Here is a 56,988-nt window from a genome sequence, read left to right as displayed (position 1 = left end):
GGAGACGGTGAGAACCGCTTCCACCCCGACTGGCTCACCGCCGTCAGTGCCGCGCTCGACGAGGTGGAGAAGGCGGAAGGACCTCGCGCCCTGGTCACCGCCGCCACCGGCAAGTTCTACTCCAACGGGCTCGATCTGGACTGGCTGTTCGCCCACGCAGACCAGCACCAGGACTACGTCGTCTCCGTCCACGAGCTGTTCGCGCGGATGCTGTCGCTGCCGGTCGTCACGGTGGCCGCGATGCAGGGGCACACCTTCGCCGCCGGCGCGATGTTCTCCCTCGCCCACGACTTCCGTGTCATGCGCGCCGACCGCGGCTACTGGTGCCTGCCGGAAGCGGACATCAACATCCCCTTCACGCCCGGCATGGCCGCCCTCATCCAGTCCCGGCTGGCCCCGCAGACCGCGCACGAGGCCATGCTCACCGCCCGCCGCTACGGCGGCACCGACGCCGCGGCCGTCGGCATTGTCGACCAGGCGGTCGGTGAGGACGCCGTGCGCTCCACCGCCATCGAGATCGCCCAGGCACAGGTGAACAAGGCCGGCGACACGCTCGGCACCATCAAGGCCCGCATGTACGCCCCGGCGCTGGCCACCCTGCGCGACACCACCAACCCGCTCGGCTGACCAGCACCTCACCCACCGCAACAAGCCGCGCCCCGGGCCGCTTCCCCCCCGGGGCCGCGGGCTGCCCCAACTGCCCACCGCATGAGGAGCCAGGGCAGATGACCGCCGACACCGCGACGTGACACAAGAGCGCGTGCATTCTGTGCGAGCCTGCGTTCGGACCACTACCAAAACGGCGGCACCCCGGCTGACGACCCCGCTGCGCCGGGAGGCGGACGGCACCTTCACTCCGATCGCCTGGGACACCGCCATCCGCCAGATCGCCGCCCGCCTGAAGACCGTGCGCGACACCCACGGCGGCGAATCGATCTTCTTCTGCGGCGGCGGGGGACAGGGCAACCACCGCGGCGGCGCCTACAGCGACGCCCTGCTACGCGCCCCTCGGCGCCCGATACCGCTCCAACTCCCTCGCCCAGGAGAAGACCGGCGAAGTTCGTCGACGCCCACCTCACCGGCGGACACACCACCGGGGACTTCACCCGCGCCGAAGTCTCCCTCTTCCTCGGCAAGAACCCCTGGCAGTCCCACGGCGTCCAGCGCGCCCGCACCGTACCCAAGGATCCAGGTGAGGCCCGGCACCGACGCCTGGTGCCTGGCCGGCCTCCTCGGCACCCCGGTGCAGGAAGACCTCCTCGACCACGCCTTCCTCACCACCGCCTCCCACGGCGGCACCAGCACCCTGCAAGGAGGACGGCCATGACGACCACCGACTTCGCCGCCATGACCGGCCGGGGACTGCTGCGCTGGGTGCAGACCGAACGCCCCACCGACGTCCCCTCCATCGGCCGCCTGCTCGGCATGGGCGAGCAGCGAGGTGACTCGAGGTCTCCACGGGGCTGGTGTGCGAGAGGTGACGTCCTGCCGCTCGACACGAACGGCGAGCGACGGTGCCCACGAGGAGCGTGCCGTGCGATTCGCGCCACCCGTGCGCTCCCGTGCGCGCCCTGACCGACGTGGCTGCGATGGCTCAGGCTGTTACACCCAGTTGCGGCGTTCTCGTGGAGTCTGATGTGAGCGACTTTGACATTCTGTTCGACAGGTCGGCCGCTGCCGAGGGAGCGGAGAGGATCGAGCTGCCGGGGGGCATCTCGCTGGAGGCCGCCGCCGCGGTCGTCGAGACGTACTTCCTGGAACACCCGGGCGCCGAGCGCCTCGCCGTCGCCGCCAACGGTGTCGTCCTCGGGGTGACCACCAGGTCCGTCGTCATGGGTTCCTTCCGGGGAGCCCCGCCGGTCAGGCTCGACGAGTGTCCCGAGTGCCTCGGGGTGGGTGAGCACACAGACGGGTGCACTGCGGGCAGTACGGCGGAAGTGTGAGGCCGGACCTGAACGAGCCCCGCTGGCAGGTCGTCTATCCGTTGGGCACGACCGACGCCATGCGGTCGCTCGGCACTATCGCCGCTCCGCTGCTCGCGGGCTTCGGCCTCGCCACGATCGGACTGCTCGTCACCGCGGAGCGCACCCCTCTCCTGGCCGACTGGGCGGTGGCGGCCTTCGCGGCGGGCTCGACACTCATGGTGTTCTGCGTGCAGTTGACCTGCACAGGCCTGCTGTACGCAGCGCCTCCCGCGGAGCGCGCATCCTGGCTGCAAGGCCGTCCCGTGGCACGCGCCGCTCTCGACGTCCAGCGCAAGGACCTCTGGCTCAGCGGCCGTTACTTCCGGCGGGCGCGCTGGACCTACGACCTCGCCCTCACCGCTCACCTGATCGGCCTCACCGCCCTGCTCGTGCCGCGCAGCGCCCAACCGGGCCGCTGGATCGGTGTCGCCGTCGTGCTGGTGGCCCTGGTCATGGAGATCACCTGGATCGTCACCGCCCACCGGGGCCGGGGTCCTGCCTGGCTGCTCCCCGGTTACCGACACGCCCGGCAGAGCCTGGACACCCCGCCGGGAGGTGAGCCGTGAGCACGAGGCGATCACCCACCGATCTGGCCATGATGTCCCTGCTGACGGAACTCGGCCGGCGCGTCGCATCGGCGCGGGACGGCGACTTCGCGGGGGCGATGGACGACGAGGTCCCCGCGCTGCTCGCCGCGATCCACGATCTGGCGCCGCTCGTCGCCCCTGAGCTGGCGCACCGGGCCGTCGAGTTCGAGCTCCGCCTCCGGCTGGCCCGGCTCCAGGCACAGCCGCTGGGCGCGGGAACGGAGGACCGCGAGCAGGCAATCCTCCTCGCGACCAGGTTGCAGCAGGCCGGCGCACGGCCGGACGCCGCGTTGTCCAGGCTGCTGGAGGACCTGCGCGCCGACCGGGACCTGGAGCCGGGCCGCATGGGCCTGAGGATCCTGGAGGCAGCCCTCGAGAGCCGCGATGTGCGCGTCCTCGACAAGAGCATCGCGACACTGCGCCATGCGCTGGAGCGGCGCGCGGGAGCGGAGCCCCGCTGGGATGTCCTCATCGGCCTCTGCATCGCCTTCCAGCGCAGAAGCGAACTCGACGGTGACGTCTCCAGCGCGCGCACCGCGGTGCACTACGGCAGATCGGCCTTGGACGTGGCACCTCACCCGGTGGCCCGGGGGACGTGCTGGAGTGACCTCTCCGGCGCCTATCTGCGACTCCATGCCCTGTCCGGGGAGACAAGCGCCCTCCGAGACGCCGAGCAGGCCATGCGCGAGGCCGTGGCCCTCCCCGCCGAGGACGACTCGGCGCAGCTGCAGCGCACTCTCAACTTCAGTCTGCTCCTCATCGAACTATTCGAAGCGACGGAGGATCCCGCACCCTTGAGCGAGGCGGTCGAAGTCCTCCGGGACACAGCCGGTCCACTCCACCCGGACGCCCCGCACTGGCTGCTCAGCCGCGACCGGCTCGCCCGGGCGCTCAACCTGCGCTATCACGCGGAGAACTCCGGCAGCGACAGGGACGAGACGACAGCGATCGCCCGCGAGGTCCTCGCCGTCCTGCCCGAGAACCACGCGGACCGGAAACGCTGGTCGGCCATGCTCGCCGTAGGGCTCGTCATGAAGATCATCGAAACCGGCGATCCCGCTGATCTCGCCGAATGTCTGCGGTCGGCGCGTCGCGCCAGGGCGCTGTGCACAGCGGATGATCCTCTCCTCGACGGCATTTCGACCGTCCTGGGGCTGGCCGAGAGCTACGCAGGGCGCCACAGGCTCGGCCTGCCGTTGACCTCCAACGAGGACCCGGTGGCCGCGCTCCCGGCGCTGGACGTCCTGTTCAGGGCGGAGGAAAGGCTCTGGCACGGTTCACCGGACGAGGCCCTGGGGGCGGCCAAGGCCGCCGTCGACTCCGCGCCGACGTCCGAGGCGAGGGCGGCGGCGACCCGTCTGCTGGTCACCGCACACCGACGCCGGTACACCGACACGGAGGACGCGGCCGACCTGCTCGGCTGGCTGGAGGCGGCCCGGGCACTGGCCGGCGACGCGCGCAAGGACGCGGCCGCCCGCGCAGCCGCGTACCACGAACTCGCCGTGGCCCACTATGTGCTGCATACCGTCCATGGCGTCGAGAAGGCCCTGGACGACGCGGTCACCGCGGCCAAGATCTCTGTCGGAGCCGAGCCGGAGAACAAGGAGTACCGGGCGCTGGCGGTCACCCTGCTGGCCGCACGGTACCGCAGGGACCAGCGCGGGCGGGACCGCAGGCTCGGCCTGCTCTGGGGCGAGCCGCTGGGGGATCACCCGGAGATCCAGGGGGCCATGGCGGAGTTCTACCTCGGCCGATACGAGAAGACGGCCTCGCAGGACGATCTGACCCGGTCGCTCAACGCCCTCAGGACAGCGGTCGCGACGGCCACCGACGAACACAGGCGCGCCGACTACCGCGGTCTGCTCGCACAGGCCCTGCTTCTGCGGTTCGCGCTCACCGCCGGCCCCGCGGACCTCGACGAGGCCATCACCACGACCATGGTCGCGGTGGGCGAAGCCGACGACGAGGCGCTGCGCGCCGACATGCTTCTCCAGTTGAGCCAGGCCCGGCGGATCCGGTTCGAGCACCGCGGACTCCTCGCAGACATCGAGCGGGCGGTGGACGAGGCCCGGGAGGCGCTGTCGCTGCTGCCACCGCGGGAAGAGCGGGTCACCGACGCCGAGATCGTCCTCGGCGAGGCACTGGCGACGGCCGCCGAGCGCGTCCCGGCGCCGGCAGGGCACATGGACGAGGCGGTCGAACTCCTGAGCAAGGCGAACGTGGTGTCCGCCGGGCCGCGGTTCCGTGCCAGAGGAGGGGAGGCCGCGTGCCGCGTCCTGCTCCTGCGGTACGTCCGTGAGGGCGCCGACGCCGACCTTGCGGAGGCACTCGAAGTCGCTTTCGCCCTCCTCCGGGTGACGCCTCCAGGGACGCGTGAGTACGCGAGGCGCAGTGTCCTCGTCGCCCGCTGTCTGCAGACCCGGTTCGAGACCCTGCGCGACAGGCGTGACCTGGACCGTGCCGTGAAGGTGCTGCGGCGGTCCCGCCTGCTGAGGACGGGGGCGGCCGATCCAGAAGTGCAGAACGAGCTCGGCCTGATGCACATGGCACGCTTCCGAGCCGGCCTGGACGGCACGAAGGGTCTGCGGAAGGCGATGTCCTCCTGGAAGGCCGTCGCGCTCTCCTCCTCGGCCCCACCCGCGCTGCGCATCCGGGCCGCGCGGTCATGGGCGGAGCACGCGCCCTCACCAGACGCCCTGCGTGCGTACCAGCTCGCCGTCGAACTCCTTCCCCTGCTCGCCTGGCGCAACGCCACGGACCCTCATGGCCGCCAGGAAGTACTCGCCGACCACAGCGGAACAGCCCGTGAAGGAGCCGCCTGCGCGCTCGACGTCGGCAGACCGGACCTGGCCGTCGAGCTGCTCGAGCACGGGCGGGCCGTCATGTGGTCGCAACGGCTGCAGCTGCACACCAGCCTGACGTCTCTGTGGGGCGCGGACCCCGGTCTGGCCGCTGAACTCGAAGAGGTGCAGACCGCCCTGGCCGCGGGCGCCCCGCCGACGGAACTCATCGGCAGGGCGCTGTCCGCGAAGGGCCGCGACGACCACCGGCAGGTCCTCGCCCGGCGTTGGGAGGACCTCGTCGACAAGGCCCGCCGGACACCGCGGTTCGAGAGCTTTCTGCGTGCCCCGGACCTGTCGGTGCTGCAGCGCGCTCTGCGACAGGAGCCCGTCGTCATCGTCAACGTCGCGGCCCGTCGCTGCGACGCCCTCGTGGTGAGCGCGTCAGAGGTCCGCGTGGTGGAGCTGCCCATCACCGCTGAGGAGGTGCACCGCACCGCGCAGTGTCATCTGGAGGCACTCGCCGAGTTCGAGGAGGGACCGCGCCGTTTCACCGCACGGGTGCGGTTGGAGCAGGTGCTCACCCGCACCAACACGTGGCTCTGGGACACCATCGTCGGTCGCATTCTCGACGCCATGGGCCATGACGCTCCCGTCGCCGCAGGAGGTCACTGGCCGCGCGTCTGGTGGTGCCCGACGGGGCCGCTCGCTCTTCTGCCGCTGCACGCCGCGGGCCACCACCAGGCACGTGACGGCCGCACCGCCATGGACCGGGTGATCTCGTCGTACACACCGACCCTGCGAGCGCTCACCGACCGCGCCCTGACCGGCTCGTCGGAACCCTGGCCGGCGCCCGGGGCCGGTGCACCGGAGCGGCCGCTGGTGGTCACTCTGTCCCGGACGCCGGGGCATGACGACCTCGGGCACGCGCGGCTCGAACGGGACGGCATCGCCGCGGTGGTCGGGCCGCGGGCATGCACCTTCCTCGACGACGAAGAGGCGAACCGGGCCGCGGTGCGCCGGTCCGCCGGCGCGCATCGGTGGGTGCACTTCATTTGTCACGGCACCCAGGACCTCGACGACCCCTCGCGCGGTGGCCTTGTCCTTCACGACGGGCTGCTGAGCGTGGCAGAGCTCTACGACGCCGAACACCAGCCGGGCGAACTGGCGTTCCTGTCCGCGTGCAAGACAGCCTCCCCGGGCCAACGCCACCTCGACGAGGCCATCACCCTGTCGACGGCCCTGCGGTACGCCGGGTGGCGGCACGTGATCGGCACTCTGTGGTCGGTGTGGGACCACGCCTCGGCGGCTGTCGGTGTGGACACCTATCGGCGCACGGTACGAGACGGCCGCCTCGAGGTCGGCCTCTTGGCCGAGGCACTCCACCACACGGTCCGCTCCCTCCGGGACGCCCATCCGTCCCGGCCCAGCATGTGGACCCAGTTCGTGCACGCGGGGCCCTGAGTGAGCCCTCTGCCCGGTCCGGGCCGGCTGTCGAGAGCCTGAGTTCGGAGCCGGGTGGAGGCGGCCGAGTCCCGGCCCTGGTCCGTCGTGCCGAGGTACGGGCCACCTGAGCCGGAGCAGCTCTCCGCAACGGTGGATCTTTGGCGGCGCATCCTCTTGGCCACCCCCGCCGACAAACCGGGCCGTGTCGGTTACCAGTCCACCCTGGGATCCGCGCTGCTCGTTCGGTTCGAGTGGGGTCAGGCAGGTGCGGACCTCGAGACCGCCGTCGACTGCTTCCGGCTGGCGCTGAAGACCACCCCCATCGGTCACGCGGACCGCGCAGGACTCCTCTCCAACTCGGGAGCGCCCTCATGCGTCGGTTTGAGCACAGGGGCGCGATGCATGACCTCGAAGCTGCCATCGATCACCTGCGGAAAGGCGTGGAGGCAAGCTCTCCCGACGACCCCGACCGCGCGAGGTATCTGTCCAACCTCGGGGCCGCGTTGCAGGCCCGGTTCAAGCGGACCGGAGCGCCGACGGACCTGGAGGCCGCCGTCGGCCACCTCCAGGAGGCCGTGGACACCACACCCCCCGACAACCCCGATCGTGCGGTGGGCTTCTACAACGTCCCGGGAGGTGTCCAGGTACACGGAGGCGAACGGGCCCGGCTCCGCGTAGAGGGGCTCAAGGAACGACAGCGTCATCGCCACTCCTCATCGACGCTCCCCACCCACCCCCCCACCTTCCATGATGCGCGACCTTCGTCGATGCGCGTCGAGGTGCGTCAGCGCACGGCCGGGGGGTGCGGGCACTCAGGCAGCGCCGGCCGTTCCCTGGTCCGTACGGCAGGGAGCCAGGCCGTGGGGGGCGCGGAGCCGGGCGGGAGGCGGACGCGGTACCAGTGGGTGGACCGCTGGTCCGCCTCGTCGATGATGGGCTGCCCGTCGGGCAGCTCGCAGTCCGCGGTGAGGACGTCGCCGTGCCACACCCTGGTCGGTACGACGTTCTCCGCGGTGTAGGGCTGCGCGGGGTCGATCGCCAGGCCCAGACTGCACTGCCGGTCCCGGTCGACCCGCTCCTGGCAGCCCCGCTCCGCGTTGAACACCCGGACGGTGGCGACCGCGGCGCCCGTACGGCCGGACTGTGCGGACGAGCCCGCCCGTACCGCGTCCGAACACAGGGCCGCGCCGGCAACCCCGCACAGCGTGGTGGCGAGGACGGCGGCGCGGGCCCGGCCCCGCAGCCGCCCCGCCCCGGGTGTCTCCCGCTGGGCGGTGATACGAGCGAGCAGGCTCTCGGCGGTGTGCGGGGCGCGCGCCGCGTGGGTCGGGGCGAGGCAGTCGGCGATCAGCGCGCGCCAGAACGGCGGCACGGCATGGTCCATGCGCAGCGGGGCACGCCCCTCGCCGTACTCCTGGACCGCGGCGCCCCGTGCCATCGGTGTGGCGCCGGGGAACGGCGAGGCGCCCGAGGCGAAGACCTCGTGAATGAGGATGCCCAGGGCCCAGATGTCTGCGGTCGGCCGGACCCGCACGCCCAGTTCGCCGAGGGGGGCCTTCCAGCGCTCGGGCGGCAGGTAGTCCAAAGTGCCCATGGGCGGCGCGTAGCCGTGGGTCCCCGTCAGCTCGGTGGCGAGGCCGAAGTCCGACAGCTTCACGGACCGGTCCCGGCCCAGGAGGACGTTCTCCGGCTTGAGATCCGCGTGGACCCAGCCCGACCGGTGGAGATGGGAGAGTCCCTCGCAGATTCCGGCGATCAGCCGTGCGCGATCGGCCTCGGGCACGCCCGCGTCGACGAGTTCCCGCAGACTGCCCGCGGCCCGCTCCATGACCAGGACGATCGCGCCCTCCAGGGAGGGACGGTCGGGTGCGGCGAGAACGAACGACTCCAGGAGACCGATCAGCCGGGGATGTCCGGCCCTGCGCCCGAGCTCGACCTCGCGGCGGGCGGACTCCACGATCCTGCGCGCCTGTCGCGGCGCGAGCCCCGCGGTCGGCATGATCTTGAGCGCGACGTCGGCGGGTGGCGAGGACCGGCCCGCGCGGGCGTCACCGGTTCCGCCCCGGTCCCCGTCGGCAGGCCGCGCCGCGTAGACGGTGGACCAGCCTCCCGCCCCGATCAGCTCGGTGACCACCCAGTCGCCCACCTGACAGCCGGGTGGGAGCAGGTCGGCGCGGTCGTGTTCCGCGGTGTCCCCATGGCCGTGCGGCGGTGTCATCGTGCTGCCGGCCGCTCCCGCCCGCCGGCCCCGGTCAGCGGCGGCAGCAGCGCGAGGTGCTCTTCCTGTACGAGCCCGAACCGCAGCGCGAGCCCGACGATCTCTTCCCGCTTGCCGTTGCGGCGGTCGCCCTTGCCGGGCTCGTGGGCGTCCGCGACGCCGATGCGCAGCTTCTCCTCGGCGAGGTAGTCGATGTGCGAGCTGACCGCCCGCGCGGTCAGCGTGCCGCCGGTGACGTGCCCGCTGAGCCGCTCGACGATCTGGGGAGTGGTGGGGACCGCCACGCGGGACTGGTCACGCAGGCGCGGTTCGCAGAGTGCGACCAGGACCAGGAAGTACGTGGCCGTCTCGTCCAGGGAGTACGCGGTGACCGTGCTCGTTCCCCACGGAACGCCCGCCTCCGGGTCGAGGTAGAGGTGGTCGGGGGCGAACACCTGGAAGGAGATGGGGGCGTCACCGCGGGTCGGCAGCACGACGCGGGAGAACTCGAACGGGATGGGAGCCCCGACCCGTCGCGGCGGAACCCTCAGGTATTCCCCCGCTCCCTCCGGATTCTCCACGAGATAGCTGTGGGTGGTGCTGTGGTTCGTCAGCTGCCAGTGGTCGTCGGTCACGCGGATCTCCCCGGCGAGCCGGGAGATCGCGGGGTCGGCGAGACGGAGCTCCACGGGAACCGTCGCGGAGCCCCGTCCGAAGCGGGCGACCTCGCCGGGGCCGAGCCGCAACGTCACCGCGTCACCGTGCGGTTCGCCGCCGTCGGCGCCACCGCTTCCCTGCGGCAGATGGACCACTACGCCGCTCACCGCACCCCCCGTGCCCCCACGTCGCACTTGCCGGACGAGCGGAACGATACTCACGGGTCACCAGAGTTCACCGGCGTACTTCGGCCACTTCACCGGGACCGCCGACGGGGCCGGGCCGGCCCCGCCGCATGGGGGCGAGGAGGCTCCTGGACCGCTCTCACCAGGGCGTCCGAGACGTGCTGCGCGGGGCGCGCCGTTCGCTGTGCCTCAGGTCACCACGGTTCCGTGCCAGGGGCGCCGATTTGCGGCTGTTTCCGGGTCTGTGCCCGGGTGTTCGGCCCGGGGGTCTCCCGCCGAGGCGACGCGGCAACGGCCTGCCGCCGCGGACGGCCCGGGGCGGGAGGTGTCCTCCCGTGCCGGGTGCGAATGCCTCGTGCCGTGTCGCGCAAGGTGGGGAAAGTCACCGTGCGGGGACAGAAGGAACCGGCGTACCGGGCGACTTCCCGGCGCCGACGAAACACTGATGTCCCCGTTCACTTGGCGAGATCCGCACCCTGTCGCTCACAGAGCGGGACTGCCCGACACGAGAGGCGCGACCCTGCGGTCGCCGAAGGCCGTCCATGGTTGCCACCCGCCGCTCGGCCGGTCCTGGACGCGGGTCCGTATCCCGCCCGCGACCGTGACGGCGAAGACGTGCAGCCGCCCGGTGGAGTCGAGCGCGGCAGTGGGTGTGGCGACGAGCCTGATGCCGGGCTCACCGAACTCGCCGCCGGGATGCCAGTCCCCGCCCGGAGCGACCTGCCAGCGGTGGCCCAGCCGGGCGCCCCCGGGCGTGACGGAGAACGCCTCCAGCCGGCCGTCGGCGTTGGCGGCGAACGCCGGGGCGGCGGCGCTCCAGCCGAACAGCCCCAGCCAGTCGTCCCAGCCACCGCTCGGCACGGCCTGACGCCGGGCGAAGGCCCCCACACCCGACGGACCGATCGCGGCGACGGCGAGCCGGCCGCTGCCGTCCCTGGCCACCCGAGGCGCGGCGCCGGCCGCGGTGCCGAACCGGTGCCATCCCGCGGTCCACGGGCCGCCGGGCGCCTGCTGCCAGCGGTGGTAGATCGCGGAGCCGCCGGGGGAGAGGGCGAACACCTCCAGCCGGCCGTCCGCGTTCGCCGCGACCACCGGTGGCGCGCCCGCCGACCCGCCGAAGCCGGGCTCCCACGGATCCCAGCTCAGGGATCCGGGCGCACCCTGCCGGCGCCGCGCGACGGAGGCGCCGCCGGGGCTCAGGGCGAACACCTCCAGCCGGCCGTCGGCGTCCCGGGCGACGGCAGGGGCTGCCCCGGCCGGGCCGCCGAACTCCTCCCAGGCGTGCCAGCCACCGTCCGGCCGCTGCACCCGGTGGTGCAGGTTGACGCCGCCCGGGGCGAGGGAGAACACCTCGAGCCTGCCGCTGACGTTGCGGCCTAGGGTGGGATCCGCGCCGGCCGGCCCCCCGAAGGGCTCCCACTCCGACCAGGTGTCGGCGTACGGGTCGGTCTGGACGCGCCGCAGCATCGAGCGGTCGGTGGCGTCGAGTGCGAAGACCGTCAGCCGGCCGTGCACATCGAGGCCGGCCACCGGGTTGTCGGGGCTCTGCCACGGCGGTGGCGTGTCCCGCCAGTACAGGGGCGCCACGTACAGCCCGTGGCGGAACCAGCCCGCGGCGCCGGCGTACCACGCCTCCCCGTCTCGCACGACCTCGACGGCGTGACCGGCCACATGTCCCGCGTACCCGGCCAGTTCGAAGTGGAAGGGGTCCCGCGACGCCAGTACGTCGGTGCCCTCGTAGCCGTTGCGGGGTCCGATGAACAGGTAGTACCAGCCGTCCCGTTCGACGACGCACGGCGACTCGGTGACCGAGACGGTCGCGTCCGTGCTCGCGTCGGTGAACGCCACGCCCGGCTCGCTCCAGTGCAGCAGATCGGCGGAACGCCGGTAGGCCACGACATGGTGGCCGCCCGCGCCCGAGAGTTCTGTGTAGTACATGACCCACTCGCCGCCGACCCGCAGCACCATGGGGTCACGCGCGGCGAGCCCCCGGAACAGCGGGCCGGACGGCTCCCGGGTCCAGGTGAACAGGTCGGTCGAGGTGGCGAGGTTGATCGCGGCGCCGCTCCCGCCGCCCGCGGCGTAGAACATCCAGTACGTGCCGTCGGCCTCGACGACGTGCGGCGCCCACAGGTGTTCCTCGCCGAAATAGGACGGGTCGACGGTGAGCGCGTCGGCGTGGGTGGTCCACGGCCCGTGCGGGCTCGCCGCGGAGGCGTGGGCGAAGGTGATCTCCGCCGAGCTGTCCGGGGCCTCGCCGCGCGGCGCGCTGTCCCCGACGATGCCGAACAGGTGCCAGCGGCCCTGAGCCTTGATCAGCGTGTGGTCGTTGAGGTAGCGCGGGCCGGCCGGGGTGGACGGATCGTAGACGTACGTGAAGGGTCCCGCACCGGCCCAGTGCGGGGCCAGGGCCTCCTCGGAGGCCGCGGCGCCGGCCGGGCCGGCGCCCAGGAACGGGAGGACGCCCGCCCCCGCAACACCGCGCAACAGGCTCCGTCTGCTGATCGGAAGCACGAGTCACTCCAGAAAGACCGCCTGGTCGGCCGCGCGCCGTACAGGGCACAGCCGACCACGGGACAGATCGAGGGGGTTGGGGGAGAGGGTCAGTTCAGGGTGGGGCCGGGGGTGTCGTTGACCCAGCTCCATTCGGACCAGGTGGTGAAGCCGGTCTGCCATTTGTGGAAGGTGCCGGCGTGGCTCGTGCCGAAGATCTCGATCCGGCCGTCGGCGTTGGTGGCGGCGGTGACTTCGGTGCCGCCGGTTCCGAAGGCGGCCCAGTCGCTGTAGGGCGCGTTGACGGCGCTCTGCCACATGTGCATGGCGGTGCTGCCGTTCATGGCGAAGACCTCCACGCGCCCGTCGGGGGTACGTTCGCTGGTGAGCTGCGAGCCGGCGGGGCCTCCGGTCGGCTCCCATTCGGACCAACTGGTGGGGCTCGTCTGGTATTTGTGGAAAACGCCGACCGGTCCGGAGGCGAAGACCTCCAGGCGGCCGTCGGCATTGTGGTCGACGGTCAGGTCGCGGCCGCCCTCGCCGAAGGCGCCCCACGGGGACCAGCCGCCGTTGGGGGCCGTCTGGTACCGGTGCTGGAAGGTATCGCCGTTGAGGGCGAAGACCTCCAGGCGCCCGTCGGGCGACTTCTCCATCTCCACGCGGCTGTCGGTGGGGCCGCCGCCGGTGGGCTCCCACTCCGACCAGCCGCCGTTCGGGGCCAGTTGATAACGGTGGAAGAGCCCGACCGGGCCGGACGCGTAGACCTCGATACGGCCGTCGGCGTTGACACCGGCCGCGGTGTCCCGGCCGCCACCGCCGAAGGATTCCCAGTTCGACCAGCCACCGGACGGGCTCAGCTGCCAGCGGTGCTGGAAGGTGCTGCCGTTGAGGGCGAACAGCTCCAGGCGGCCGTCGGCGCTGGGCGCGATCGCGAGCTCCGCGTTGCCGGGGCCCCCGAGGGCCTCCCAGGCCGACCAGTTGCCGTTGACCTCCTGCTGCCAGGCGTGGTGGATGCCGTCGGCTCCGGCGGCGAACACCTCGAGACGCCCGTCCGCCGACCGCGCCGACACCACCCGGCCCGACTCCGCCGGATACACAAGCGGCCGGGGCCGCGGGCCGTTGCCCGGAGTGCAGGGCAGCACGACGCCGCGCTCGGCGAGGTAGACCTCGGGGTCGATGCCGTAGGAGGCGGACCGGTCACCCCAGATCCGCAGATGGAGGTGGGGGCCGGTGGACTGCCCCTCAGAGCCCATCAGGGCGATCTGCTGACCTGCCGCGACACGGTCACCGACGGAGACATCCCGCCGGGACATGTGCCCGTACTCGGAGATCCTCCCGTCGGGGTGCTGGACCCGGATCCACTGGCCGTAGCCGGGCTCGCGCCCGGAGATGGTCACCTCACCGTCGCCTACGGCATAGATCGGCGTCCCGACATCGTTGGCGATGTCGACGCCGTTGTGGCCGCTGTGGAAGTGCTGGGACACAAAACCGGCGGCCGGGCACGCCGCGGTTTCGGCCGCGGCGGTCCGCGCCGCGGCCGGAGCAGCGGGCACCAGCGCCGGCAGCAGCAGGGCCGCCGCAACGGCGAGGACACAGGCCGGTGCGCGTCGGGAAAGTCCAGCAAGCACGAGACGCTCCTCCCCCTCGCAATCTCGGGGTGAATGGGATGGACGTGCGGGATACCCGCGTGGCCGAGGAGCGGGCGGTCTGGAAGGTAGCAACGGGACAGCCCCGGGAGACCCCGGAAGATTACGGACTGACAGACGTCGGCGCGTCGGTTATGCCGTTCGCCCCGGCCTCTCAGGGCCGGGCGGAGCGGCGGACGGCGCCGGCGCCCCTGGGGTGCCGCGGCATCATCGAGATTTCATCGGTCCTCCCTAGCGTGGCCGCGTTCAGACGACGGCCTGTGGACAGGGGAAGGACGGCTCGATGGCGCGGAGGAGACACAGAGCGGGGCTGCCGATGGCGGTCGCGGCCGCAGCGGCGGTGATGAGCACGACGGCGGTCACCGGGCCCGCGGCCACCGGAGCGGCCGCCGCCGAACCGGGGCCGGACAAGCCGACGATCCGTTACACCGAGTACGGAATCCCGCACATCACCGCCTCCGACTGGGAGGGCCTCGGAACGGGCTACGGATACGCGGCGGCCAAGGACAACATCTGCACCCTGGCCGACACCTATCTGATGGTCAACGCCCAGCGCTCACGCCACCTGGGACCCGATGGCAAGACGAGCCCCGGCAAGGACCAGAACACCACCACCAATCTCAACAGCGACCTGTACTTCCAACGGATCAAGGACAACGGGGTGGTGGAGCGGCTGCTCGCCCTGCCCGCCCCCAACGGGCCGGAGCCGGAGGTGAAAGAGGCCATCCGCGGCTACGTCCAGGGATACAACCGGTACCTGTCCGAGACGGGCGTGAACAACATCACCGACCCGGCCTGCCGTGGTGCCGCCTGGGTGCGGCCGATCACGGAGCTGGACGTCTACCGGCACGCGCACGCCGAGATCATCATGGGCAGCGCCGACGCGCTGCTGGACGGCATGGTGAACGCCACGCCCCCGGGCGCGTCGGCCGCCGCGCCGCCGGCCTCCTCACCCGAGGCGGCCGCGCAGACCCCGAAGACCCCGAAGACCTCGAAGGCCGCGAAGGCGAAGGCCGCCGAGACCGCGAAGAAGATCAGCGACGCGATGGCGGCGAGCCACCAGCAGGGCATGGGCAGCAACGCCCTGGCGGTGGGGTCGCAGGGCGTGTCCGGCGGCACCAGCATGCTGCTGGCCAACCCGCACTTCCCGTGGCAGGGCAAGAACCGGATGTGGCAGAGCCACCTGACGATCCCGGGAAAGCTCAACGTCTCCGGGGCCAGTCTGCTCGGACTCCCCGCGGTGAACATCGGCTACAACGACAACGTCGCCTGGAGCCACACTGTCGCCACCGTCGCTCCCTTCGGACTGTTCGACGTGCAGGTGGATCCGCTGAACCCGACCAAGTACCTCGTCGACGGTAAATGGGAGCAGATGACCTCGCAGCAGGTCGGTGTCGACGTGCGCAACGCCGACGGCTCGATCCGCAGGGTCACCAGAACCCTGTGGTCCACCCGCTACGGACCGATCACCACCTCGATCCAGGGCATCTCCCTGCCCTGGGTCGTCAGCGCGCACGCGGTGCGCGACGTGAACATGGACAACCTGCGGGCGCTGAACACCTGGTTCCGCCTGGACCAGGCCAAGGACGTCCACGACGTCGTGAACACCCTGGAGACCACGCAGGGCGTCCCCTTCTTCAACACCGTCGCCTCCGACCGCAAGGGCAACGCCCTGTACGCGGACATCCAGGCCACCCCGAACATCACCGACGAGCACGCCACGTCGTGCCTCACCATGACCGGTCAGCTGCTGTTCAACCCGGGGCTGCGGCCGTCGAACGTGCCGCCCGTCTCGATCTTCGACGGCAAGCGCAGCGAGTGCGACTGGCCCAACGACCCGAACGCGGTCGCGCCAGGGCTGCTGGCCCCGCACAAGCAGCCGCGCCTCATCCGGTCCGACTTCGCGGGCAACGCCAACGACAGCGCCTGGCTGGCCAACCCCGAGCAGCCGCTGTCCTTCCCCCAGGTGATGGGCGACGCCGCGACGCCCAGGTCGCTGCGGACCCAGGAGCTGATCCTGACCGCGCGGAACCGGATCAACGGCACCGACGGCCTGCCGGGCAAGGGCTTCACACCGGAGACCATGGGCAAGTTGCTGTTCGCCGACAACAGCAGGGCGGCCGACCTGACCCTCAACGCGACGGTGGAGGCCTGCCAAGGCGCCCCCTTCGGGCTCGTCCTGGTGGACGGCAACCTCGTCAACGTGAGCGAGGCATGCCCGATCCTGGCCGCCTGGAAGGACCACAACTACACGGCGGACAGCCGGGGATCCTGGCTGTTCGCGAACTTCTGGGTCCGCCTGCAAGGCGGCCAGTCGATCGACAAACTGCCGTGGCGGGTCGCATTCGACCCCAAGGACCCGGTCCACACGCCCAACTCGCTTGATTCCGGCAACTCCGCCGTCCGCGACGCGCTGGCCCGGGCAGTCCACGCGCTGCGCAAGGCGGGCGTCCCGCTGAACGCGCCACTGTCGGACATCCAGAAGGTCACGCGCGGCCAAGAGCAGATCCCGATCCACGGCTCGATCGGCGAACTGGGCGTACTGAACGTGATCACTCCCGGCCAGGTCGACGGAAAGCTGGACATCGTCTTCGGCTCCAGCTTCATCCAGCAGGTGCGGTTCACCACCGACGGACCGCCCGAGGCGTACTCCGTCATGGCCTACTCCCAGTCGGCCGACCCGAACTCACCGCACTATGCCGATCAGACCAAACTCTTCTCGGCGGGCCAATGGGTGACCGAGCGGTTCACCGAGGAGCAGATCGCGGCCTCACCGGAGTTGCGGATCAAGGTTCTGGACTGAGCATGCCGATAACACTCACGAGACTCACCAGGGGGCACGCTGTGACAAGGAGATCGAACTGGTGGCGACTGGCGGTGGCGTGGATGATCGCCGCCGTGGCCATGGTCGCGCCGGTGGCTTCGGCGCAGGCGGCCGACGGCGGCACCACGCCGCCGCCGATGACGAACGGCTTCGGTCTGACCCAGGTCGGCACGGCGCAAGGAACCGCCACCAACTTCCACCTCACCGTGACCACGCCCGAGGTCGCGGGTGAGCAGCACATCAAGATCATTCTGCCGAGCGGCTACTACGACGACCCGGGCAGGCGCTACCCCGTGCTGTACTTCCTGCACGGATCGCCCGACGACCCGATCCAGCAGAACTACCCTGCCCTGACCATCTCGGACCAGATGATCACGGTCATCCCGGACGGCGGCGCACGGGGCTGGTACGCCAACTGGCTCAACCAGAAGACCGCGGCCGGTGCCCAGAACTGGGAGAACTTCCACCTCAAGCAGGTGATCCCGTTCATCGACGCGAACCTTCGCACCATCGCCACCAAGAAGGCGAGGGCCATCGCCGGCGTCTCCATGGGCGGCTTCGGAGCCTTCCACTACGCCCAGGCCCGTCCCGACCTGTTCAGCCAGACCGCGTCCCTGTCGGGAGACATCGACTTCTCGGCCCGGTCCATGGACCTGCGGTTCGCCGTCGTCGCCTCCCTCATCGACGCGACCGGTGCGATCTGCGGCTCCTCGTCCGGATCCTGCGACCCCAACGAATCCCCGTACAAGCCCGCGGTGGACAGTGACGCGGCGTTCGGTTCGCCGTACCCGGTGTTCAACGCCGACTGGCGCTGGAACGAGGTCGACCCGTCGCAGCACATGGACAGGCTCGCCAAGGGCGGAGTCGGAGTCTCCATCTACGTGGGCGACGGAGGCGGCTCACCGCTGGAGCCGGAGTTCTGGGTCGCGGGCGCGGCCAAGAACGTCAAGGCCAGCATGGACGCCCTGGGCATGTCCTACTACTACGTCAACTACGGCGACGGCTCCGGCTGGGGCACCCAGTGCAACGGCGGCCACAACGCCGGCTGCTGGGAACAGGACCTCCGGGACCTGATCCCGCGCCTGGAGAGGTCCTTCGCCGCCTGACGCTCCCGCACGTTCAGGCGCCCGCCCGTCGGCCCCCGTCCACCGCTCGTGCGGTCCGGGGGCCGACGGCGGGCGCCTTCGTCGCGTACGGGCCGGGCTGGAGGCGGCGTCAGGAGAGGAGCGAGCGGCCGGTGGGCGCCGGCCGGAGCGTTCGGGAAGCTGCCGTCTGTGCTCGTTCGATGCCCGGCAGGATCTCGTCGCGCGCGAGGGGTGGGCCTGGATGGCGGCGAGGTGCCGGCGGTGCGCGCGCTCGTCGGGGTACGAGGCGAAGAGCACGGCGACGTACTCTCCGGTGCGCACCGGAAGCCTGGGGAAGGTGTTGGACGCTGGTTCGGTGGCCAGGAGGGCGAGTGGCGCGGGCCCCGTCTCAGGCAGCACGGGCAGCACACTGTCTCGGATCAGTGCGGCACCACTGTGCTCTCCGGGGCGGCAGGACCACACGGTGGCTACCGCGACCTGGCGCGCCTCCAGGCCGCCGGATTCCCGGTCTACGCCGAGCCGGGCCGCAAAGGCGGCTACCGGCTGCTCGACGGCTACCGCACCCGGCTGACCGGGTTGAGCGAGAGCGAGGCGCGGGCGTTGTTCTTCGCCGGGCTGCCGGACCCGCCGCCGACCTGGGGCTCGCGGCCGAGGTGACGGCGGCACGCCTGAAGTTGATGGCCGCACTGCCGGCGGGGCCGCGCGAGGAGGCGGCGCGTACCGCGGAGGTGTTCCACCTGGACGCTCCCGGCTGGTACCGGGAACCCGAGCCGACGCCGTATCCGCCCCTGTTCGTCGACGCGGTGCTCACCCAGCGGGTGGTGGACGTGCGCTACCGCCGATGGCGGGCGCCGCAGGAGGTGGATCGCCGCCTCCGTCCCTTCGGCCTCGTACTCAAGTCCGGGACCTGGTACGTCGTGGCCGCCACGGATAACGGACGGCGAGCTACCGCGTCTCCCAGGTCCTCGACGCGGTGCTCGGCGACGAGCGGTTCGACCGCCCGCCCGACTTCGACCTGGGCGCGTACTGGACCTCCTACCTCGACGATATCCGGGCACGCCGCTACACCGGAACAGCCACCGTCCGCCTGTCTCCTCAAGGACGCCGACGCCTCCCCCCGGCCCGTACTGCGCCGGGCCATGGCCACGACCGTGGCGTACTCGCCCGGGCGTACGAAGTCCACTGACGCCGGAGCACAGCACGCCATCGGCGATTCGGTCGACCACTCCGGGTTGTTAGGCTCGCCGGGTGGAGAGCTGGGACGAGGGAGGCGTGCGTGCCCGGATACGGGAGCTGGCGGCGCGGGACCCGGAGCAGGCGCGCTTTGGGGCGGCCACGCATCGGTACGTGTTGGAGCCCCCGCTGCCGGAGGCGGAGATCAGGACGTTCGAAGACGCCCACGGCATCGACCTGCCGGCCGAGTACCGCTCCTTCGTCGCGCGGGTGGGCAACGGTCCCGCAGGCCCCGCCCATGGGTTGATGCCGTTGACCCGTCCGCGCGCGGAGGCCGACGACGACTGGGCCGTGGACGACGAGTGGGCCGAAGACCGGCTGCCCGGGCGGCTCGCCGCGCCGTTTCCTCTCACCGAACCCCTGGCCGGCCGGGTCAACGTACCGACCGGTGACCTGACCCCGGGCACGCTCATGCTGGCCGAAGAGGGCTGCGGCATGTACATCCGTCTGATCCTGACCGGCCGGCACGCGGGCGAGATCTGGCGGATCGACCCGGACTGGGGCGGCTTCACCCCCACGAGCCCTGGTTTCCGCGCTTGGTACACGACGTGGCTGCAGCGCCCCTGAACCTCTCCACGACCCAGTCCGACCACGCCGCGAGGCGAGCACCCCCTAGTTGATCGCGGGGCCCGAATCGTTCAGCCAGGCCCATTCCGACCATGTGACGAACCCGGTCTGCCACCGGTGGTAGACACCGGCATGGCTGGTGCCGAACACCTCGATGCGACCGTCGGCGTTGTTGCTCGCACCGATCTCGGTGCCGCCGCCACCGAAGGTCTCCCACTGCGAGTACGCCGCGTTCGGGCCGGTCTGCCAGGAGTGGCTCGCGGTGGTGGCGTTGATCGCGAACACCTCGACCCGGCCGTCGACCGACCGTGACGTGGTCAGCTCGGCGTTGGAGACGCCGCCGGTGCCCGTCCACTCCGACCACGTGGTCGGGCTGGTCTGCCAGCGGTGGAACACACCGTTGGCGTTGGAGGCGAACACCTCGAGCCTGCCGTCCTGGTTGTAGCTGGCCGTGACGTCGTGGCCGCCGCCGCCGAAGTCCTCCCAGGCCGACCAACCGCCGTTCACACCCGTCTGGTACAGGTGCTTGAACGTCGAGTCGGACAGCGCGAACACCTCGAGTCGTCCATCGGGTGCGTTCTCCATGGCGAGGCGCGAATTGGCCGGGCCGCCGACGACGCCTTCCCACCCGGCCCAGCCACTGCTGGGCGCGGTCTGCCAGCGGTGGAAGACGCCGTTGGCGTTGGAGGCGAACACCTCGATACGGCCGTCGGCGTTGTTGCCCGCCGCCAGCCGGTATCCACCGGTGCCGAAGTTCTGCCAACCGGACCAACCCGCACTCGGCGCGGTCTGCCACATGTGGTCGAACGTGGTGTCCGACAGCGCGAACACCTCCAGCCGGCCGTCCGCGTTGGACGCCACCGCCAGCTGCGCGTTGCGCGGACCGCCCGCGAACCGCCACTGCGACCAGGCGCCGTTCACCGCGGTCTGCCACGAGTGGTACACGCCGTCTGCGCCGGCGGCGAAGGCCTCCAGCCGCCCGTCCGCGGACCGGCCCGACACCACACGGCCCGAGGCGTACGGGTGCTTCGGGCCGCTGCCCGTGCCGGCCCACAGCGCGTTGGCGATGAGTGCGGCGTCGTCCGCCTCGATCCCGTACAGGTGGCGCAGATCCTCCCGCGGTTGCTGGACACGCCAGCACACCTCGCCGATCGGCGCGTCGTTCCACGACCCGCCCTCATACACCCGTTCCATCGCGTCGAGGAAGGCGTTGGTGGCATAGGTCGGGTTCAGACGCTGTTCCCGGCTGCCCCACCAGTCCTGCTGCTGGAACAGCCCCACGCTGGTGTGGTCGACGGGCTGGGAGTAGTTGTTCATGCTGCTCTCCACGATGATCGTGGCGATGGCGATCGTCGCGGCTCGCGGGTTGAGTCCCCGGTCCTTCACCGCCTGCGTGACCATCCTCGCGCAGGAGATCTTGTACGCGTTGAGGTAGCCGGCCATCTTCGCGTGCAGCTGCGGGTTGAGTTGGTCGGCCATGATTGCGTCGGTGGGTGACGGGCCGGCCGGATCACATGGCACGGTCGGAATGGCGAACCCCTCAGGGCCACTGAAGTACCGGGACACGCCCGAGCGGTCGTCGCCCGGGTCCGGAACGGGCCCGGGTTGCGCGACGGCGACCGAGGCGGTCATCCCGATGACCAACGCCCAGATGCCGGCCACGACGGCCAGTCTGGTGAACACCCGATGTAAGCCGGTTCTTGCCACTGTGTGTACCCCTCCGTTGTGAAGTGAAGTCGGCGGAATTCAGCTGATTCAGGGGATCGGCGGCCGACGGTAGAGGGCGCCGATGAAATCCCGATGGAACGGGCCTCCACCCCGGCCTCAGGATTTGGGTTTCATCGGGATGTCATCGGCTGCTGTCACTGTCGTCCGGTGACCTTGGCCGACTAGATGGGGAGTATGGAATGCGGGCAAGAAAGTTCGCGGCCGCGCTGGCCGGACTTGTGCTGACAGCCGGGCTTTCAGTGGCGCAGGGATCCGCGGCGCAAGCGCAGACAGCGGCTTCCTGCGAGGGCACGTACACGATCGTTGTCGGCGGCACGGGAAGTTCGTGGAACAACGACGGCTTCAGCGGCAACATCCAGCAGCACGTCGGGTATCCCACCCAGATTCCCAACGGCGCGAGCGCCCGCGCAGGCGTCAACGAGCTGAACCGGCTGGTACGTAACCAGCGCGCCGCGTGTCCGGACCAGCACGTCAAGATGGGTGGCTATTCTCTGGGCGCCGCAGTGGTGCACATCTGGGTCACCGAGAACTGGATGACGTTCGGCAACGTCAACGCCATTCTCATCGCGGACCCCAAGCGCCAGGGCCCGCCCGGAGCCAATGGTGGAGCCGTGCCGTTCGGCGGTTTCGTCGGTGCCCCGCTCGCCGGTGCCGACAGGTTCTTCGGAAACGTGCCGGTCAAGACCATCTGCCACTGGGACTACGTCTGTGACGAGTCCGCCGGTATTTGGACGTACCCGGGCAACCACGTCAACAACTACCCGCACGACTTCAACATGGATCACCACAACGACAGCGCCAACGAGGAGTGGTACAACGGCGCCTGGTATCCCGCTTCCTGGTAATCGGAGAGGGTGCAAGGCCGAAATGCTTCGCCATCTGTCGTCGGCCCGGAAAACCGGTGCCGCCGACAGGTGGTGAAGCGCCCGCGCTGTTCGGGACCGCGTCACCGACGTTTCGTCGCACCATGACGACGCGCCCGCGGCCGCCCGGCCGAGGGGGAGAGGCCGAGGCCGGCTTCGTCGCCGCACAGAATCATCTGGTGCGTCCGCCGCAGCATCCGGCTCGGAGGTACCCCCAGGTCGTCGGCGAGACGGCGGCGGGCGCGGTCGAACACGGTCAACGCGTCGGCCTGCCGCCCGTTACGGTACAGAGCCCGCATCAGCATCGCGGCCAACGGCTCGTTCAGGGGGTGCGCCGCGGACAGGGCGAACAGCTCGGCGATCGCTTCCGAGTCCTGGCCCAGCCGCAGCTGCCACTCCAACTTCCGCTGCACGATGGCGATCCTGCGCTCGGTGAGCCGCAGCCGCTCCAGTTCCGCGAGCGGCCCGGGCAGACCGGCCAGAGGCTGCCCGCGAAACAGTTCCAGTGCCTGGCCACACAGGTGGACCGCCTCGGCCGGTTCCCCCGCCCGCTCCGCCGCCCCGATGACGGTGACCAGTTCCTCCATACGTGCCACGTCCACGTCGACCGCCCCGGGCACCAGCTGGTACCCACGCCGGGCGAACTCAATGACCGCGCCCGCAGCCTCCCCGCCCCGCAGGGCCTTGCGTAACCGGTAGACGTACACCGGCACCACGTTCCCTGCCGGCGGCTCCATTCCCCACACGTCATCGAGCAGTTCCTGCCGGCTGAGGCTCCGTCCCGTGCCCAGTGCCAGCGCCGCCAGTACGGCCTGCTGGCGGGGATGCCCCAGGTCCAGGGGCCGCCCGTCCTGCCAAGCCTGCAGCGGCCCGAGCAAGGAAATCCGCACCTTGGCCCCACCCACCCGGCCGGCGGCGGTCCGCGACACCGGGCTCACCGACTGCGTACGCGGCCCACGCCCGGGCACGACCAGCCCGCAGTCGAAGGCGTGGACGATGGCGGCGGCCCGGTCACGCAGACCGAGCTTCACCAGAATCCGCGCGAGGTGTTCGGCGACGGCACCCTCGGAAACTCCGAGGGCGGCGCCGATCTCGTCGTCCCGCAGGCCCCAGCCCACGGCGGCGAGCACCTTGCGCTCCTGCTGCCCGAGCACGGTGGCAGTCGGGCGTTCGGTGGTGACGGTCGTCGGCATCGCTGCTCCCCGTACTCCGGACTGTCGGTCTGGCGGGCGCCGACGACAAGGTAGAGGGGGAGCGCCGGGCAAGGCATCCGGAACGATCCGGAGTGACACGCGCGGCCTGGGCTCCTTGGTGCATTCCGCGGGCGTTGCCGGGCAGCGGCCGTCTTCCGCCACGCCTCCTGACCGGAATGCTCGGCGGCGACGTCAGGCGGGGTGCGTCGGCGGGGCAGAGGTCGGGCCGGGTGCGATGAGCCCGGGACAAGTTGATCGACGCCCTCCCCGCGCCGGACGCCCCCCGCTGGAATCCCGCCCGGTCCGCGTGCTCGCGTCGGCGGCTGTCGCCGCGTCCTGGTCGGTCTTCGTCCACGCCGGGTTCCGCCGGTTTTTGATGACACGATTGTGGATCTTCTTTTCGGCATTCTGGATCACGGAAAAATCATCACTGAGACGGCTGATTTCTCCAATGGCTTGGTCGCCCCGATGGCTGGGGGAGCCCTTGTCCTGCCGGGATCAACTGGAGGAGCCCCCCGGCCTACAGGAAAGCGGCTGGGAGGAGGTGATGAGGGGAAGCGGCCGATCGTGGCGACCACGCTGGAGCTGTGGCGTGAGCACGGTCCGGGCGGTTTCGCCTTTTCGCGTTTCGGCCGGGAAAACCCGTGGGACGCGATCAGAAACTCTCTCCAGGATTCCGCCCTCGCCCGCCGCGAGCAGGAGGAACGGCACCGCCAAGCGCAGAAAGCCGCTGAGCGGACCGCGAGGCCCAGGAGCAGGAGTGCCAGGAGGCGGAGGCGGGGCAGGCCTCGAAGGCCGGCGGCCGGCTCGGGCGCAGCTGACCCGGGCAAGTCTCCCGGCGGCGCGAGGGCTTGGCCAAGCACCCCTTGGGCAAGCGCTCATTGTGGGTGGCGGCTGCGAGGCTGAGGGCATGGACAGCGACGATGAGCAGCTGCCGCGCGGTCGGATCTAGGGAGCCGACCACGAACACGTGGGCCCGATGCCGGGACGGCGCTACGCCGAACTGGTGGGCAGGCGGCTGGACGGATTGCTGCTCGACATCACCAGGCTCCGGGAAGCACCCCGCGACTTTGTGCTGGTCCGAGTCCTGCGGGCCGCTCGTCCGGCTGCGCTCCCGGCTGGTCTGGGCCCGCTCAGGACCGTGCTGCTGTGGGCCACCCACGCCGCGTACGCTTCACGCTCCCTGGCTGTCTGGGCAGTTCCAGACAGGTAGCAGCCGACGTTCTTCCTTGCGTAGCACGACCCGCGACCGACCAGGATGCCGCGGGCCGGTCGAAGATGAGCCGCAGCCAGCTGATCGACGCCCTCGCCCGCATCGGCCGCCAGCGCAAGAAGAGCCCCGCCTGACGCTCGCGCCGACAAGCGCCGACGACTCGGGGTGCCGCACTGACGGTGGCCCTTCGACTCGATGGTGAGCGGTGGGTGGGAGCTTGCGGACAGCCTGAGGCAGGGGACCGACCCCGGGGGGCGTTCTGCTACCGCCGACGGTGTCGGCTCACACAGGGCACCTGTTTCGGCCGATGTGGACCGCCGGTGAATAACAGAACGGTCGATTCCGCGTCGGCACAGGCGTCCCATGTCGGGATCAGTAACGCCATGTCGCCCCGGAAGCGGCTGGACTGATCCCGGCCCCAAACTCAAGACCACCTACGAGTACGACACCCAGGACCGGCTCCGCTACGCCCTCGAAGCGGACGCGACGGGCGCGCGCAAGGCCTCCTGGCTGTACTGCTTCGACCAGGCCGGCAACCTCACCAGCCAGGACGGCAGCGCCGCAACCTGCCCCGGCTCGGCGCAGTTCACCTACAACGACGCCCTCCAGCTCACCGCCCAGACCGGCTCGGCGACCCCGTGGTCCTATGACCAGGCCGGCAACGAAACGGCCGGCGGACGGGTCGCCGCGACCGCGCGGTCGAACGAGAAATGGACCGACTACCACCAGCTGGCCGGCATCACGGTGGGCGGCACGGGCTACGACCTGGTCCACGCGGGCACGACCAACTCCGAGCGCACCAAGCTGGGTCCGACCTGGTTCCACCACACCGCGCTCGGCCTGGCGTCCACGACCACGAACGGCACCGACACCGGATTCATCCGCGAACCCGCGGGCACCTTGAACTCCATGACGACTGGGGGGAAGTCCTACTACTACCTCACCGACGCCACGGGCAACGTCCTGGGCCTGGTCGACGATGCGGGCAAGCGCACCCACACCTACGCCTACGGCCCCACCGGTCTGCCCCGCGGCACCACCACCGAGGCGGCCCCCCAGCCGTTCCGCTACACCGGCGCCTACCTCGACCCGACCGGCCTGTACAAGATGGGCCACCGCTACTACGACCCCCAGCTCGGCCGCTTCACCCAGCCCGACCCCTCGGGGCAGGAGACCAACACCTACCTCCACGCGGGCGGCGACCCCATCAACAACAGCGACCCCACGGGGCTGTTGGGTCTGCCGGATGTCGGCGGCGCACTCGAAGGGCTGGGCAGGGCGAGTGATCTGCTGAACACAGGCATCGCGGCTGTTCAGGGAGACGCAGAAGCCGCGTGGGCCAGTATGGCCGCGTGGGGAGTCGGGACGCTGGCTGGGATGGGTTGTGGAGCCATCATGATCAGTGCTGGTGTCACCGCTCCCGCTGCTCCCGCGGTGTGTGCGGGAGTCGGCTACTACGCAGGCGAGCTGACGGCCGATGCGCTGACGTAGACGTCACGCGAACAGGTGGGTCAGGGCTCACCCGACCCACCACACGTGCGGACGCGGCAATTGGAAGGAGATGCCTACCGTGTCAAGGTTTTCCGGCGACAACAACAAGATGCTGCGAATATGGCTTTCCGCATCCTTCGTATTCGCGCTTTTCCTGGTGTGGCTCATCTTCTTCCAGAAGATGTATGGAGCATGGGTGGGACTTGCGATCCTCGCACTCTTCTGGGTGCTGGCTTTCTGGGTGACCAAACCGTCGAACAGCCGATGATGTACCGCTTCGGTGTGGCCGAGCGGCCCGCGGGGAGAAGTCCCTACGCATGGTCAGCGAGTGAGGGGGGCTGATGGATACGGCAGCTCAGAAGATCGCACAGGCGAGAACCGTCCTCCTGGTCACCCTCGCCCTCGCGCTGCTGCTCAATTTGGCGTAGGCACTGTGGGACCCGGACGGTCAGGCATGGCTGGTCCCGCGGGTCGTGGTGTCGGTCCTGTTCGGCGTCGCCCTGCTCGCCTACGTGGCCTGCGGCCAGCGGCCTGCGAGGGCGCAGGGGGCACCTCGGTGAACGCTTCGCCGATGGCTGGATCGACGCGTCGGCATCGTGAGGTGGGGAGACAGGTCGCCGGCGAATGGCAGACGCTTGCCTTCACCCGGCGGTGCCAGCAGCTCCGCCGATAACTACGTAGACGGGGAAACAGGTCCTGGGCGCATACAACGTGCCTGACGCACCTGACCGCGCACCGAAGGTCTGTTTGCAGCGTACCGGTGAGCCCGCCCACCCGGGCGGGCTCATCACCTGTCTGATGCCGCTGCGCCGACGCCGAACTCGTCTTCCCGTAAGCGTGAATGCACTTGCGGTGAAAACGAGTCGCGACCGTATCATCCCGCCGCTGCGCTCGGCCCAAACCCCGGTGTGGCATGTCAAGGCTGTCATGCTCCGCGGGAGCCTGCCCATGGCCGCGATCTGCCTCCCCCTGGTCGCGATCCCGGACGCCTTGCCGCCGCATGTACTGCCCCTCATTGCCCTCTTTCTGACAGCTGTTCACGGATCTGTGCTGGTCCTCCAGTGGATTTTCCGCCGCTGACCTGACCGCCGGTGGTGGCGCCAGCAGACGCTCACGCCCCACCAGCCCCAGCCCGTCCGGCCGCCCGCGGCCGGACCGCCGGTACAGATACCCGTCCAGCACCCCCGAAAGAGGTCTCCTGTGTCCACCCATTCACGCGTCCAAACGGCTGACAACGCCTCGCGCCCGCCCCGCTTTGCCCCCTCCGCCGACCCCGCCCGCGCACGCCGCTGCACCGAAGCCATGCGCGACATCGCCGAGGACTGCACCGTGGTCTCCGAGGCCCTGCTGCACAGCGCCTACAGCGTTGCCGCGCCGAACACCGAACTCCTCCAACGCCTCGTCGCCCTCCGGGACCTGGTGGACGAGGCGATCAGAGTCGTCGTCGTCCGCCAGCGAGCCCAGGGCGAGCCGCTCGCCGACCTCGCCCCGATCGCCAACCGCACCGAGGACCGGCTCCGCAAGAAATACGACCCGCCCTCCGTCGACCGCGCCCTGGCCACCCGCCGCCGCCCCACCCCCGTCACCTACACCCCCAACACCGCGGCCGCACTCACCCCCGCCGAGACAGGCCTGATCACCGGCGAGCACTACACCAGCAGCTTCCGTGGTCTGAGCCTGCGCCACGGCGCGTTCACCCATCACGAGCCGGTGTCCGGCGCCTGGCTGCGCTCGATGGCCTCAAAGGCCGCGCGGACCCGCACCGTGAGTGTCCACCTGGAACTGCCCAGCGGCATCGTCACCCTCCACTCCCGCCTGGTCGGCGACGTGTTCTTCCATCCCGCCATCCCGGCCGGCACCCAGTCCCTCTCCGCTTGACAACCCGCGCAGTCCGCCGCGGGCGGGCCGACCACCCTCGATCCCGCCCTGGAACCGCGACGCGTCGTCGACGAGGCTGTGCGGTGCGCCGAGGCCATCGGCCCGCCCGCGCTGGACTCCTCTCGTCCCGACCACGGCTGACCCTGAAGAGAAACCCGAGGAGCGCATCGGCCGCCCCCGGAACTGCCCCCGGCCCCGTCCTGCGGCGGGTTGTGCTCCTTGCCCCGCCCCCGGCCATGGTCCAGCCAGCGGCCCGGGGGAGCGGTGCCCCCTCCCGCCCCCTTCGGGCCGCCCAAACCCGGCAGCCATGTCAGCGCAACGCCCGCGACTCACGGAGGACTTCATGAAGGTGACACCCAGCGGCTACGTCCTCGCATTCCCTCACGTCCTGGACGAGCTGCGAGCCACAGCAGCCCAGTGCAAGAACCCAGCACACCTCGACTTCGTGAACACCGCGATCACCGCGTTCGAGGAGGAGGGCCCAGGCGCCCAACCCCTCCTGAACGGCTGCCCCCTGCGTGCCGCACAGCTGATCTTCGAGGAAGTCGCCGAGGCGTACATCACCGCTGAGCAGGCCACACACGCCCAGGACCGAAGCAGCACCCTGGTCCGTGACTTCCGGCTCCCCTACACCAGCCACCGCCGCGCCCAGGCCCGCCGGGCAGAACGCGAACGCCGCCTCCGCAACGCCACCGGCCTGGACAGGCTGCGCCACCTCCTGACCATGCCGACCAACTGACCGCCCCGCGTCACATCCACATGGCCCCGAACTCCCGGCATCCGCCCCGGATTCGGGGCCGCCGCACCTCCGGCCGACCGCTGCCCTTGCACGGCTCGGACCCGCTTGCGGCAGTGTCTGTCCTGCCGGAAGGACGCTCCCGCACCCCTCTGCATTGCGCCCGCGCGCCGTCCCCGCCACCGGCCGCAACCCCGACCGCCGACCGAAGCCGCTGGCCACGCCTTTCGGCTCCGTCCCGTGACCGCACGCGGGGCGCCACCCGGTCGCCCCGAGCCTGCGTACACCCACTGGCACGACCCATTGCCTGCCCGCTGAGCCGGGGGAGCGGCGTTGTGCCGCTGCCGCGCTATGGCGCGTTCACCTGCGATGAGCCGGTGTCCGGCGCCTGGCTGCGCTCGACGGCCTTGGAGGCCGCCCGGACGCGCACCGTGAGCGTCGACCTGGAACGGCCCAGCGGCATCGTCACCCTGCACTCCCGCATGGTCGCCTTCTTCCCACCGCTCCGGCCGCGCTTTGCGCCTGACACCTCCGCCCGCATCCTGCATCACCGCCCGATCCGCCCGGCAAGCGCGCCTGGATCAAGGTCCGCTCCCGCCTGACTGCCGAGGCGCTGATCGGCGGGGTCACCAGGACCGTGACCGCGCCGGCCGCGCTGCTGCTGGCCCGGTACGACGCTGCAGGGCGCCTGCGGCTGATCGCCCGCACCACGCCCCTGCTCACCCCGGTACGGCGTGACCTGGCGCGGCACCTCCATCCGGCCGGCCCTGAACACCCTTGGAAAGGGAGCCGGTTCGGCGCCGGATGTGGAACCCGCAGCGAGCTGGAGTACCAGTGCGTACGCCCCGACCTGGTGGCCGAGTTCCTGGCCGACAGCGCGATCGACGACGGCGTCTACCGCCACCCCGTCCGTTTCCTGCGGCTGCGTTCGGACCTGACCCCCGAGGACGTGCCGCCGCTCACCGACGAGGTGTAGGTCTTGCAGAAACTGCAGGTCGCCCGGCGGCAGCGGTCTGAGCCGCTGCCGCCGGGCGCCGTGATCTGGCCGGGCGGCCTCAGCCGGGGACAGCGGCCAGCTCCTGCGCGGCCTGACCTGCTGCTCGGGCTGCGAGGTAGCGCTCGGCGTCGAGGGCGGCCTGGCAGCCGCTGGCGGCGGCGGTGATGGCCTGGCGGTAGGTGTGGTCGACGACGTCACCGGCGGCGAAGACGCCGGGGATGTTCGTACGCGTCGAGGGCGAGGCGACCTTCAGGTAGCCCTCGTCGTCCAGGTCCAGCTGGCCCTGGAACAGCTCGGTACGCGGGTCGTGGCCGATTGCGATGAACAAGCCGGTCACATCCAGATCGCGGGTGGCGCCGGTGAAGACGTCGCGCAGGACGACCCCGGCGAGCATGCCGTTGGCTTCCTTGATCTCGGCAATCTCGGTGTCGAAGGCGAAGGAGATCTTGTCGTCGGCGAAGGCGCGGTTCTGCATCACCTGGGAGGCGCGCAGGGTGGAGCGGCGGTGGACGACGGTCACGGAGCGGGCGAAGCGGGTGAGGAAGGTGGCCTCCTCCATGGCGGTGTCTCCGCCGCCGACCACGACGATGTCCCGGTCCCGGAAGAAGAAGCCGTCGCAGGTGGCGCACCAGGACACGCCCCGGCCGGACAGTTCCTCCTCGTTCGGCAGGCCGAGCTTGCGGTAGCCGGAGCCGGTCGCGACGATCACGGTCTTCGCGCGGTGCACGGTCCCGGCCGTGTCGGTGACTTCCTTGATCTCGCCGGTGAGGTCGACGGAGACGATGTCGTCCTCGACGACCTCGGCCCCGAACCTCTCGGCCTGCGCCCGCATGTTGAGCATCAGGTCGGGGCCGTCGATGCCCTCGGGGAAGCCGGGGAAGTTCTCGACCTCGGTGGTGGTGGTGAGCGAGCCGCCGACGAAGATGGCACCACCGAACACGAGGGGCCCCAGCACGGCGCGGGCGGTGTAGAGGGCGGCGGTGTATCCAGCGGGGCCGGAGCCAATGACGATGACCTCGCGTATGCCGGTCTCAGTCACGAGCTCACGCCTCCTGCTTCGCGTCGATCTCGGCGATCAGGGCCTCGATACGGGTCCGGATCTCGTCGCGGATGGGGCGTACGGCCTCGACGCCCTTGCCGGCCGGGTCTTCCAGGGCCCAGTCGAGGTACTTCTTGCCGGGGAAGATGGGGCAGGCGTCGCCGCAGCCCATGGTGATGACGTAGTCGGACGCCTGGACGGCCTCGGTGGTGAGGATCTTCGGCTTGGCCGCCGAGATGTCGATGCCGACCTCCTTCATGGCCTCGACCGCGGCCGGGTTGACCTGGTCGCCCGGGATGGAGCCGGCCGAGCGGACCTCGATCCGGTCGCCCGCGAGGTGGTTGAGGAATCCGGCGGCCATCTGCGAACGGCCGGCGTTGTGGACACAGACGAACAGCACGGAGGCGAGCGGGCTGGAGGACATCGGTTCTTCCTTCACAAGTGGATCAAGCAGGTGGTGCGGGAGATCGGGTACGGGTTCAGGTGCTCGGCAGGGAGGCGAGCAGGTCGGTGATGTGGGCGTCGATCTCGTCGCGGATGCCGCGGACGACGGTGATCGGGGCGCCCTCGGGGTCGGTGACGGGCCAGTCCAGGTAACGGCGGCCCGGCAGTACGGGGCAGGCATCCCCGCAGCCCATGGTGATGACGATGTCGGCGGCCTGCACGACCTCGTCGGTCAGCGGCTTGGGGAACGCGTCTGTGAGGTCTACGCCCGCCTCGGTCAGCACCTGCGCGACGGCCGGCTCGACCTCGGCGGCTGGGTGGGTACCGGCGGAGGAGACCACCACGTGGCCCTCGGCACGGTGGGTGAGCAGGGCGGCGGCCATCTGCGAGCGTCCGGCGTTGTGGCTGCACACGAACAGCACGCGCGGCAGGCCACTGCCGGGTGCGCCATCGATGTGGGCGAGTGCGTCGAGACGCTCGGTGGCCAGGTGCTCGGCCAGCACCACCAGGTGAGTGCGAACGCGGGCGTGTTCAGCGAGGCGCTCGTAGGAGTCGATGACCAGGCGCTGGATGGTCTCCGGCGAGAAGCGGCCCCGGTAGCGCAGGGCAAGGTGGGCTATGCCGGCCGCCAGGCGTTGGTCGGGCAGGACCGGGGGCGGGGATGATGCCGTCATGGGAAACCCTTCGGGTGTGGGCCCCACGGGTGTGGGGATGCGGGTCCCAAGGATCAGGCCGGGCTGGTATCAGCTCGGAGTGATGTGAGAGTATCAGTCCATGCTGACGTCAGTCGACACTGATCTGATGCGGGTTCTGGCCGACCCGCTCCGCCTGCAGATCGTCACCCTGCTCGCCAAGGAGACGCTCTGCTCCACGCACCTGATCGAGGAGACGGGAGCCAGACAGACCAACCTCTCCAACCACTTGAAGGTGCTGCGCGAGGCCGGTGTCGTGGAGACGGAACCGTGCGGCCGGTTCACCTACTACCGGCTCAAGCCCGACGTCATCGCCACCCTCGCGGGCCAGTTCGCCGACCTCGCGGAGACCGCGCGCTCAACGGCCGAGAACAACGTCAAGCGGTCCTGCCCCTGATTTCCCGGCGCCCGTCCACCGCCGCGTCCCATCGCCCCCTTGAACGCACCGAGGAGTCTTGTTGAGCGCCACCGAGGCCACCGAGCACGACAGAGCCGGCGGGTCCGCCATAACCCCCGCCGCTGAACCGCAGCCCGCCCCGGGGGCCATGCCGCCCCAGGCTCCGCCGCTGATCTCCAAGGCCGCCGCCGAACTGGTCGGCACGGCGGCCCTCGTGGCCATCGTGGTCGGCTCCGGCATCCAGGCCACCGAGCTGACCAAGGACGTCGGGCTCCAGCTGCTGGCCAACTCCACGGCCACGGTCTTCGGCCTCGGTGTCCTGATCCTGCTGCTCGGCCCGGTCTCCGGCGTGCACTTCAACCCGGTGGTCACGCTGGCCGAGTGGTGGACGGCCCGCCGGGGCGGCGCCGGGGTCGCAGCCCGCGAGCTCGCGGTCTACGTCCCCGCGCAGATCGTCGGCGCGATCGCGGGGGCGATTCTGGCGGACGCGATGTTCGGCGAGCCGCTGGTGAAGTGGTCCACGCACGACCGCTCGGCCGGGCACCTGCTGCTCGGCGAGGTCGTGGCGACCGCCGGGCTGATCCTGCTGATCTTCGGCCTGGCCCGTGCGGACCGTCTGCGCTTCGCGCCAGTGGCCGTGGCGTCGTACATCGGCGCCGCGTACTGGTTCACCTCGTCGACGTCCTTCGCCAACCCGGCGGTCACGATCGGCCGCGCCTTCACCGACACCTTCGCGGGCGTCGCACCAAATTCGCTGGCGGGCTTCATCGGCATGCAACTGATCGGCGCCGCGGTGGGCCTGGCACTGGTGGCACTCATCTTCCTGCCCGGCCGTACGGCCAAGGAGCCGTCGGCATCGTGACGAACACCGTGCAGGTGGTGGTGATCGGCGGCGGCCAGTCCGGGCTCGCCGCCGGCTACCACCTGCGCCGCCTCGGCCTTGACTTCGTCATCCTCGATGCCCAGAGCACGCCGGGCGGCGCCTGGCAGCACACCTGGGACTCCCTGCACCTGTTCTCACCAGCCGCGTACTCCTCACTGCCCGGCCGCCTCATGCCGGCGCAGACCGGCGAGACCTACCCCGACGCACAGCATGTGGTGGAGTACCTCGCCGACTACGAGAAGCGCTACGGGCTTCCCGTCGAACGACCCGTCCGCGTCCTCGGCGTGCACCGGGACGGTGAACTCCTGCGGGTGGAGACGGATTCGGGCACCTGGCTCGCACGCAGCGTGATCAGCGCGACGGGTACCTGGTGGCGGCCCTTCCTGCCCGCCGTGCCGGGCTCCTCCGACTTCGACGGCCGCCGGCTGCACACGGCGCAGTACCGCGGTCCGCGCGACTTCGCCGGGCAACGCGTCATCGTGGTGGGCGGCGGCAACTCCGGCGCCCAGATCGCCGCCGACCTCGCCTACGACACCGAGCTGACCTGGGTGACGCAGCGCCCGCCGCGCTTCCTCGCCGACGACATCGACGGCCGCGCCCTGTTCGACGCGGCCACCGCACGCCGCCGGGCCCTGGACGCGAGCCGCACGGACACGGGCGGCGTTGCCTCGCTGGGCGACATCGTCGCCGTACCGCCCGTCCGCGAGGCCCGCGACCGCGGCCTGCTCACGGCGAGCCCGATGTTCACCCGCCTCGTGCCCGGCGGCGTCGAATGGACCGACGGCACCCGCGCGGAGGCCGACGCGATCATCTGGTGCACCGGCTTCAGGCCCGCCCTCTCCCACCTTGCCCCGCTCCAACTGCGTGGCCGGCGCGGCCACATCGCTACGGCAGGTACCCGGGCCATGGAGGAGCCACGTCTGCACCTGCTCGGTTACGGCGACTGGACCGGCCCCGCCTCCGCCACCCTCATCGGCGTCGGGCGCCCCGCCCGCGAGGCCGCCCGAGACATCGCCGCACTGGTGGGACCCTTCCTCTGATAGTCCACGCTTTCATGAATTCAGGATTCTCTGTACTGTGACTGTGTGCTGACCGTCGTTTCCGATGTCGAGGTGCTCGCGCGCTTCGGCCGCGCCCTCGCCGATCCCATCCGCTGCCGCCTGCTGCTCGCTCTGTGCGAGAGCCCGGCGCACCCCTCCGACCTGGCCGAGCAGTTGGGCATTTCGCGTACCCGGCTGTCCAACCACCTGGCCTGCCTGCGCGACTGCGGTCTGGTCGTCGCGGTTCCCGTCGGCCGGCGCACCCGTTACGAACTCGCCGATCCGCGCCTGGGGCACGCGCTGGACGATCTGCGCAGCGCCGTCGTCGCCGTCGAGACCGACCGCACCTGCGCCGAGGCCGACGAGAAGGGCTGCTGCTGATGACGGCACTCTCCCTGGGCCCCCTGCCGAGCAGGCGGGACCAGCTCATCCGACGCATACGCCTCCTGGTCGCGGCGACGATCACGTACAACGTGATCGAGGCGATCGCCGCGATCACCGCGGGCAGCCTCGCGTCCTCCACCGCGCTGATCGGCTTCGGCCTCGACTCCGTCATCGAGGTCTCCTCGGCGGCGGCCGTGGCCTGGCAGTTCTCCGCGGCGGACCATGCCGTGCGCGAGGCCCGCGAGAAGACCACCCTGCGGATCATCGCGGTCTCGTTCTTCGCGCTCGCCGCCTACATCACCGTCGACGCCGTGCGGGCGCTGGCCGGCACCGGCGAGGCCGACCGTTCGATGCCCGGCATCGTGCTCGCCGCGCTCTCGCTGCTGGTGATGCCGTTCCTGTCCGCCGCCCAGCGACGGGCCGGACGCGAACTCGGCTCGGTCTCCGCGGTCGCGGACTCCCGGCAGACCCTGCTGTGCACCTACCTGTCCGCCGTGCTCCTGGCGGGCCTGGTCCTCAACGCCACCGTCGGCTGGTCCTGGGCCGACCCTGTCGCGGCACTGGTCATCGCCGTCATCGCGGCCAAGGAGGGCCGCGACGCCTGGCAGGGCAAGGGATGCTGCGCCCCTCCCGCCACTGCGATCACCGCTGCCAGTGCCGAGGCGGACGCCTGCGGCTGCCGCGCGGGCTGCGACTGCTGCTGACGGCTGCCCACCGGCCCCCCTGAGGGGGGCAGGCAACGGCCAACGCCGCGACCTGCGGGACGGGCATCCGTGCCTGCGGCCCCTTGGTCAGTTGCTGCGGGGCGCGTACATGATCACGGCCATCCCGGCGAGACAGACCAGGGCGCCGATGACGTCGTAGCGGTCGGGCCGGTAGCCGTCGGCGATCATGCCCCAGCCGATCGAGCCGGCGACGAAGATGCCGCCGTAGGCGGCGAGGATACGGCCGAAGTTGTCGTCGGACTGGAAGGTGGCCACGACCCCGTACAGACCCAGCGCGATGACGCCGGCGCCGATCCAGATCCAGCCCTTGTGCTCGCGGATGCCCTGCCAGACCAGCCAGGCACCGCCGATCTCGAAGAGGGCGGCGACGGCGAACAGGGCAACGGAACGAGCGACAACCATGCCGGTGACCCTACGGGCGGCCCGCGCCCGTGATCTTCAGCGGGTCCCCGGACGTCTTGCAGCCGTAGCCGTCCTCACCCGCGGCCTTCGACGAGCAGGAGCAGGGGTGGGAGCGGCGGCGCTGGCCGTACCACCAGGTTCCGACGGCGAGCACGGCCGGGACGACGGCGACGGCGGGCAGCCAGCCCACGACCGCCCCGGCGCCCGCGCCGACGACGCCCGCCGTGATTAGGACGGGCAGCGCGCAGCACGCCACGCAGGCCAGCGCGGCCAGGCCGCCCAGGGCCTCCGGGGCCCGGTGGGGGCGGGGGCCAGCAGCAGGGGCCGGCATGGCGGTTCTCCTCGGCGAGGTCGGTGAAGGGGATGGGGCAGCAGGCGCTCGACGCGCAGACGGTCAGGTCGTCGCACCCGGCTTCGACGGCCGCGGCCAGGGCGGTGCGGATGGTGGTGAGGTCGGCGAGCTTCGCGTCGACCTCGGCGAGCTTGGCCGCGGCCCGTTCCTGGAGCCCGGCGACGGGGCGGCCGTGGCGGTGGCGGCCGGCCTCCAGCAGCTCGGCGACCTCGTCCAGCGTGAACCCGAGACGCTGTGCGGCCTTGATCACCCGCAGCGCGGTCACCGCGTCCTCACCGTACAGGCGGTGGCGGCCGTTGCTGCGCTCCGGCTCGGCCAGCAGGCCGCGCCGCTCGTAGTAGCGCAGGGTCTGGATGTTCACCCCGGCCGCCTCGGCGACCTGACCGCTGCGCAGGCCCGCGCTCACCGCTGCATCCCGGCGGTCCGTACGGCCAACGCGTCCAAAACGGCGTCGTGGGCCGCGTCCACCTCGATGTCCAGACCGATCAGGTCCTCGCCGGGGGTGGTGGTGAAAGTGAAGAACGAGCAGCAGCCGCTCTCCCGTCCCGCAAGGTCCCGCACCCGCTCCTCGATACCCGGTCCGGCGGCCAGCTCGAGGCGCAGCCGGAACGGCTCGGGCCTCGACGATGAGGCCAGCCGCTCGGAGAACAGCACGTCCCACTCCGCGACCCGCAGGGGCCGCTCCTCGGTGGGAAGCGTGCAGGACTGCGGCACCCACGCCAGATCACTCATCGCACTCGCTCCCGTCGCCGCGTCCCACGAGGGGCGGGGACACCTCCGACGGTAGACCTGTACCTAGGTACCGGTTGCAAGCCCGGAGCCTTCAAGAAACCTTGAAGATCGCGGCGGGAAGGCGCTCGAACCCCGCTTCAACCACATCCTGGATCTGCGCGAACTGCGCTCAGGCAGCGCAGTTCCCCACCAGCTCGAAGCGGACCACCGGTGACCCGGTCCCGCATGGCAGTGGCCATGAGGGCCGGATCGGGGTGCCCCGACAGCGGACCTAGGCCGGCCAACGGACAACCCGGCACCGGCCGGGAGCGAGAGGAGCACAGGCAGGCATGAACGGCCACGAGCGGGAGCTGGCCGAAGCCCAGCGCGAACACTGGCAGCACACCTACGGCTCCCACCCCGGCATGTACGGGCAGGCCCCCAGCGCGCCCGCACGGCACGCCGCCATCGTCTTCCGCGCCTCTGGGGGTCGGGAGGTGCTGGAGCTCGGCGCCGGCCACGGCCGCGACACCCTGTTCTTCGCCCGGGAGGGCTTCACCGTCCAGGCCACCGACTTCTCCGCCACCGGCCTGGAACAGCTCCGGCAGGCCGCCCGCGACCAAGACGTCGCCGAGCGGGTCGCCACCGTCGTGCACGACGTCCGCGAACCACTGCCCCTCGCGGACGCCTCGGTCGACGGCGTCTTCGCCCACCTGCTGCTGTGCATGGCCCTGTCCAGCGAGGAGATCCACGGGGTGGTCGGCGAAATCCGCCGCGTACTGCGGCCCGGAGGCTCCCTCGTCTACACCGTCCGGCACACTGGCGACGCACACTACGGTGCCGGCACTGCGCACGGCGACGACATCTATGAGCACGGCGGCTTCGCTGTGCACTTCTTCCCCCGACACCTGGTCGACACCCTCGCCGACGGCTGGACCCTCGACGAGGTCCATGCATTCGAAGAGGGCGAGCTACCCCGCCGCCTCTGGCGCGTCACGCAGACCGTGCCGCGATGAACGCCGGCCCGATACCCGAACCGGCCATCACGGTGGACGGCACCGGCCTGCTGTGCGTCACCCTCCTACTTCGCCTCCGCACAGCCATCCAGGGTGCCGAGGCCGGCACGCTCGTCCACGTCATCGCCACCGACCCGGCCGCACCGCTCGACCTGCCCGCCTGGTGCCACATGACCGGACACCACTACCTCGGCCCCGTCCCCGGCGAACGACCGGTGTACGCCCTCCGGCTCGTACCGGGCGCCCTGCCCACCAGGTCGGATGCGCCCTGGCACACGATCTGACGGAGCTGGCGAGTCCCTGCCAACTCACCCCCGACCGGTGTGGGCCCCACCAAGATCAATCTCGGCGGGGACTTTCTGTACCGCAGCTACTCACACCCGGACCCGCCGACGAGGCGCTCTACGCTCTCGTGGGGGCACGAGTAGAGGCACGCATCGGCTGAGGATCGGGGGAACCGGGTGGAGTGGGGGATGGGAGCGGCCGGCGTCATGGTCGGGCTGCTGATCGCCGTGCTGACCGCTCCGGTGGGGGTGTCCGGAGCCGTGTTCCTGCTGCCGGTTCAACTGAGCGTGTTCGCCGTCCCCAGCCCGGCCGTCACCCCGACGAACCTCCTCTACAACGTCGTCGCGGGGCCTGGTGCCCTGCTGCGCTACCGGCGCGACGGGGCCCTGCGAGGGCCCCTCGTCCGCCGGCTGGTGATGGGCACCCTTCCCGGGGTGATTCTCGGCGCGGTCATCCGCGTCTTCGCCCTGCCGGGCCCGCAGGTCTTCCGGCTCCTGGTCGCCGCCCTGATGCTGCCGCTCGGCATCTGGCTGATCACCCGGACGCTCCGCCCTGCGCACGCGCAAAGCCCGCGACCTGAACCCGTACCTCGGACGGTTACCGGCATGGCGCTCGCTGTCGGTGTCGTGGGAGGGATCTACGGCATCGGCGGTGGCTCGATCCTCGGACCTGTCCTTGTCGGCCGCGGTGTCCCTGTCGCCAAGGTCGCCCCCGCGGCGCTCGCCGCCACCTTCGCCACCTCCGTCGTCGGAGCCTCCACCTACGCACTGCTTTCCTTGGCCCAGACCGGCAGCATCGCCCCCGACTGGTCGCTCGGGCTGTCCTGTGGTCTCGGCGGCCTCATGGGCGGCTACCTCGGCGCCCGCCTCCAGCCCCGTCTGCCCGAGACGCTCCTGCGTCTCCTGCTGGGCACACTCGCCACCGCGCTCGGCGCCCTCTACGCCATCGACGCGCTCAACTGACCTGCGCGACAAGCGAAGTCCCAGTCGACGGCCAAAGGTGAAACAGGCATCTCAAACAGCCGCCCTCGAACCCAGACCAGCCAGCCCGGGCAGCAGTCGGAGGCCTCCTGCGCCCTGCCGTGGTCAGGCCACGGCAGGTGCGATGGTCAGCAGCTTGCCCATGGCGGCAAGCACGGACGGCTCGACGCGATAGTAGACCCAGGTGCCGCGCCGTTCGGAGGTCAGCAGCCCGGCCTCCTTGAGCTTCTTCAGGTGGTGGGAGACGGTCGGCTGGGAGACGCCGACGTCGGAGATGTCGCACACGCACGCCTCGCCGCCCTCGTGCGAGGCGACCGCGGAGAACAGCCGCAGCCGCACCGGATCACCCAGCGCCTTGAACATCCGGGCGGCCGTCTCCGCCTCCTCCGCGGTGAGCGGGCGCTCGGTCAGCGGCGGGCAGCACGGCGCCGCGGCCTCGGCGGCGGGTTCCAGCAGCGGCAGCACCTTCGTCTTCGACATGCATCTATGTTGACACATATCGAACCAGACGGGCGAGGGTCACCGTCGTCCCAGGTGGGCGGCGAGGTGGCAGGCGATGCGGGCGGCATCCCGGCCCACGCCCCGCAGGGAGTTCGACGACAGGCTGCGCTGCCACTCCAGCCCGACGAACGCAAGCCCCGGATGTTTCCGGGAGATGCCCTCCCGGTGCAGGGGATGCCCGGCGCCGTTAACGGCGCCGTCGAGTCCGGCAAGGTAGGGCAAGTCTGGCCGGTAGCCGGTGGCCAGCACGATCGCGTCGACCTCCTCACGCTCTCCGCCCGGCCAGATCACCTTCACGCCGTCGACGCCGGTGAACAGCTCCCGCCGGTCCGGCACCCCGGCCGCCAGGGCTGTGCGGTAGCGGCCGTCATCGATGACGGGCTGCCTCGGCGGCTCGCGCAGCAGACGGCCGAGTGGCGCGGTGTCCAGGCCGGTGTGCCGGAGCCAGAAGTGCAGGTCGCGGCCGAGGATGCGCTGACGGGCGAACCGCACCGGGGCGCGGCTGGCCAGCGTGACCTGCGCTCCGTTGACGAGCTCGGCAGCGATCTGCACCGCGGAGTTCCCCGCGCCCACCACCACAACCCGCTGACCGGCGAACGCGGCCGGGCTGCGGTAGTCGGCCGCGTGCAGCACCGTGCCGGTGAACGCGTCCAGGCCGGCCACGGCGGGCCGGTACGGGCGGCCGAACGTGCCGGACGCCGCGACCACGGCCCGCGCTGCGATCCGCTCCCCGCTCTCGGCCTCCACCTCGAACCCGCTCTCGCCGTACCGGACGCCCACCACGCGGCGGCCGGTACGGATGTCCGCATCCAGTCGGGCGGCGTACGCGCTCAGGTAGGCGACGACCTCGTCCCGGTGCGGGTAGCGGTCCGGATCGCCGGGAAACGGCATGCCGGGCAGGGTGCTGTACCGGGCGGGCGAGAACAGGGTGAGGCTGTCGTAGTACCGCGGCCACGACCCGGCCGCCCGCTCGGACGCCTCCAACACCACCGGCCGCAGCCCATGGGCGCGCAGCGCCTGTGCCGCCGCCAGCCCCGACTGGCCGCCACCGACCACTGCCACATCGATCTGTTCCATGCCCCAACCTTCTGATTCGGTGAATGTCTATGTTGACGCTCATCAATACAGGTGTCATCCTGGGTCCCGCAAGGCATCGACAGACGTCGAACCAAAGGGGAACACCGTGAACGCGCCCACCACCGACCAGCTGCCCGTCGTGGTCATCGGAGCCGGCCCTGTCGGTCTGGCCGCCGCCGCCCACCTCGTCGAGCGCGGCCTCGAACCGCTGGTCCTCGAAGCCGGCCCGTCCGCCGGCACCGCCGTACGCGACTGGGCGCACGTGCGGCTGTTCTCCCCATGGTCCGAGGTCACCAACGCCGCCGCCGAGAAGCTCCTGGCCCCGACGGGCTGGGTGCACCCCGACGACGCCATCTACCCCACCGGCGGCGACTGGGCCGAGCAGTACCTGCAGCCGCTCGCCGACGTGCTGGGCGACAAGGTCCGCTACGGCGCGACGGTCACGGGTGTGGCCCGCTCGGGCCGTGACCGCGTCGTCGATGCTGACCGCGACGAGCAGCCCTTCACCGTGCACCTCCGCACGGCGGACGGCGGCGAGGAGCGTCTTGCCGCCCGCGCCGTCATCGACGCCTCCGGCACCTGGGCCGTCCCCAGCCCGATGGGCGCCGACGGCCTGCCTGCCCTCGGCGAGCAGGCGGCGGCCGACCGCATCTCCTACCGCATCCCCGACCTGAAGGATCCGGCCGTCCGGGCCCGGTACGCGGGCAAGCGCACCGCCGTCATCGGCTCCGGCGCCTCCGCCTTCACCGCGCTCGCCTACCTCGCCGACCTTGCCAAGGACGAGCCGGGCACCCACGCGGTGTGGATCCTGCGGCGCGGCATCGGCGCGAACACCTTCGGCGGCGGAGAGGCCGACCAGCTGCCCGCCCGCGGCGCCCTGGGCCAACGCGCCAAGGCCGCCGTCGAGGCCGGCCACGCCAGCGCGGTCACCGGCTTCCGCACCCGGGCCGTGGAACGCGACGGCGAGCAGCTCGTCCTCGTCGCCGAGGACGGCCGCCGCCTGGGCCCGGTCGACGAGGTCATCGTCCTCACCGGCCTTCGCCCGGACCTGTCCTTCCTCTCCGAGGTTCGCCTCGGCCTCGATGAACGCCTCCAGGCCCCGACCGCGTTGGCCCCGCTGATCGACCCGAACGTGCACTCCTGCGGCACCGTCTACCCGCACGGCGTGACCGAGCTCTCCCACCCCGAGCAGGGCGTCTACCTGGTCGGCATGAAGTCCTACGGCCGCGCCCCCACGTTCCTCGCCATGACCGGCTACGAGCAGGTCCGCTCCCTCACCGCCGCACTCGCCGGTGACCAGGCGGCCGCCGAACGCGTCGAACTGGTCCTCCCCGAGACCGGTGTGTGCAGCGGCGGCGGACTCATCGAGGAGACCGACGCCGCTCCAAGCGGGGACGGCGGCGGCTGCTGCGCGGCCCCGGCCAGCCTGCAGATCGGCACCGGCACCCCAGCCACCACCGGCGGCTGCTGAACCCGCACCCTCAACCTGGAGGTTCGCCATGTCCCGCGTGCAACTCGCCCTCCGTGTCCCGGATCTCGACGCCTCGGTCGCCTTCTACAGCAAGCTGTTCGGCACCGAACCCGCCAAACTCCGCGACGGCTACGCCAACTTCGCCATCACCGAGCCCCCGCTCAAGCTCGTCCTCATCGAAGGCACCGCGGGTGAGGCGACCCGCATGGACCATCTCGGCATCGAGGTCGAGACGACCGACGCCGTCCACGCCGCCACCACCCGCCTCGGCGAGGCCGGCCTGGCCACCGACGTGGAGAACGACACGACCTGCTGCTACGCCCTCCAGGACAAGGTCTGGGTCCACGGCCCCGGCCAGGAACCCTGGGAGGTGTACGTCGTGCAGGCCGACACCGACACCCTGGCCAAGCAGCAGGGCAGCACCTGCTGCACCAGCTCCGCGGAAGCCGACTCCCGGGAACCAGCCGCCGCAGGCGACTGCTGCTGATCCGCCGATGACCAACCTCCACACCAGCAGGGCCGCGACCGGAACGGGGGACCGGTCGCGGCCCCGCGCCGTCCTGCCTGCTCTCTGCGCCACTCAGATCACCAGCTGGGGAATCGTCTACTACGCCTTCCCCGTCCTGAACCCCGAGATCACCGCTACCACCGGCTGGTCCGCCACCGCGACCACCGCGGCCCCCGACTGGTCATGACCACCGGGTCCGCCCTCGGCACCATGAGTCTGCTCCTGATCGCCACGGCCCCCAACCTGCCTACGTTCTTTGCCGGCTGGGCACTGGCCGGGCTGGCCATGGCCTCGACCTTCTACCAACCCGCGTTCGCCGCGCTGACCCGCTGGTGGGCCCCCGACCACGTCCGCGCGCTGACCACCGTCACCCTCGCCGGCGGACTGGCCTCCACCGTCTTCGCCCCCCTGACCGCCCTGCTCGCCGACCACCTCACCTGGCGCACCACCTACCTGGTGCTCGCCGCCGTCCTCGCCGCGGTCACCATCCCCGCCCACACCCTCGCGCTGCGCACCCCCTGGCCGACAGCCCCAACCGCATCCGTTCACACGGCCACAGACGCCGTCGCCGTCACCCGCAGCAGGCCGTTCCGGCTGCTCGCCACAGTGTTCACGCTCTCCGCGTTCGCGATGTACGCCGTCGTCGTCGCCCTTGTTCCCCTGCTCCTCGAACGCGGCTACACCACCAGCCAGGCAGCCTGGGCACTCGGACTCGGCGGCGCCGGACAGACCCTCGGCCGCACCCTGTACACCGCCATCGCCCGGCACACCACGGCCACCGCCCGCACAACCGTCCTGATCGGGCTCGGCGGCCTCACCACCGCGGCCTTCGCGACCGTGCCCGGCCCGTACGCCCTCATCGTCGCCGTCTCGATCGCGGCCGGAATGGTCCGCGGCAACCTCACCCTGCTCCAGGCAACAGCCGTCACCGACCGATGGGGCACCACCCACTACGGCCGCCTGTCCTCACTGCTCACAGCCCCTGCGACCATCGCCGCCGCGCTCGCCCCACTGGCCGCCGCCGCACTCGCCGCACCCCTCGGCGGTTACAGGCACATGTTCATGCTCCTGGCCATGGTCTCCTCGGCCGCCGCATTCACCGCCTTGTGGACGAGGACGAAGTAGCACCGCACGTGAAGGCGATCCAGTCTGCCGACTAAGGGCATGTGGGGCTCGATGTCCGAGCACAGCTGGCCCTGCGGGTGGACAACGGACAACAGCAACCCCTGTCCATAACTTCGGCTCGCTCGCCCACCCAGGGCGCAAGATCGGGTCGGGCACGGGGGTGGCCAGTATCGGTTCCGGTAGCGTCCAGGTCACACCGTGAGGCCTTCCACGGCATCTGACGGCCGTTCGGGTCCCCGGCCGCCTTGCGTCGGCGCGCGAGCCGAAGGCCGCAGTGCGAGCGTGGAGGCAGGAACATCCACGCCGGGATGGGCAGTGTAGGTCTCGTCGTTTGTGGCACAGGACGTGCTCACTGACCGGCTCCTCTCCCGCTGCCCCAGCCCGATGGCACAGCCAGCTGGTCTCAGGGCCGTGGCACTTCCCCAAAGAGTATGAGAGCTGAGCCGCCGTGGCTTTCCGCCCCGCGGCACACCTGACGCGTCATGTCCCGCTCAGCGCCGATCGCAGTGCCGTTCCTTCCTTCCAGGGTGGATTCGCACCGGGGACCGAGCATGTCAACGCGGCAGCGTGGGCGGCAAAATGAGCGGCCGTCAGCGGCGTCGTTGAGGGTCAGTGTGTCGAGTCGGCCGCCAAGGTGTCCGAGGGCATCGAGACGGTGAAGGAGGCCCGCGGTGAATGAGTCCCCCGCGCCGACGGTGTCGACCACGGTGACAGGAGGGGCCGTGACGGTGACGTGCGTTAGCTGTGCACGTCACTGCGCCTGGTGTCCGGATGGCGTTGGGAACGCGGAGACAGGGGGTTGGCCCGGTAGTGCTCCAGGCGTTCAAGGACTTCGCCCGGAGCACGGGATGCAGGTCGGCGGTTGCTGCGTTCGTCATTCGCCGGTTGGGCTGCCAGCTACTTCGCTACGCCACGCCTTCGGCATTCTCGACGACTCCTGTCCCGAGGGTCCGCCGGCCTTTCCGGTCGGCCGCATCCGAGCGCTCGGCTTCCTCGAGGGTCGCGTCCGGCTCGGCTCGTTCGACGGGCAGAAGCCGCGGGCTCGTGTCCGTCAGCGTCGTGCTTCTGGTGGTACTCGGACCCGTGCCGAGTCGGCGTCGTGCGTTGCTCATGACGGGAGTCTCCCGCGCCTCGCTCGCGTTTCTCCAACTGAGTCACCAGCCTCGTGAGTTTGTCGCGCGACCGGGCCCGTTCCGAGGACTCCACGAGCCCTCAGCTCCTCCAGGTCGGGCAGGTGGACTCCGGGCAGGGAGTGGAGCAGGTCGGCCTCGGTGGCACGGATGTGTGCAGGAGTCTGGGGGCCGGTGCCCAGAGTTCGGCGGGCTGTCACGAGGGGATCGTACGGGCGGCGCATCCTCAGTGCCTGTTCCTGAGGCCGACATGACATAACGGCAACGCGGGCAACGACCACCCCGCCGGCCACTGGCTCTACCTGCTCGCCCTGTCCCAGGCCAACGACACCTGGGTCGACGACTACCAGCTCTACGCGGGCAAGGTCGACTTCCACGGCCCCGAGATGACCTACGCCGTCGAGAAGTATCAGGAGTGGCTCGACAAGGGCTACTTCGACAAGAAGGACGTCGGCCTCAAGGGCAGCGACATGACCGAGCAGTTCGTCTCGCAGAAGCGGCCCATCATGGTCGGCGGCAACTGGTGGTTCGGCGGCCTGACCACCGACATCGAGAACTTCGAGTGGTCCACCGCCCCCTACCCGGGCAGCGAGAAGACCCTCGGCTCCGGCGGCAACCACTGGGTCATCCCCACCAAGGCGAAGAACAAGGAACTTGCCGAGGACTTCATCGACATCACCATGTCCGACAAGATCCAAAAGCTCATCGGTGAAGGCGGCAGCGTCCCCATCGCCGCCCAGGCGGACACCATCACCAACCCAAAGGCCAAGGAGCTGATCACAGCCTTCGACGCCTACCAGTCGATCAACGGTCTGGCCTTCTACCCCGACTGGCCCGTCCCCGGCTACTACGACACCTGGCTGGCCGCCACCCAGAATCTCATGAACGACGGCAAGCCCGACACCGTCCTCGACGAACTCGCCGCCCCGTACCAGAAGTACATCTCCACCCGGTCCTAGAAGTGCCGCGGCCGAAACCACCGGCCACATCCCGCATCGCACAGGAGCCGCCCCGCCGGCATCGCCCGGCTGCGCCACCCCGATGCCGCGCCGTTCAGGGGACGGCACCCGGCCCGCCCGGCCCGCCGTCCCGCCCACCTAGGAGCAACCGTGAAAACCACACGTCACCGGCGGTCCTCGGGGTACGCCATCTTCCTTGCCCCCGGCCTGCTGCTCAGTCTGCTCTTCCTCGTCGTCCCGCTGGTGATGACCTTTTACTACAGCCTCACCGCCTGGCAGGGCATCGGCACCCCTGAACTTACGGGCCTGGACAACTACACCCGGCTCTTCCAGGACGCCGACTTCTGGGCCTCCTTCCGCAACATCGCCTTCGTCATCGTCGGCATCGCGGTCGTACCCACCCTGCTCGGCCTGTTCCTCGCCGCCCTGCTGTTCGACTACATCGGCAAAAAGCACGGCGACGGCATCGTCGCCGTCTTCCGCTCCGGCCTCTACCTCCCCCAGGTCATCCCGGTCGCCGTGACCGGCCTGATGTGGGGATGGATCCTCGCCCCCGAAGGCGCGATCAACAGCATCCTCGACACCATCGGCCTGTCCTCGCTGCAAGAGAACTGGCTCGGCGACCCCGATCTCGCCCTCTGGGTCGTCCTCGGCGTCCTCGTCTGGATGCAGCTCGGCTACCCCCTGGTGCTGTTCCTGTCCGGCCTGCAGCGCATCGACCCCGAACTGTACGAGGCCGCCTCACTCGACGGCGCGAGCTGGTGGCAGCGCTTCACCCGCATCACCGTCCCCATCCTGCGACCCGAGGTCTACGTCGTCCTCGTCACCACCACCATCGCCGGCCTGAAGGTCTTTGCCCAGATCTTCGTCCTCACCGGCGGCGGCCCCGGCAACTCCACCCTCGTCCCCGCGTACTTCGCGTACCAGAACTTCTTCGAGCGCGCCGACGTCGGCTACGGCTCCGCCATATCCAGCACCATCATCCTGTTCGTGCTGATCATCGCCGGCACCATGCTCAGCCGCCAGGCCCGCGAGGACGGATGACCATGATCACCCACGACACTGACACCACCCGAAGCGCACGCAAAACGGCAACAGCACCTCCCAGCCACGCCGCGCCCAAGGAACGCAGAAGAAGGAAAACAGCCGACGGACGGGGACCAGGCTCCTACGCTGTCGTCGCCGCCGTCACCGTCTTCGTCCTGGCCTTCCTCGCCCCCTTCGCGATCATCCTGGTCAACTCCTTCAAGACCAGCGCCGACTACCGCGCCAACGGCTCCCTCTCCTGGCCCGAACAGTGGAACTGGGACATCGTCGGCGACGTCTGGGAACGCGTCGACTTCACCCAGAAACTGGTCAACAGTGTCCAGATCAGCCTCGGCGTCGTCGCCATCGCCGTCCTCCTGGCCCTTTTCAACGCCTACGCCATCGGCATCGGCCGCATCCGCTGGCGCACCGCCTTCCTGGTCTTCTTCCTCGGCGCCAACGTCCTCCCGCAGGAAGGCCTCGTCTACCCCATCTACTACCTGTTCAAGGAGCTCGGCCTCTACGACGGCAAGCTCGGCTACACCATCCTCGTCGGCATCACCTACAGCGCCTTCGGCACCTATCTGCTCTCCTCCGTCTTCAGCACCTTCCCCAAGGAACTCATCGAAGCCGCCTCCCTCGACGGCGCCGGCCGCTGGACCATCCTCTGGCGGATCGTCCTGCCGATGAGCTGGCCCACACTGTCGGTGATGTGCGTGTTCTTCTTCGTGTGGAGCTGGAACGAGTTCCTCTACCCGCTGGTCCTGCTCATCTCCAACGACAACCAGACCGTCCCCCTCGGCCTGTCCGTCACGCAAGGCCAGTACACCAGCGATCCCACCGCACTCAGCGCCGCCGCCCTCCTCGGCGTCATACCGATGATCGTCTTCTTCTTCATCTTCCAGCGCACCCTCACCCGCGGCCTCACCGCGGGCGCCGTCAAGTAACCCCTCCAAGAACCGCCCCGGATCCGGCCCTCCAGCCGCCCCGCAACCGGATCCGGGGCACACCCCCGGGGACCGGAACCGATCAAGAAAGGACGGACCACCTCCCGCCACTCAGCCCTCACTGGAACACCCCACCACCTCAACGCAAGGCTCGCCATGAAGACGACCACCCACCTCGTCGCGTCCCAACGGCAGCACCACAACACCGGCTCCCGCGCCAGCCACCTGCCCCTCGAACACACCCCACACGCAGCACGGACAGCGCGGCACCATGCCCGTACGACCCTGGGCGCGTGGGACCGGCCGCTCCCCGTCATCGAGGACGCCGTCGGTCATCTCAGAACTCGTCACCGACGCCCACCTGCTGACCCACGACCAAGGGCTGGTCATCTCCGTCCGGGACACCTGTCCCGCCCCGATCGACCTTCCGGCAGGCCTCCCCGGCGCCGGTGAAGACCACGGCCGAGGCCTGAACACCGTCCGCGCCCTCGCCGACGCATCCGGGTGGAGCCACGGTCTGACCGGCCGCCGCCCTCCGCACCGTCGCACCGCGCGGCGCTGACAGCCCCCCCGCCCCGGTGACGCCGACCCTGCCGACGCCCGGACGGACCTGCTCGCACCCCTCGGCACCATCCTTATCGGCCCGGCAACCTCGGTCACAACCCGCTGGAGATCAAGCGCAGAACCACCCTCGACATCGTGATCAAGCAGCCCGGCACCGCGGTGGCTGGACGGCAGCCTGGCACCCGCATGTGGCCCTCGCCGGCACGCTGTGGATCCTTCGGTCGGCAGCATGCAGCGACGAGGGAACAGCCGCCAACCGGTGACGCGAGCGCACATGCGGCCGCGATCGGGCAGGCATCCGGCACATGGTGCCGCCTGTCACACCCTCGCACTGGCCGTCCTGCGCCAGGTGTTGCCGTGCGAGGTCGAGGAAGTAGATGAAAAGGGGGCCGGCACCGCCGGGCCCCATGTGCATCCCGTCCAGGACGACGCCCATTGCCGGCAGGGCGATGCCCGCCACGCGGGCAGTCACTCCTCCGGCCTCGGTACTGGTGGGCTCGCGTATCCACCTGTCGCCCGCCCTTCGAGGAGTCCGGCCGGCAAGTGACCTTGCGTGATCGCCGGCCACGCGTCCCCGCTCCAGATCACGCCGGTCCCTGAGGCGCCGAGCGCCTCGACCAAAACCTGTCCGTCGTCGGGGAGAACGTGCGAACAACACTGATATTCACGATGGGTGCGATCCTGCTCGCGGCTGGTTGCTCCAACGGCCAGTCCAGCAGTGCGGCCAATACGGGGGACCCGTCGGCGGCTGCGGTCGAGGACTCGCCGGCACAGGCCTGCACACACGACGTGCTTGCGGCCCTGTCGCTCAAGTGGCGGGAGGACAAGGCGCCCCTCGATCAGGATGACAAGAAACTGCTCCAGGCGTTCATGGACGCCAACATGGTCGAGAACACCCCGCAGTACCAGATCTTCATCGACCACTACGCCGCAGGTACAGGCCCGATCGCCCTGGCCGTTGCCCAGGGCACGGACCACGAAGAGGCCATCACGTCACAGCTCGGCACCGAAAGCGGAGGCGTCGCGGCGGACTGCGCCGCAACCGCCAGGTAACGGGGTGGCTCGCTAACCGACTCGGCGCAACACCTACCGGATACGTCCGCTACACCGGCCCGGTACCCACACGAGACCTCCAGGCCCCCGGCGCCTTGCCGCAATCCTGGCGCCCCAGCTGACGCCATGTGGCGCGGGCGGTCGCGCCACGGCCGATACGTAGGCCGCCGCGTGGAACGGCAGGCTCGAGCCGACCACGGACAGGGCCACGAGCACTTTCCCGCGTCGCGTACGCGTGCGGCGGCCGTCGTGCGCGGCGACCTGGGTTTCTGGATCGGTGTGCATTGTCATCGGGTCGGGTGCACGGATCGGGAAAGAGCGACGATGCGGTTGCAGGTGCCTGGCACCCGCGCAGAGGGCACCGGTAGCCGCGCAGGGCAGACGGGCGGGAGGGGAGAATAGGCGCCCACTGCCCCCAATGCCATGCGTACGCACTTGGTACGCAATATGTACGCTCGAAGGTATGGGGACGGTGCACGAGGTGCAGCAGGTCCAAGTCATGTCCAGCGCATGCCGATGGCGGAGAGCTGTTGTCCAGTAGCGGTCTTTCTGATCAGTGGGTGCATGGCGTTGGCCTGTACCCGAGGCTGCCACCGAGCCAGGACTGCCTCCTCGATCGCCCGAACCTGCCTCGGACCCGGGGGACGGCGCGCTCCTGGCTTCTTCGTCACCCACCGTTGCACCGTGCACGACGGCCACCCTCCGGGTGGATCCCCGATGCGCTGCCAGCAGAAAACGCAGGCGGTCCTCAGTGCTTGAGGGAACGGGCCGGGTGCGCAACGCGCGCTCCAAACCTGGGACCGCCCGGGAGAACCGGGCAACGCCCGGATCGCGAAGAACGACGGCTTCACCGCCCCCAAGGAACCGCTGCCCTGCTGGCGCGACCATCTCGCCCTGAGCTGCACCCCGGCGGGCTGGCTCCGTGCCGCTCGACCGATGCGTCATCGACCTGGGCACCGGAGCTGGAACCGGCCCGCGTCGTCGACCAGGCGGGACTGGCACAGATCGCGGGACTGGCACTTGACGACCTGCCCCATCCGACACACGGGCGCCGAGGCCTGGCCGTCCCTCAGACCGAAACGGCCGAGGGCCCGCGTGAGTCCCGGCCGGTCACCCGCGACTGGGCCCAGGAGCACCGCAGGACCGATGAATCGCAGACGCTCCTGTCCGGCATCGACGCCGTTCGTGGCAGGGGTGGGGCAGATGGCGGAGGAGATCGGGCTGACGGTGCCGTATCCGCCCTCCTGGCTGATCGGGTCGACTACCCTGTTCGAGCCCGACGTCTTGGTCGAGGCGGGGGCGACTGCGACCCTCGCCTGAGCGGCTCTCACCGTCGTCGCCTCACCACAGTTGGGTGCCCGGGGCACCCTTGAACGGCCCACGCACCTCCGCGGTGATCCAGCCGCCGTAGAAGTCCCCCTCCTGCGCCGTGACCTCCTCCCCGTCGACCGTGCAGCGGTCCATGCGGCTCGGGTAGAAGGCGAAGAAGCCGGCAAGGGGTGCGTAGCCGGGCTCGGGACAGGCATAGCTCCAAGCGGCGCGAGCGCGCACGTCGTCTCCCACGACGACGTCCCAGTACCGGGCCGACCCCTTCCATTCGCACCAGGTCCGGCCCGCGACCGCCGGGAACAGAAGCTCCGTACGGACGTCTCGCGGAGGAATATAGAACACGGGGGGATGGCTGGTCTCCAGCACCCGGACGGCCCTGCAGGTCTCGGCCACCACCTGTCCGGCGCACTCCACCCGCACGTCACGGTCGTCCTCCCGCATGACGGGCGGCCGCGGGTAGTCCCAGACCGACTCGGGCGTCCGCAAGGCGGAACGCGGCACGGGCTCCTCCAGCGGGTCCAGATACACCTCGTCCTCGTAGCACCAGGCCCATTCCCGGTCGCGTGCCAGGGTGCGCGCCACCGGGTGCGCGCTGGATTCGAAGTGGGCTGTGGCGTGAGCGCCGCGAGAGCTGTCGCTGCAGCCCACGTGGCCGCAGGTCAGGCACAGCAGCAGGTCGGCCGGTGCGCGTTCGTGCGCCGCGCACGACGCGCACGTCTCACTCAGCGGGGGCGGATCCGCCGTCCAGGCGTGGGAGCAGGGTTTCCCCGAGGGCCGTCCGCCATCGCGCCGGGGGGTCCATCTCGTCATCAGTGATCACCAGCTCGCGCAGTCGACATCACGCTTCTCGGCAGCACTGCGCCCCGGCCCACGCCCGTGTCGGTCACGCTCTCTCATCTGCCGGTCCTGTTCTCCACACTGTTTCACCGCACAGGAGATGCAGGCCACCGGACACTGGACCCCCAGCGGCGACCCTCCGCGCCGCAGGCACGCGCCACCTGGAAGTGACCACGGTCGATACCGCCTGGGAGGAAACCAGCAGCCAGGCGGCCGACCCCGGGAGGGTGGCCTCCCACAGAGCAGGGGCCGACGTACCGGACAACCTGGCAGCCGGACACCGGCCCCAGACGTGGCCGGCGGTCGTCGGCGGCGTAGTCCCGCGTACGGGCGGCGGCTGGTACCACCAGCGTCCCCGGGCGCCGCATCCCGCACGGCGCAGGACGAACGGCCCCAGTCTCGCCTCCCCAGAGCCCTGGAGCGTCACACCGGTGTGGGGCCCGACCAGGAGCCGAACTTCACATCTCACTTGTCATGGAGCGCGCTCGAAGTCATAGCGTCGAGGACGTAACGGCGCACGACGCCCTCTCAGCGCCCGCTCCTCCTGAGGATGCTGCATGGTGGCATCTGTGCCTGGATGGACGAGAGGCTTCGTGCCGCCCGAACGACGATCAAGGCGCAGGGAAGGCTGGGACACGACATGCAGAAGCGTAGTCTGCGGCAATTGCGGGTATCGGCCATCGGCCTGGGGTGCATGGGCATGTCCGCCTTCTACGGAACCGCCGACGACGAGGAGGGCATCGCGACGATCCGGCACGCCCTCGACCTCGGGGTGAACTTCCTCGACACCGCGCAGATGTACGGCCCCCTCACCAACGAGTCCCTCGTCGGCGAGGCGATCCGAGGGCACCGCGACGAATATGTGATCGCGACGAAGTTCAACTACCGGATGGACGATGCAGTGCCGGGCGACATCAGCACGGTCGGCCCGCAGGACGGCTCGGCCGAGCACGTCCGCAGCTCGATCCACGGTTCCCTGGCGCGCCTGGGGACCGACCGCATCGACCTGTACTACCAGCATCGGGTCGACCCGAACGTACCCATCGAGGAGACGGTCGGCGCGCTGGGCGAGCTGGTCGCCGAGGGCAAGGTGCGGCACATCGGCCTGAGCGAGGCGAGCGCGCAGACCATCCGGCGTGCCCACGCCGTGCACCCGATCACCGCGGTGCAGAGCGAGTACTCGCTGTGGTCGCGTGACGTGGAGGCCGAGGTGCTGCCCGTCTGCCGGGAACTGGGCATCGGCTTCGTGCCCTACTCCCCGCTGGGCCGCGGTTTCCTCGCCGGGCGGTTCACATCGCCGGACGAGCTCGACGCGAACGACTGGCGCCGCGAGAACCCGCGCTTCCAGGAGGCCAATCTCGAGGCGAACCTCCGGCTGGCGGCAAAGGTGAAGGAGATCGCCGAGGAGAAGGACGTCACCCCGGCGCAGTTGGCCATCGCCTGGGTACTGGCCCGGGGCGAGGACCTGGTGCCGATCCCGGGCACCAAGCGACGCACCTACCTGGAGCAGAACGCCGCCGCCGTCGACATCACGCTGACCGAGGACGACCTGTCCCGAATCGATGCGGAACTGCCCGAGGCGGCGGGCGAGCGGTACGACGAGGCGGGGATGCGATCCGTCGATCGCTAGTACCGCCTTCCGACCGGGCAGACCGCCTCCACGGGCGGGTAGCACCGCACCCTGCGCCGCGTCGGTGCCGCCCTGCTCCCGGTCACCGTCGCCCCCGCTCTCAGCGCTGGTCCGGATAATCCGCCCGTCCTCGTCGCGGTGGATGTGGACCGGGCGTGCGGAGCCGACCTGGTGTACCTCTGCCAGGTGCCCGAGGACCGGGACTTCGCCGTCCGCCCCGGCCTGCCGGAACAGCCCTACAGCATCAGGCCGGACACCTACCAGCTGTTCCTGGGCAACGAGACCTGCCTGCTGGCCTGGTCGGCCCACTGTGACCCGGCGGCCGTGTGGCCGGTCAACCAGCACTGACAGCGGCTGAGGCCGTGCCGGGCGGCTGGCCGTGGCGCCGTACGGAAACCTCCGCCGTATGGACTTGGCACCATACGACGTATGGATAAGAAAGTGAGGCGTCCCCCGCGGGGAACGAGGAAGAGGGATGTGCCTCTGAGCGAGGCCGGGATCTACGCCGCCGCCCTGCGACTGATCGACGCGGACGGCGTCGAGGCGCTCACCATGCGCAAACTCGCCACCGAGCTCGACGCGAACCCTATGTCGCTCTACTATCACGTGCCGAACAAGGAAGCGGTTATGCGCGGCGTGACCAAAATGGTCGGCGCCCAGTTCCGCACCGTGGCGCCTGAGGACGCTCCTTGGCAGGAGCGCATTCGCCTGCTCGCAACAGATTTCCGGGCCTTGGCGCACCGCCATCCCGAACTGATGGCCTACTCGTTCAGCCGCCAGCCCGACTTCGTCCAGTCCGACGACCCGTTCTGGACCGCGCTCACCGCGATCGTGGAGGCTGCCGGAGTTCCGCGGTCAGAAGTCTCGAAGATCACGGCGCTGATGGTCGCCGTCGTCATCGGTGTCCTTGTCGCCGAACTCAACGGCTCCCTCCATCGGTGGTCGACCCTCAAGCCCCCTGGCTTTGACGATGGTGAAGACGGTGATGGGGCTGCAGGCCCTGACTCTGCGGACGTAGCGTCTGAACGCCCTGACCAGGACCACATGTTCCGCCTCATGACGGACACGTTGATCGCAGGCCTGGAAAGCCGGCTCACCGGCGACAGCGACGGCCGGGACGCCGGTCTGTGAGCCACGCCTTCTGGGGCGCTGGCCCGTGAGCTGCCCCGCAGTCGGGCGATCTCAGGCTGCGGCACGCGGGAGCCACCCCAGTCACGTCGGGGAACACCGCCCGGCGGGGTGGTTCCACAGCCTTCGCACGGCAGCCGTATGACGCTGACCGATGAAATGACCATAGCCGTTGGCTTATTCCTGATCGCCCTCCCGAAGCGGGAGATCGCCAGCCTGGTAGATCTGCATCACCTATCCGTTCATCGAGTCACCGAGTGCTGCTGCCGTGAGTGCGAGGTGACGCCCCGTGTCGATGAGCCGCACCTGATCGCCGCACTGTTGGCCACGTCCGCTCTCTCGGCCCTGATGACCACATTCACCGATCCGCGTGAACGGACCAGGGCCTCCACCGTCGCAGGGTCGACCCTGCCAACTAGTGCGCGTCGTGGCCGAGTGAACGCACGCCTGATGCCGGCGCATCCGGCGTGCGTCACAGGACGACCGTCAGCGTAAGGGCGGGTCCACTGTGGGCGTCAGCAGGAGCTCGTCGAGGCCGACGATCGACCTGGCGTCCGGCGATGCCGGCGAGAAGCTCGGTGCAGGCGAGGAGTCGTGGACGCCGGCCGTGAGCCGCCAGCACGGTGACCGGATCGTGTCAGCGACCTCGGGAGTGAGCACGGGCCCAGTTCCTTCATGCTGGCCGGTCTGCCCTGACCCCCGAGGAGCCGGCGAGGCTTACTCCGAGGCGGCTCCTTCGACGCTGAGTCGCCGGGCGACCTGCTCGGCAGTGTGCAGACCTGACAGGACGGCGCCGTTCATGGTTCCGACCCACTCGCCTGCGGTTTCGGTGCCAGACCAGTGGATACGCCCGTGAGGCTCGGTGAGGGCGCTGCCGTAGCTCACGGATGCGTAGGGAGCCACAGCGGGGTGCGGGCCACCAGGGGCGAACGGTTCTGTGCCCCAGCAATGGTCTACGTAGTCAATAGGCGTACTCGCCTGGGCGCCGTACAAGTCAACCAATTGCTGGATGACTCGGCTACGTCGAATCTCTGGGCTGAAGCCGTCGTACACACGAGGGGCACAGAAGACCATCAGGATGCCCGGTCCATCGTCAGGCGACACGTCGAAGGTGATGAACGCCGTCCCGGTGTCCGTCAGTGCCTCACCCGAAAGCCCCTCAGCCCGCCAGAAAGGCTTTTCATAGGCGACGAACGCCTTGCTCAGAGCGCCCATGGGCCAAGTCCTCGTGAGCCCCTGGGCCTTCTCCGGCAGGGCCGGCTGAAACTCGATGTAGGCACGGTGCTCGGGGGCCGCGGTGACGATAGCGTACTTGGCATTGATCACAGCCGAGTCGGTATGGACCGTGACGCTGTTGTCGTCCTGGGAGATCCGGCCAACACGGGAGTCCAGAACAACCCTGTCGCCGAGTTGCTCGGCGAGCCGGTTGGCGATCTCCTGAGTGGTTTCGGTGATCCGGTCCTGTTGCTGCCCGCCTTCGACGGCGAGCATGTGGTCGAGCCCCCCTACAGCTTGGATGTAGCGCAATACGTGCAGCAGCGACACGTCTCCCGGGCTGCAGCCCCACTGTCCGGAGCCGGACAACCAGCGGGCCAATCGACGTCGCCGCGGGAGTGCGGGCGGCAGGCCCACTGGCTCTGACCCGGCGCGGTATGTCCGCCGGAACGAAGTCGAGCGGCTGATCGGCAAGCTCAAGACCCACAGGGCTGTCCCGATGCGTTTCGACAAGCGGGCCTTCGTCTTTGAAGGAACGGTCTCTGTCGCGGCGATCCGGCTCTGGCTCCGTTCGTGAGTGAAGCTCAAAGCAGGAGTTCAATCACGGTGCCCGATCCGGCGGCACGACCGTGGTAACGGAATGCGAAGGACTGACCTTCCTCAAGCGCGACAGGCTCTTCCAGTACCACTGTCACCTCAGCTCCGTGAAGCGGCCGGACTATGTGGACGCCCTCGGGCAGTGTGACGGTACCCAAAACTGCGGCGGTGCGGGCGTGGACACAGAGACGATCGCCGGAGACAACGTCCGCACCGCCCTGTTCCTCGGACAGCAGGGTGATGCCGGAAAAGCCGGTATGGGCGCTGACCGATTCTGGTGCCGCGATCACCTGCCCCCGCTCGATGGCGTCCGCGGCAATGCCACGCAGCAGTACCCCCACGTTCATCTCCGCCCTCGCCTCCTCGATGGACATGTGGTTCTGTTCGATGTCCGCGATATGAGCGGTCGCGCTGCCACCCAAGCCGATGATCTCCACCGCGTCGCCCTTGCGTACCCGGCCGCGTTCGATCCGACCCGTCGCCATGACCACCCTGCCCTGTTGCAGGCAAAAGACGTCTTCGACGGGCATCAGGAACGGCTCTGCTACTGCGCCCGCCACTGACTCACCTGGAGATCCGCCCATGAGTACCCATGCTCCCTTGTGACCGCACGTGGCAGCCACGAACGGGAGTCAGAGGCTAACAACGATCGCTGGCCGCTCAGCCCAGGGGCCAATGCAGGCATTCCATCGCAGCCCAGCTACGACCTACCGGACAGGCCTTAGGCAGTGTCTTTCCGATCATCTGATCGTTGGACTGGCTGTGAGGGATGGGGAGA

The 56,988-nt window shown here is 70.3% G+C and carries 51 protein-coding genes and 6 pseudogenes (1 of these 57 only partly in view); 38 read left to right on the top strand and 19 right to left on the bottom strand.

From position 1 onward, the window contains the following. The 7 genes and pseudogenes from AMK31_RS36100 to AMK31_RS36075 form a co-directional block, all read left to right on the top strand. Window positions 1-627 carry the 3' portion of an enoyl-CoA hydratase-related protein gene (locus AMK31_RS36100; RefSeq protein WP_073944984.1) on the top strand. Its footprint begins 45 nt before the window's first position, so 627 of the gene's 672 nt are visible here — the last part of the coding sequence; its start codon lies beyond the left edge, outside the window; the stop codon is at window positions 625-627. A gap of 118 nt (window positions 628-745) precedes the next feature. Further along, a pseudogene (locus AMK31_RS41875) lies at window positions 746-904 on the top strand (hypothetical protein); the annotation flags it as partial. 288 nt (window positions 905-1,192) lie between these two features. After that, on the top strand, window positions 1,193-1,327 hold the full coding sequence (locus tag AMK31_RS42215; protein ID WP_274535994.1) for a hypothetical protein: 135 nt from the start codon (window positions 1,193-1,195) through the stop codon (window positions 1,325-1,327). Next, complete coding sequence (locus tag AMK31_RS41870) at window positions 1,324-1,575, top strand: hypothetical protein (protein ID WP_241842837.1); 252 nt, start codon at window positions 1,324-1,326, stop codon at window positions 1,573-1,575. Before AMK31_RS42215 ends, AMK31_RS41870 begins: the two co-directional genes overlap by 4 nt. Window positions 1,576-1,637: 62 nt before the next feature. Further along, entirely contained in the window at window positions 1,638-1,943 is a 306-nt protein-coding gene (locus tag AMK31_RS36085) for a hypothetical protein (protein ID WP_143204296.1), read from the top strand. Continuing rightward, complete coding sequence (locus AMK31_RS36080; protein WP_073944981.1) at window positions 1,940-2,530, top strand: hypothetical protein; 591 nt, start codon at window positions 1,940-1,942, stop codon at window positions 2,528-2,530. The genes AMK31_RS36085 and AMK31_RS36080 overlap by 4 nt, the downstream gene beginning before the upstream one ends. Beyond that, window positions 2,527-6,795 carry a CHAT domain-containing protein gene (locus AMK31_RS36075; protein WP_143204295.1) on the top strand — a complete coding sequence of 1,423 codons (4,269 nt, stop codon included), beginning with the start codon at window positions 2,527-2,529 and terminating at the stop codon, window positions 6,793-6,795. Before AMK31_RS36080 ends, AMK31_RS36075 begins: the two co-directional genes overlap by 4 nt. Window positions 6,796-7,103: 308 nt before the next feature. Here the strand turns inward: AMK31_RS36075 and AMK31_RS41865 are convergent, their stop codons facing one another. The 5 genes from AMK31_RS41865 to AMK31_RS36050 all read right to left on the bottom strand — a co-directional run bounded on the left by AMK31_RS41865 (window position 7,104) and on the right by AMK31_RS36050 (window position 13,937). After that, the gene (locus AMK31_RS41865) at window positions 7,104-7,481 is read right to left on the bottom strand and encodes a hypothetical protein (RefSeq protein WP_073944979.1); all 378 of its coding nucleotides are present in this window, start codon (window positions 7,479-7,481) and stop codon (window positions 7,104-7,106) included. Between the two features lie 80 nt (window positions 7,482-7,561). Continuing rightward, the gene (locus tag AMK31_RS36065) at window positions 7,562-8,995 is read right to left on the bottom strand and encodes a serine/threonine-protein kinase (protein ID WP_073944978.1); all 1,434 of its coding nucleotides are present in this window, start codon (window positions 8,993-8,995) and stop codon (window positions 7,562-7,564) included. After that, window positions 8,992-9,798: a serine/threonine protein kinase gene (locus AMK31_RS36060; protein WP_198948648.1), complete on the bottom strand. Its 807-nt coding sequence runs from the start codon at window positions 9,796-9,798 to the stop codon at window positions 8,992-8,994. Before AMK31_RS36060 ends, AMK31_RS36065 begins: the two co-directional genes overlap by 4 nt. Before the next feature lie 501 nt (window positions 9,799-10,299). After that, window positions 10,300-12,330 (bottom strand): family 43 glycosylhydrolase, encoded by a 2,031-nt coding sequence (locus AMK31_RS36055; RefSeq protein ID WP_073944977.1) that lies wholly within the window; start codon window positions 12,328-12,330, stop codon window positions 10,300-10,302. A gap of 89 nt (window positions 12,331-12,419) precedes the next feature. After that, window positions 12,420-13,937 (bottom strand): peptidoglycan DD-metalloendopeptidase family protein, encoded by a 1,518-nt coding sequence (locus AMK31_RS36050; RefSeq protein ID WP_073944976.1) that lies wholly within the window; start codon window positions 13,935-13,937, stop codon window positions 12,420-12,422. A gap of 301 nt (window positions 13,938-14,238) precedes the next feature. Between AMK31_RS36050 and AMK31_RS36045 the strand changes: the two genes are divergently transcribed. From AMK31_RS36045 to AMK31_RS36030, 4 genes and pseudogenes are all read left to right on the top strand, one after another. Then, window positions 14,239-16,758 carry a penicillin acylase family protein gene (locus AMK31_RS36045; protein ID WP_073944975.1) on the top strand — a complete coding sequence of 840 codons (2,520 nt, stop codon included), beginning with the start codon at window positions 14,239-14,241 and terminating at the stop codon, window positions 16,756-16,758. Window positions 16,759-16,799: 41 nt separating this feature from the next. Then, a complete protein-coding gene (locus AMK31_RS36040; protein WP_073944974.1) occupies window positions 16,800-17,885 on the top strand; it encodes an alpha/beta hydrolase in 1,086 nt (361 codons plus the stop codon). A gap of 444 nt (window positions 17,886-18,329) precedes the next feature. After that, window positions 18,330-18,981: pseudogene (locus AMK31_RS36035) on the top strand (helix-turn-helix transcriptional regulator); the annotation flags it as partial. Window positions 18,982-19,112: 131 nt separating this feature from the next. Further along, on the top strand, window positions 19,113-19,664 hold the full coding sequence (locus tag AMK31_RS36030) for an SMI1/KNR4 family protein (RefSeq protein ID WP_073944973.1): 552 nt from the start codon (window positions 19,113-19,115) through the stop codon (window positions 19,662-19,664). A 45-nt stretch (window positions 19,665-19,709) separates the two neighbouring features. Here the strand turns inward: AMK31_RS36030 and AMK31_RS36025 are convergent, their stop codons facing one another. Further along, window positions 19,710-21,371, bottom strand: a complete 1,662-nt coding sequence (locus tag AMK31_RS36025; protein WP_073944972.1) for a peptidase M23 — start codon at window positions 21,369-21,371, stop codon at window positions 19,710-19,712. A gap of 200 nt (window positions 21,372-21,571) precedes the next feature. On the opposite strand from AMK31_RS36025, the gene AMK31_RS36020 reads away from it, so the two are divergent. Further along, on the top strand, window positions 21,572-22,237 hold the full coding sequence (locus AMK31_RS36020; protein WP_073944971.1) for a cutinase family protein: 666 nt from the start codon (window positions 21,572-21,574) through the stop codon (window positions 22,235-22,237). 101 nt (window positions 22,238-22,338) lie between these two features. Here the strand turns inward: AMK31_RS36020 and AMK31_RS36015 are convergent, their stop codons facing one another. Then, on the bottom strand, window positions 22,339-23,448 hold the full coding sequence (locus AMK31_RS36015) for a BTAD domain-containing putative transcriptional regulator (protein WP_073944970.1): 1,110 nt from the start codon (window positions 23,446-23,448) through the stop codon (window positions 22,339-22,341). 1,576 nt (window positions 23,449-25,024) lie between these two features. On the opposite strand from AMK31_RS36015, the gene AMK31_RS36005 reads away from it, so the two are divergent. The 6 genes from AMK31_RS36005 (at window position 25,025) to AMK31_RS35975 (ending at window position 29,742) form a co-directional block, all read left to right on the top strand. Further along, window positions 25,025-26,152: an RHS repeat-associated core domain-containing protein gene (locus AMK31_RS36005; protein ID WP_241842836.1), complete on the top strand. Its 1,128-nt coding sequence runs from the start codon at window positions 25,025-25,027 to the stop codon at window positions 26,150-26,152. 79 nt (window positions 26,153-26,231) lie between these two features. Next, window positions 26,232-26,420: a hypothetical protein gene (locus tag AMK31_RS36000; RefSeq protein ID WP_073944969.1), complete on the top strand. Its 189-nt coding sequence runs from the start codon at window positions 26,232-26,234 to the stop codon at window positions 26,418-26,420. A gap of 1,034 nt (window positions 26,421-27,454) precedes the next feature. After that, window positions 27,455-28,030, top strand: coding sequence for a hypothetical protein (locus tag AMK31_RS41855; RefSeq protein ID WP_241842835.1), 576 nt, complete (start codon window positions 27,455-27,457; stop codon window positions 28,028-28,030). A gap of 343 nt (window positions 28,031-28,373) precedes the next feature. Continuing rightward, on the top strand, window positions 28,374-28,769 hold the full coding sequence (locus tag AMK31_RS35985; RefSeq protein WP_073944967.1) for a hypothetical protein: 396 nt from the start codon (window positions 28,374-28,376) through the stop codon (window positions 28,767-28,769). A gap of 332 nt (window positions 28,770-29,101) precedes the next feature. After that, the gene (locus AMK31_RS35980; protein ID WP_073944966.1) at window positions 29,102-29,368 is read left to right on the top strand and encodes a hypothetical protein; all 267 of its coding nucleotides are present in this window, start codon (window positions 29,102-29,104) and stop codon (window positions 29,366-29,368) included. A gap of 35 nt (window positions 29,369-29,403) precedes the next feature. After that, window positions 29,404-29,742, top strand: coding sequence for a hypothetical protein (locus AMK31_RS35975; RefSeq protein WP_073944965.1), 339 nt, complete (start codon window positions 29,404-29,406; stop codon window positions 29,740-29,742). 79 nt (window positions 29,743-29,821) lie between these two features. On the opposite strand, the gene trxB is transcribed toward AMK31_RS35975, so the two are convergent. The 3 genes from trxB to AMK31_RS35960 are packed head-to-tail and all read right to left on the bottom strand — an operon-like array spanning window position 29,822 to window position 31,920. Continuing rightward, window positions 29,822-30,802, bottom strand: coding sequence for a thioredoxin-disulfide reductase (gene trxB, locus AMK31_RS35970; RefSeq protein ID WP_073944964.1), 981 nt, complete (start codon window positions 30,800-30,802; stop codon window positions 29,822-29,824). A gap of 4 nt (window positions 30,803-30,806) precedes the next feature. Continuing rightward, window positions 30,807-31,226, bottom strand: a complete 420-nt coding sequence (locus AMK31_RS35965; RefSeq protein ID WP_073944963.1) for an arsenate reductase ArsC — start codon at window positions 31,224-31,226, stop codon at window positions 30,807-30,809. Window positions 31,227-31,281: 55 nt separating this feature from the next. After that, complete coding sequence (locus AMK31_RS35960) at window positions 31,282-31,920, bottom strand: arsenate-mycothiol transferase ArsC (protein WP_073944962.1); 639 nt, start codon at window positions 31,918-31,920, stop codon at window positions 31,282-31,284. A gap of 100 nt (window positions 31,921-32,020) precedes the next feature. Between AMK31_RS35960 and AMK31_RS35955 the strand changes: the two genes are divergently transcribed. From AMK31_RS35955 to AMK31_RS35935, 5 genes are all read left to right on the top strand, one after another. Beyond that, window positions 32,021-32,335, top strand: a complete 315-nt coding sequence (locus tag AMK31_RS35955; RefSeq protein WP_073944961.1) for an ArsR/SmtB family transcription factor — start codon at window positions 32,021-32,023, stop codon at window positions 32,333-32,335. 61 nt (window positions 32,336-32,396) lie between these two features. Continuing rightward, complete coding sequence (locus AMK31_RS35950) at window positions 32,397-33,197, top strand: aquaporin (protein WP_073944960.1); 801 nt, start codon at window positions 32,397-32,399, stop codon at window positions 33,195-33,197. Beyond that, on the top strand, window positions 33,194-34,258 hold the full coding sequence (locus tag AMK31_RS35945) for an ArsO family NAD(P)H-dependent flavin-containing monooxygenase (RefSeq protein ID WP_073944959.1): 1,065 nt from the start codon (window positions 33,194-33,196) through the stop codon (window positions 34,256-34,258). Before AMK31_RS35950 ends, AMK31_RS35945 begins: the two co-directional genes overlap by 4 nt. 45 nt (window positions 34,259-34,303) lie before the next feature. Continuing rightward, on the top strand, window positions 34,304-34,639 hold the full coding sequence (locus AMK31_RS35940) for an ArsR/SmtB family transcription factor (protein WP_073944958.1): 336 nt from the start codon (window positions 34,304-34,306) through the stop codon (window positions 34,637-34,639). Further along, a complete protein-coding gene (locus AMK31_RS35935) occupies window positions 34,639-35,346 on the top strand; it encodes a cation transporter (protein ID WP_073944957.1) in 708 nt (235 codons plus the stop codon). Before AMK31_RS35940 ends, AMK31_RS35935 begins: the two co-directional genes overlap by 1 nt. A gap of 87 nt (window positions 35,347-35,433) precedes the next feature. On the opposite strand, the gene AMK31_RS35930 is transcribed toward AMK31_RS35935, so the two are convergent. The 3 genes from AMK31_RS35930 to AMK31_RS35920 form a co-directional block, all read right to left on the bottom strand. Continuing rightward, complete coding sequence (locus tag AMK31_RS35930; RefSeq protein ID WP_073944956.1) at window positions 35,434-35,769, bottom strand: YnfA family protein; 336 nt, start codon at window positions 35,767-35,769, stop codon at window positions 35,434-35,436. A 74-nt stretch (window positions 35,770-35,843) separates the two neighbouring features. Continuing rightward, entirely contained in the window at window positions 35,844-36,527 is a 684-nt protein-coding gene (locus AMK31_RS41850; protein WP_241842834.1) for a MerR family transcriptional regulator, read from the bottom strand. Next, window positions 36,524-36,853 carry a hypothetical protein gene (locus tag AMK31_RS35920; RefSeq protein WP_073944955.1) on the bottom strand — a complete coding sequence of 110 codons (330 nt, stop codon included), beginning with the start codon at window positions 36,851-36,853 and terminating at the stop codon, window positions 36,524-36,526. Before AMK31_RS35920 ends, AMK31_RS41850 begins: the two co-directional genes overlap by 4 nt. A gap of 329 nt (window positions 36,854-37,182) precedes the next feature. Here AMK31_RS35920 and AMK31_RS35915 point away from each other — a divergent pair, with 329 nt between their 5' ends. The 3 genes from AMK31_RS35915 (at window position 37,183) to AMK31_RS35905 (ending at window position 39,095) form a co-directional block, all read left to right on the top strand. Continuing rightward, window positions 37,183-37,848, top strand: coding sequence for a class I SAM-dependent methyltransferase (locus AMK31_RS35915; RefSeq protein ID WP_073944954.1), 666 nt, complete (start codon window positions 37,183-37,185; stop codon window positions 37,846-37,848). Continuing rightward, the gene (locus AMK31_RS35910) at window positions 37,845-38,132 is read left to right on the top strand and encodes a sulfurtransferase TusA family protein (protein ID WP_073944953.1); all 288 of its coding nucleotides are present in this window, start codon (window positions 37,845-37,847) and stop codon (window positions 38,130-38,132) included. The genes AMK31_RS35915 and AMK31_RS35910 overlap by 4 nt, the downstream gene beginning before the upstream one ends. A 189-nt stretch (window positions 38,133-38,321) precedes the next feature. Continuing rightward, window positions 38,322-39,095 (top strand): sulfite exporter TauE/SafE family protein, encoded by a 774-nt coding sequence (locus AMK31_RS35905; RefSeq protein ID WP_079187079.1) that lies wholly within the window; start codon window positions 38,322-38,324, stop codon window positions 39,093-39,095. Between the two features lie 123 nt (window positions 39,096-39,218). Here AMK31_RS35905 and AMK31_RS35900 read toward each other — a convergent pair whose 3' ends face one another. Together AMK31_RS35900 and AMK31_RS35895 are read right to left on the bottom strand one after the other, a co-directional pair. Continuing rightward, window positions 39,219-39,593, bottom strand: a complete 375-nt coding sequence (locus AMK31_RS35900) for an ArsR/SmtB family transcription factor (protein ID WP_073944951.1) — start codon at window positions 39,591-39,593, stop codon at window positions 39,219-39,221. Between the two features lie 39 nt (window positions 39,594-39,632). Further along, window positions 39,633-40,691 (bottom strand): flavin-containing monooxygenase, encoded by a 1,059-nt coding sequence (locus AMK31_RS35895; RefSeq protein WP_073944950.1) that lies wholly within the window; start codon window positions 40,689-40,691, stop codon window positions 39,633-39,635. Window positions 40,692-40,797: 106 nt separating this feature from the next. On the opposite strand from AMK31_RS35895, the gene AMK31_RS35890 reads away from it, so the two are divergent. The 3 genes and pseudogenes from AMK31_RS35890 (at window position 40,798) to AMK31_RS35880 (ending at window position 43,795) form a co-directional block, all read left to right on the top strand. After that, window positions 40,798-42,162 carry an FAD-dependent oxidoreductase gene (locus AMK31_RS35890; protein WP_073944949.1) on the top strand — a complete coding sequence of 455 codons (1,365 nt, stop codon included), beginning with the start codon at window positions 40,798-40,800 and terminating at the stop codon, window positions 42,160-42,162. A gap of 28 nt (window positions 42,163-42,190) precedes the next feature. Beyond that, a complete protein-coding gene (locus AMK31_RS35885; RefSeq protein ID WP_073944948.1) occupies window positions 42,191-42,649 on the top strand; it encodes an ArsI/CadI family heavy metal resistance metalloenzyme in 459 nt (152 codons plus the stop codon). 7 nt (window positions 42,650-42,656) lie between these two features. After that, window positions 42,657-43,795, top strand: a pseudogene (locus AMK31_RS35880) (MFS transporter). Window positions 43,796-44,275: 480 nt separating this feature from the next. Here the strand turns inward: AMK31_RS35880 and AMK31_RS35875 are convergent. Further along, window positions 44,276-44,528 (bottom strand): annotated as a pseudogene (locus AMK31_RS35875) (PfkB family carbohydrate kinase); the annotation flags it as partial. A gap of 687 nt (window positions 44,529-45,215) precedes the next feature. On the opposite strand from AMK31_RS35875, the pseudogene AMK31_RS35865 reads away from it, so the two are divergent. From AMK31_RS35865 to AMK31_RS35845, 5 genes and pseudogenes are all read left to right on the top strand, one after another. After that, window positions 45,216-45,884: pseudogene (locus AMK31_RS35865) on the top strand (extracellular solute-binding protein); the annotation flags it as partial. A gap of 150 nt (window positions 45,885-46,034) precedes the next feature. Further along, window positions 46,035-46,928 carry a carbohydrate ABC transporter permease gene (locus AMK31_RS35860; protein ID WP_073944945.1) on the top strand — a complete coding sequence of 298 codons (894 nt, stop codon included), beginning with the start codon at window positions 46,035-46,037 and terminating at the stop codon, window positions 46,926-46,928. A gap of 2 nt (window positions 46,929-46,930) precedes the next feature. Continuing rightward, window positions 46,931-47,857: a carbohydrate ABC transporter permease gene (locus AMK31_RS35855; RefSeq protein WP_079187077.1), complete on the top strand. Its 927-nt coding sequence runs from the start codon at window positions 46,931-46,933 to the stop codon at window positions 47,855-47,857. 271 nt (window positions 47,858-48,128) lie between these two features. Beyond that, the gene (locus AMK31_RS40565) at window positions 48,129-48,419 is read left to right on the top strand and encodes an ATP-binding protein (protein WP_143204293.1); all 291 of its coding nucleotides are present in this window, start codon (window positions 48,129-48,131) and stop codon (window positions 48,417-48,419) included. Between the two features lie 671 nt (window positions 48,420-49,090). Next, window positions 49,091-49,474: a hypothetical protein gene (locus AMK31_RS35845; protein WP_073944943.1), complete on the top strand. Its 384-nt coding sequence runs from the start codon at window positions 49,091-49,093 to the stop codon at window positions 49,472-49,474. A gap of 1,341 nt (window positions 49,475-50,815) precedes the next feature. Here AMK31_RS35845 and AMK31_RS42495 read toward each other — a convergent pair. Then, window positions 50,816-51,613, bottom strand: coding sequence for a DUF427 domain-containing protein (locus tag AMK31_RS42495; RefSeq protein WP_079187076.1), 798 nt, complete (start codon window positions 51,611-51,613; stop codon window positions 50,816-50,818). 667 nt (window positions 51,614-52,280) lie between these two features. Between AMK31_RS42495 and AMK31_RS35825 the strand changes: the two genes are divergently transcribed. From AMK31_RS35825 to AMK31_RS35815, 3 genes are all read left to right on the top strand, one after another. Next, window positions 52,281-53,270 (top strand): aldo/keto reductase, encoded by a 990-nt coding sequence (locus tag AMK31_RS35825; RefSeq protein WP_073944941.1) that lies wholly within the window; start codon window positions 52,281-52,283, stop codon window positions 53,268-53,270. A 138-nt stretch (window positions 53,271-53,408) separates the two neighbouring features. After that, window positions 53,409-53,618 (top strand): hypothetical protein, encoded by a 210-nt coding sequence (locus AMK31_RS35820; RefSeq protein ID WP_143204292.1) that lies wholly within the window; start codon window positions 53,409-53,411, stop codon window positions 53,616-53,618. Between the two features lie 129 nt (window positions 53,619-53,747). After that, a complete protein-coding gene (locus AMK31_RS35815; RefSeq protein WP_073944939.1) occupies window positions 53,748-54,401 on the top strand; it encodes a TetR/AcrR family transcriptional regulator in 654 nt (217 codons plus the stop codon). Between the two features lie 714 nt (window positions 54,402-55,115). Here the strand turns inward: AMK31_RS35815 and AMK31_RS35810 are convergent. After that, the gene (locus AMK31_RS35810; RefSeq protein ID WP_241842833.1) at window positions 55,116-55,943 is read right to left on the bottom strand and encodes a flavin monoamine oxidase family protein; all 828 of its coding nucleotides are present in this window, start codon (window positions 55,941-55,943) and stop codon (window positions 55,116-55,118) included. Window positions 55,944-55,968: 25 nt separating this feature from the next. On the opposite strand from AMK31_RS35810, the pseudogene AMK31_RS40210 reads away from it, so the two are divergent. After that, window positions 55,969-56,190, top strand: a pseudogene (locus tag AMK31_RS40210) (IS5/IS1182 family transposase); the annotation flags it as partial. 7 nt (window positions 56,191-56,197) lie between these two features. Here AMK31_RS40210 and AMK31_RS35800 read toward each other — a convergent pair. After that, window positions 56,198-56,770 carry an EF-Tu/IF-2/RF-3 family GTPase gene (locus AMK31_RS35800; protein WP_073944938.1) on the bottom strand — a complete coding sequence of 191 codons (573 nt, stop codon included), beginning with the start codon at window positions 56,768-56,770 and terminating at the stop codon, window positions 56,198-56,200. Between the last annotated feature and the right edge of the window lie 218 nt (window positions 56,771-56,988).

It is taken from the genome of Streptomyces sp. TSRI0107 (genome assembly GCF_001905845.1).
Lineage (GTDB): Bacteria > Actinomycetota > Actinomycetes > Streptomycetales > Streptomycetaceae > Streptomyces.
The sequence above is the reverse complement of the archived record's forward strand: the minus strand, read 5'-3'. Positions and strand labels throughout refer to the sequence as shown.

Excerpts from the sequence above, each read along its gene's own strand:
- AMK31_RS41870 (WP_241842837.1), top strand. The coding sequence starts at position 1,324 with ATGACGACCACCGACTTCGCCGCCATGACCGGCCGGGGACTGCTGCGC.
- AMK31_RS35935 (WP_073944957.1), top strand. The coding sequence starts at position 34,639 with ATGACGGCACTCTCCCTGGGCCCCCTGCCGAGCAGGCGGGACCAGCTC.
- AMK31_RS36015 (WP_073944970.1), bottom strand. The coding sequence starts at position 23,448 with ATGCCGACGACCGTCACCACCGAACGCCCGACTGCCACCGTGCTCGGG.
- AMK31_RS35985 (WP_073944967.1), top strand. The coding sequence starts at position 28,374 with ATGAAGGTGACACCCAGCGGCTACGTCCTCGCATTCCCTCACGTCCTG.
- AMK31_RS35955 (WP_073944961.1), top strand. The coding sequence starts at position 32,021 with ATGCTGACGTCAGTCGACACTGATCTGATGCGGGTTCTGGCCGACCCG.
- AMK31_RS36020 (WP_073944971.1), top strand. The coding sequence starts at position 21,572 with ATGCGGGCAAGAAAGTTCGCGGCCGCGCTGGCCGGACTTGTGCTGACA.
- AMK31_RS35825 (WP_073944941.1), top strand. The coding sequence starts at position 52,281 with ATGCAGAAGCGTAGTCTGCGGCAATTGCGGGTATCGGCCATCGGCCTG.
- AMK31_RS35855 (WP_079187077.1), top strand. The coding sequence starts at position 46,931 with ATGATCACCCACGACACTGACACCACCCGAAGCGCACGCAAAACGGCA.
- AMK31_RS35900 (WP_073944951.1), bottom strand. The coding sequence starts at position 39,593 with ATGTCGAAGACGAAGGTGCTGCCGCTGCTGGAACCCGCCGCCGAGGCC.
- AMK31_RS36045 (WP_073944975.1), top strand. The coding sequence starts at position 14,239 with ATGGCGCGGAGGAGACACAGAGCGGGGCTGCCGATGGCGGTCGCGGCC.
- AMK31_RS35965 (WP_073944963.1), bottom strand. The coding sequence starts at position 31,226 with ATGTCCTCCAGCCCGCTCGCCTCCGTGCTGTTCGTCTGTGTCCACAAC.
- AMK31_RS35915 (WP_073944954.1), top strand. The coding sequence starts at position 37,183 with ATGAACGGCCACGAGCGGGAGCTGGCCGAAGCCCAGCGCGAACACTGG.
- AMK31_RS36005 (WP_241842836.1), top strand. The coding sequence starts at position 25,025 with ATGTCGGGATCAGTAACGCCATGTCGCCCCGGAAGCGGCTGGACTGAT.
- AMK31_RS35895 (WP_073944950.1), bottom strand. The coding sequence starts at position 40,691 with ATGGAACAGATCGATGTGGCAGTGGTCGGTGGCGGCCAGTCGGGGCTG.
- AMK31_RS40565 (WP_143204293.1), top strand. The coding sequence starts at position 48,129 with ATGCCCGTACGACCCTGGGCGCGTGGGACCGGCCGCTCCCCGTCATCG.
- AMK31_RS35910 (WP_073944953.1), top strand. The coding sequence starts at position 37,845 with ATGAACGCCGGCCCGATACCCGAACCGGCCATCACGGTGGACGGCACC.
- AMK31_RS35930 (WP_073944956.1), bottom strand. The coding sequence starts at position 35,769 with ATGGTTGTCGCTCGTTCCGTTGCCCTGTTCGCCGTCGCCGCCCTCTTC.
- AMK31_RS35920 (WP_073944955.1), bottom strand. The coding sequence starts at position 36,853 with ATGAGTGATCTGGCGTGGGTGCCGCAGTCCTGCACGCTTCCCACCGAG.
- AMK31_RS41865 (WP_073944979.1), bottom strand. The coding sequence starts at position 7,481 with ATGACGCTGTCGTTCCTTGAGCCCCTCTACGCGGAGCCGGGCCCGTTC.
- AMK31_RS35960 (WP_073944962.1), bottom strand. The coding sequence starts at position 31,920 with ATGACGGCATCATCCCCGCCCCCGGTCCTGCCCGACCAACGCCTGGCG.
- AMK31_RS35905 (WP_079187079.1), top strand. The coding sequence starts at position 38,322 with ATGGGAGCGGCCGGCGTCATGGTCGGGCTGCTGATCGCCGTGCTGACC.
- AMK31_RS41855 (WP_241842835.1), top strand. The coding sequence starts at position 27,455 with ATGCGCGACATCGCCGAGGACTGCACCGTGGTCTCCGAGGCCCTGCTG.
- AMK31_RS35885 (WP_073944948.1), top strand. The coding sequence starts at position 42,191 with ATGTCCCGCGTGCAACTCGCCCTCCGTGTCCCGGATCTCGACGCCTCG.
- AMK31_RS36065 (WP_073944978.1), bottom strand. The coding sequence starts at position 8,995 with ATGACACCGCCGCACGGCCATGGGGACACCGCGGAACACGACCGCGCC.
- AMK31_RS35845 (WP_073944943.1), top strand. The coding sequence starts at position 49,091 with ATGGGTGCGATCCTGCTCGCGGCTGGTTGCTCCAACGGCCAGTCCAGC.
- AMK31_RS42495 (WP_079187076.1), bottom strand. The coding sequence starts at position 51,613 with ATGACGAGATGGACCCCCCGGCGCGATGGCGGACGGCCCTCGGGGAAA.